This window comes from uncultured Corynebacterium sp., from assembly GCF_947253065.1.
Classification (GTDB): Bacteria; Actinomycetota; Actinomycetes; order Mycobacteriales; family Mycobacteriaceae; genus Corynebacterium.
Map to the genome: position 1 here is coordinate 1 of NZ_CAMXWS010000009.1, position 56,952 is coordinate 56,952.

Genomic DNA, 56,952 nt, shown 5'->3' on the forward strand with positions numbered 1-56,952 from the left:
GGCCACTGCCTCGAGTTCCTCGGTGTCCTCAGGCGTGAGGCCGACCTCGGTCAGGCTGTTAGGCAGACCGACCTTGGTGGTGAACTCGATGAAGTCCTCGATCTCCTTCGCGTCGGCGCCTTCCATGATGAGCTGGGCGCAGGTGCCAACGTTGACCTTCTGGCCGTGGGATAGGCCGTGGGTCTGCTCGGCGGCGGTAAGACCGTCGTGGATAGCGTGGGCTGCGGCAAGCCCGCCGGACTCGAAGCCGAGACCGGACAGGAGAGTGTTAGCCTCGACGACTGCCTCGAGCGCCGGGGTGACCACTCCGGCACGAACAGCATCAAGTGCGGCGAGACCGTGCTCCCACAAGATGTCCCAGCTCAGCTTGGCCAGGGCGGCGCCGGCACGGGTCGGGTGGCCACCATTCATCGTGGTGCCGTTGCCCTTTGCTGCGGCGCGGGCCTCGACCCAGGTGGCCAGGGCGTCACCGATGCCGGCGACGAGGAATTCGACGGGTGCACCGGCGACGAGCTGGGTGTCGATGAGGACGACGTCGGGGTTCTTCGGGAAGAAAAAACATCATGTTGTGGCATGGGCCCCACCGTACGTAAAACCCGTTACATGCGTTTTTGCCATGCGAAATACCGGCGTCTCGTAGCGGTGTCGCTAGTCGGCTACCGGCGTCTCGTGGTTGGCTGAGGTGTCTTCTTCGGCTTCTTCCTCGGTCCGGGTACCGGGGCCGGGGAGGGTGATGATGTCGTATTCGTCGCGAGCTAGGTGCTTGCGCAGGTCCACCTTGTCGAATTTGCCTACGGACGTCTTGTCAATGGAGCTGACGAAGGTCCAGTATTCCGGTGCCATCCAGGACGGCAACTCGTGGGAAAGATCGGCACGCAGCTTCTTGGCCAGGTCGATCGTGGGGGTCACGTCGGAGTGTAGGACGGTAATGGCCAGGGGGCGCTCACCCCATTTCTTATCGGGGTAGCCGATGACTGCGCATTCGACGACCTCGTCGGATTCCATGATTAGGTTCTCCAACTGGGCGGAGTAGATCCATTCGCCGCCGGAGCGGATGACGTCGCGAGAACGGTCATAAAGTGTCATGAAGCCGTCAGAGGTCACGGTTCCTACATCGCCGGTGCGGAGCCAACCACTCTTAGTGAAGGCGTCTTCGGAAGAGGGGATGGGTTGGCCACGGAATGTGGAGACGCGTTCGGCGGCTTCAGGGTTGGAAGGCCAGTAGTAGGAACCGGTGACGAGGTTGCCGCGGACGTGGATCTCACCGTCGTTGCGGTCGGTGCGAGAGGCAACGCCACCGTCGTTGACCACGCGGTATTCCAGCCACGGGGCAAATCGGCCCTGGGAGATGCGGTAGGCCCAGCGTCGTTCGCCGGAGGCGCCTGAAGGTGGGCGAGCGACGGTGCCCACGGTGGAGGTCTCCGTCATGCCCCAGCCATGAATGACATCCACACCGTAGCGCTCCTCCCACACCTTGATCAGTGCAGGCGGGGCGGGGGAGCCACCGACGTAGATCTCGGTCAGTGACATGCGCTCCGGCGGATTGTGCAGGTAATGCACCATGAGCTGGATCCACAGGGTGGGCACACCGTGGGCGACACGTGGGTGAGTGCCAGCGATCAATTTGGCCAGTGTCGGTGCCGAGACATCTGAATCAGGCAATACGAGGGGAGTACCAGCCAAAAAGGCGCCGAAGGGAACATTCCAGCTGAGCACGTGATAGATCGGGATGCAGCACAGGAATGATTCGCCGTGGGTGATCGCCAGGGAGTCAGTGGCGCGCAGACTCATCGCGGTCAGCCACAGCGAGCGGTGGGAATACGCGATGCCTTTTGGCGGACCACTCGTCGCGGTGGAATAGCACAGAGCAGCCGCGGTGTTTTCGGGGAGTTCGGGCCAGGGGTAGAGGGTGGATGAGCCGTCGAGAAGCGCTTCGTATGAGTGCACCTCGATGTGCGTAGGAATCTGCTCGCGCAGCTTGCTCATGTCTGGCAGGCCGGTAAAGCAGACGGCGCGGACGGTCGGGCACGTTTCCACGATGCGGCCGAGTTTTGGTGCGAGACGCGGATCAGCCACCACGACCTCTATCTCGGCGTGGTTGACGATGTACGCGATCTGATCCTCCAACAACTGCAAATTCAGCGGCACAAACACTGAACCCTTCGCTGAGGCCGCGAACATCACTTCTAAATGTTCCGCGCAGTTGTACATCAAGGTGCCCACACGCTGGTCATCGTCGATGCCCAAGTGGTCTTCCAGCGCATGCGCGAAAGCAGCCGCCCGCGCACCAATCGTCGCGAACGTGGTCTCTTCGGCCTCGCCGGAGCGCCACGTGGTTACCTTCGTGGAACCGTGCACTGAGGCCCCGTACTCGAGGATGCGGCCAATGGAAAACGGCACTTCCTGCATGGTGGAAAGCATGCAATTCACTCTACAGTGACCACTTTTGCGTGGGTTGGTGAACCGCCGCCTGAAACGGTCCGCTACACTGTCGGACAAGATCGTGACATGAGGCGCTTTCGCCTCCAGATTTCCGCACATGCCTGTTGGTTTTATGCATGGAGCGTGAGTCCGATCTAGCGTGCACCACCTCCGCCCTAATTATTTGCGGGCTAATCCAGTTCGATGGCCGAGAGTGGGGACAACCGCGTGAATAGAAGCGCCGCACGACCATGACGAAAGGACATCCGTGACCGATACGGGTAACGCCGCGAGCCAGGATCTCGCATCGCTGAAGCTTCCCGAGCTGCGCAAAATCGCCGCCGAAAAGGGCCTGCGCGGCACGTCCGCCCTGCGCAAGGGCGAGTTGATTCAAGCCATCACCACGGGCACCGTCCCGCAGCGCGCACGTCAGCGCGCCAGCGAGCAGGCAGCAGCTGAGAATTCCGGTGCGCAGGACGCGCAGGCCGCTGAGCAGAAGAGTGAGCCGAAGGACAAGAAGGACGACAAGAAGGACGACAAGCAGGGCGAGGAGCAGCGCTACGAATCGCGCTCGGCTGCTCGTCGTGCGCGTCGTCACCGCGCCAAGCACGGTGAGCAAAACGAGCACAAGCTTGACGACGGCAGCGGGAACTCCGACAACCGCAACGACAAGAGCGACCGCGGCAACAAGGACAACTCGGGCCGCGATAATCGTGACAACCGCGACGGCCACGATGGTCGGGATGACGACAACCGTGGAAAGTCGGACAACCGGAACGACCGCAGCGACCGAGGCGACCGTGACGGAAACGACCGCGGCAATAACAACCGTGGCGGTGGGAACAACAACCACGATGGTGGCAACGGTAACGGCGGTGGGGGCCGTCGTGGACGTCGCAACCGCCGGAACCGCCGCAACCGGGATAACCACAACGGTGGCGGTAACAACCAGAACAGCCACAACAACAATGGGCAGGACCTGGATCCGGAGGAGCTGCAGGAGGTCGCGGGCATTGTCGACATCGTCGATAACAATGCGGCGTTTGTGCGCACGACGGGATACCGGGCGAACCAGGCTGATGTGTTCATCAACAACAACCTTGTCCGCCGCTGCGGGCTGCGTTCCGGCGACGCGGTGATCGGTCAGGTCCGCGCGAATGGTCAGGGCCACACGCATGGCAATGGCCGTAATCGTCACCGCTACAACCAGCTGGTACGCGTGGACACGGTCAATGGCATGACGGTGGATGAGGCGAAGCAGCGCGCGGAGTTCCACAAACTCACCCCGCTGTACCCGAACCAGCGTCTGCGCCTGGAGACCGAGCCGAATATCCTGACCACGCGCGTGATCGACCTGGTCATGCCGATTGGTAAGGGCCAGCGCGCACTGATCGTCTCCCCGCCAAAGGCAGGTAAAACGACGATTCTGCAGAACGTGGCTAATGCGATCGCGCACAATAACCCGGAGTGCTACCTCATGGTCGTACTTGTCGACGAGCGCCCGGAGGAAGTCACCGACATGCAGCGCTCCGTGAAGGGTGAGGTCATTGCCTCTACCTTCGACCGCCCGCCGAGCGAGCACACCGCGGTGGCGGAGCTGGCGATCGAGCGCGCGAAGCGCCTCGTCGAGATGGGCCAGGACGTTGTGGTCCTGCTGGATTCGATTACCCGTCTCGGCCGCGCGTACAACAACTCCTCGCCGGCATCGGGCCGCATCCTGTCCGGTGGTGTCGACTCGAACGCGCTGTACCCGCCGAAGCGTTTCCTGGGTGCTGCCCGCAATATCGAGGAAGGCGGCTCGCTGACGATCATCGCGACCGCCATGGTGGAGACCGGCTCGGCCGGCGACACCGTCATCTTCGAGGAGTTCAAAGGCACCGGCAATGCGGAGCTCAAGCTCGACCGTAAGATCGCGGAGCGTCGCGTGTTCCCGGCTGTGGACGTCAACCCGTCCGGCACCCGCAAGGACGAGCTGCTGATGAGCCCGGAGGAGGCGCGCGTCATGCACAAGCTGCGTCGCATCCTCTCGGCGCTTGACCCGCAGCAGTCTATTGACATGCTGATCAAGCAGCTGAAGAAGACGAAGACGAACGGCGAATTCCTCGTTGGCGTGGCACAATCCGCACCGATGGCCGCAGACCAGGAGACGGAGGAATACCAGTAATGGCAGAGAAATCGCAGGTTTCGCTTGTCGACGACTACGTCTCCGAGTACCAGGGCATCCAAGCCCAGATGAGCGACCCGGAAGTAGTCGGCGACCAGGACTTGTTCCGGAAGCTGTCCAAGCGTTATGCGCAGCTGCAGCCGATCATCAAGGTCAATAACGACCTGAACCAGGCTCGCGAGGACCATGAGGCAGCAGCTGAGATGGCCAGCGAGGACAAGGAATTCGCTGAGGAGGCCACGCGCCTCGAGGGTGAGATTGTCCGCCTGGAAGAAGACCTCGCTGATTTGCTCGCCCCGCGCGATGAGCATGATCCGGATGACGTGATCATGGAGATCAAAGCTGGCGCCGGCGGCGAGGAAGCAGCGCTTTTCGCTGGTGACCTGGCCCGCATGTACCAGAAGTACGCCGAGAAGCACGGTCTTGGCTGGGATGTCCTTGATGTCTCTGAATCGGACCTCGGTGGTGTCAAGGACATGACTGTCTCGGTGACCATGAAGAATCCGTCGCGTGATGGCGCATGGTCCAAGCTCAAGTTCGAGGGCGGGGTTCACCGCGTGCAGCGTATTCCGGTGACGGAATCGCAGGGGCGCATTCAGACGTCGGCAGCTGGCGTCTATGTCTTCCCGGAGACGGAGGATGTCGGCAGCGTAGAGATCGATGAGAAGGATCTGCGCGTCGACGTGTACCGCTCCTCGGGCAAGGGCGGCCAGGGCGTCAACACGACGGACTCCGCTGTGCGTATTACGCACCTGCCCACGGGCATCATCGTGACGTGTCAGAAGGAGCGTTCGCAGATTCAGAACCGCGCGCGTGCGATGCAGGTTCTGCAGGCGCGCCTCGAACAGATCGAACGCGAGAAGGCCGAGGCAGAGGCGGCGGAGGGTCGCGCTTCCCAGGTCCGCACGATGGACCGTTCTGAGCGCATCCGCACTTACAACTGGCCGGAGAATCGCATTTCGGATCACCGCATCGGGTTCAAAGCAAACAATCTTGATTCCGTCCTCGACGGCAACATGGATGACCTGATCGGTGCTCTGCAGACGCACGAGCGCCAGGAGCGCCTTGAAGCAGAGTAGCCTCCGTGAGGCGATCGCGAACGCCACGCAATCGCTTATCGACGCCGACGTTGCCTCCCCCCACGTCGACGCCCGCCTCATTGCCGCCCACCTGTTGGGCGTGCCGTCGACTCAGCTGGTTTTGGCTGAGCCGACGCCGGGCTTTGAAGAGGAATACGCCTCCTTGATTGCCCGTCGCACACGCCGTGAGCCATTGCAGCACATCCTTGGTACTGCGCCGTTCGGTGTTCATGATCTCAAAGTCGGTCCGGGCGTGTTCATTCCGCGACCGGAAACAGAGGTGTTGGCAGAGTGGGCAGTAAGCCAGAAGCCGACTGGCACCGTCGTCGATCTCGGCACTGGCTCCGGCGCGTTGGCGATTTATATCGCCGATCGTGCGCGTCCTGAACGCGTGATCGGAGTGGAGAAGTCGTCGTTAGCACGAGCTGCTGCCCAGGAAAATGCCGCTGCGTTTCCGAATGTCGAAATCATCTCTGGCGACATGACCGATCCGGACCTTCTTGCGGAGCTTTCCGGAGCGGTTGATCTCATCGTGGCCAATCCTCCGTATGTCCCATTCGTTCCCGAAGAGACAGGTGAGTTGCAGCCCGAGATCTACCGCGATCCACTCGACGCAGTCTTTTCCGGCGACGACGGCATGGACGCGATCCGCGGACTGGTTCCCGTCGCCGCGCGACTGTTGGTGCCGGGAGGAAAACTCGGTATCGAGCATGACGATTCCACCTCCGCCCTCACCCGCGAACTCGTCGAGAAGGACGGATCATTCACCGAAATCCGCAACATGCCTGACCTGACCGGACGCAACCGGTTTGTCACGGCGAGTAAGATTTCGAGCAACTGACCTCTAATCCATAAAGGAGCACCACTTCAATGCCCAGCAGAATCTACGACTGCCTTGACCCACAGGGGCGCAAGGAAGGCATTGAAGCAGCTGCCAGCGCGGTGCGCGCGGGACAGTGCGTGGTGCTGCCGACGGATACGGTCTACGGAATCGGTGCCGATGCCTTCAATCCGGATGCGGTAGCGAAACTGCTGGCCACCAAGCGTCGCGGCCCTGACATGCCGGTGCCTGTGCTCGTTGGGTCCTGGACGACGATTCAGGGCCTCGTGCGTGAGTTCACCGATACAGCGAAAACACTCGTCGAGGCGTTCTGGCCGGGTGGCCTCTCTCTCGTCGTGCCCGAAGCGCCGTCCCTGCCGTGGAATCTCGGCGATACGCGCGGCACGGTGTTGCTGCGCATGCCGCTGCAGTCGGTAGCGATTGAGTTGCTCCGCGAGGTGGGCCCGATGGCTGTTTCGAGTGCGAATATCTCCGGACAGAAACCCCCAGTTTCTGCTGCTGGTGCTCGCGATCAATTCGGTGAGGCCGTGCAGACCTACCTCGACGGCGGAACATCGCAGGTGGGTACGCCATCGACGATCATTGATATCTCTGGGCCTGCACCTGTGATTCTGCGTGAAGGTGCAGTCTCACCGGAAGCGATCGGTGAGGTCTTGAACCTTGACCCCGAAGAACTGAGGCGGAAAGACAGGTAAGACCATGACCGGAGCAGGTGTTCCATTAAGGGAACTCGGACTGGTCATTCTTCTCGCCGCAGTGATCAGTTATCTTGCGACGGGTCCCGTCCGCTCTCTGCTTGTTCGCACTGGCCGGATCGCTGAGATCCGTGAGCGAGACGTGCACACGCAGCCCACGCCGAGTCTCGGCGGCGTCGCTATGTTCACTGGATTTCTGTCTGCCGTGTATTTGGCCATGCAGCTGCCCGCATTGACTCGTGGTTTTGCTCCCGTCACCCCCGAGATGACAGCGGTGGTGGCTGGTGCATTCCTCATCGTGGTCGTGGGAATTATCGACGACCTATATGAACTCGGTGCCTTAGCCAAGCTCTTCGGACAAGTGGTCGCAGCCGTGACAATGTCTGTTCTGGGCCTGTCGTTCAATGTGTTCTACCTGCCGTTCGGCGGTGGAACCACGGTGATCTTCGATCAGACACAAGGGATCATTGTGTCCACGCTGATCATCGTGATGCTGATCAATGCCTTCAATTTCGTCGACGGTATCGACGGCCTCGCCGCTGGGCTGGGCATGATCGCGGGGGCAGCGATCCTGGTCTTTTCTATCACTGTGCTCCACGACCAAGGCGGGGCAGTGTCGGCCTACCCGCCCGCGATCATCTGTGCAGCGTTGGTGGGAATGTGCGCAGGTTTCCTTCCACACAATTACGAGCCGGCGCGTATCTTCATGGGGGATTCCGGGGCGATGCTAATCGGCCTGCTGTTGGCGGCGGCGTCGATCTCTGCTTCCGGCAAGATCAACATGTCGCTCTATGGCACCGCTGATTTCGTGGCATTGATCAGCCCGTTCATCGTGGTCGTCGCAGCTGTCGCGCTTCCGGTTATGGACTTGGTCCTGGCTGTGATTCGGCGGTTGTCGCAGGGCAAGAGTCCATTCGCGGCTGACCGGCAGCACATTCACCACCGTCTCCTTGCACTTGGGCACACGCACCGACGAACGGTACTCGTGCTCTACATGTGGGTCTCAGCAATCGCCTTCGGGGCGGTCAGTTTCTCGGTGGTGCCATCCAGATATGCCCTGGCGCTCTTGATCGGTGCCGTCACGATCGCCGTAATCGCCACTGCCGTGCCAGCGATGAAGGGGAAGATCGGCCCTTCGCGGTAGCATGAGCACTTGTGAATGTAGAAGCTAATGCACCCACGGAACCGACCCCTGAATACGAGGATCCGCAGGCTCCGCTCAAACGCGCCCTGAAACTGGGCGGCTGGGCTTTGGTGATCATCACCATTATTTCCCTCGCTATCTGGGGAGGCTTGCGAGATCTCCCCGGTATCTGGGGAGTCCTCATCGGCGCTGCCATCGGCGGCAGCTTCGTTCTCCTGACGGTGATCTCCGTCTTGGTCACCGCGAACACCACGCCATCCATGACCATGGCAGTTGTTCTTGGTAGTTGGTTGGTCAAGCTCTTGGTCTTGATCGCCATCATGGTGTGGCTGCGTGACCTAACTTTCTACGACAATGCCGCCCTTGCCGTCACCATCATCGCTTCACTCGTTGTGGTCCTCGCTTCCGAAGTATGGGGAATCATGACGACGAAGGCGATGTACGTGGGGTAGCAGGGGAGACGTCGATAAGCGGGTGCCCCCTGTGACGGAGCTAACAACGTCCTGAAAAATGCCCGCACCTGCCCTTACGTACTCATGGGGGTGCCGGTCACCATTTTGCCGCGACAACCTCCCCCCAACATGCCCGATTCGAGGTGTCTGCTGATAGGCTGATCGCGGGTTCAAGAGGAGAGCTACGCCTTAATGGGGTCGCTGCCTCTGCAAGTCCCCTGCACCGCGGTAGCTGATGTGCGACGGAGTCCGCCGCGGAAGGCAGAAATGAAGACGTCCATCGCACCGCATACCCATCCGGGATGCGGCCCGAGAACGGGAGAGAACGCTGAGCGTTACAACTTTGGCCATGAGGGGAAGCTTCCACGCACCCGAATTGGACCCAGAATTTTTCCCGGGGCAATACTTCGGCCAAATGCTCGGGGAAGACTTCCTCGGCGGTTGGTTCGCGCTGGATCGCATCATGATCGTCCGCCTGTTCATGGCGGCCGTTCTGATCATCCTGTTCCTGCTGGCTTTCCGGAAACCGCAACTGGTTCCCAAGGGCCTGCAGAACTTTGGTGAGTTGGCAGTGGACTTCGTCCGCCTGCACATCGCCGAAGACATCTTGGGCAAGAAAGAAGGTCGTCGATTCCTTCCGGTTATCGCGACCATCTTCTTCACAGTGCTCTTCATGAACGTTGCCACGATCATCCCGGGGTTGAACATCTCCCCGAGCTCACGCATCGGCCTTCCGATCGTGCTCGCGGCGGTGGGATACTTCACCATGATCTACGCGGGCGCTGCGCGCCACGGATTCGGCAAATACGTGAAGCACTCGCTCGTGATTCCTAACTTGCCTCCGGCACTTCACCTCCTGGTGGTGCCGATCGAGTTCTTCTCGACATTCATTCTGCGTCCGGTCACCCTGGCTCTTCGTCTTATGGCGAACTTCCTGGCCGGCCACATCATTCTTGTCCTGCTGTACTCCGCCACGAACTTCTTCTTCTGGCAGCTGAACGGCTGGACGGCAATGAGTGGCCTCACACTGGTCGCAGCGGTTCTGTTCACCCTGTACGAGTTGATTGTTATCTTCCTGCAGGCGTACATCTTCGCCCTCTTGGTCGCGGTGTACATCGAACTGTCGCTGCACGCAGATTCGCACTAGTCAGGCGCGAACTGACTGAAACTGGCCAACTGAATAACCCCACATACACTTCGTCACCGCTCGGGCCTTGACCAAAGGGCCGGGCACCAAGAAAGGGAACGACTTTCCATGAACGACATCATTCTCGCGCAGGCAGCAGACGAGTCCACCATCAAGGGCCTCGGCACCATCGGCTACGGCATCGCGACCATCGGCCCGGGCCTGGGCATCGGTATCCTCGTCGGCAAGACCGTCGAGGGCATGGCACGTCAGCCGGAGATGGCTGGCCAGCTGCGTACCACCATGTTCCTGGGTATCGCCTTCGTTGAGGCACTTGCCCTGATCGGCCTCGTCGCCGGCTTCCTGTTCTAAAAGAACACGCAGAAAAACTCGTAAACCTTTTAGTACAGGAGCAACCAATGACGAACGTCATCTACCTACTTGCGGCCGGGGAGGCCGAGCAGGTGCCGTTTGAAGGCGGCAACTCCATCCTCCTGCCCAAGACTTACGACCTCGTCTGGTCCCTCGTTGTCTTCCTCATCGTCTTCCTCCTCTTCTGGAAGTTCGTGCTTCCGAAGTTCCAGGAAGTCCTCGCAGAACGCGAAGACAAGATCAAGGGTGGCATTGAACGCGCTGAGTCCGCTCAGGCGCAGGCCAAGGCCGCTCTGGAGAAGAACAACGCTCAGCTCGCTGAAGCACGTGCCGAAGCTGCAGAAATCCGCGAAGCAGCCCGCCAGAAGGGCAAGGAAATCGAGGCAGAAGCACGCGCAAACGCAGAGGCAGAGTCCCGCCGCATCGTCGAGAACGGCGAGAAGCAGCTCCAGGCCTCCCGCGAGCAGGTCATCGCAGAACTGCGCAACGACCTGGGCCAGAACTCCATCACGCTCGCTGAGGAACTCCTCGGTGCAGAGCTCTCGGACAACACCCGTCGCTCGAACACCATCGATGCTTTCCTGAGCCAGCTGGATACCGTCTCCGCCCGCTCGGCGACGCGGAAGTGAGGTAGTCCATGAGAGCAGCTAGCCGCGAAGCACAGACTCGGGTTGCCGAGAAGCTGGACGCATCACTGCGTGCAGGTGACAACACCGTCTCCACTGCAGCACAGGTGGGCACTGAACTGTTCCTCGTTGTGGATCAGCTCGAACAGCACCGCCCGTTGCGTATCGCAGTGGCGGACGCGTCGCTCGCAGCAGAACAGCGCGTCGGCATGATCAGTGACGTTTTCGGGTCCAAGGTGGCAGAGTCCACCCTGACCGTGCTGAAGGACGCAGCAGAGCAAGAATGGTCCACCCCGCGCGAATTCCGTGAAGGTCTCGTGCACTTGGGCCGTCGCGCACTTCTGCGCGGCGCTGAGAGCGAGGGCAAGCTGGAGCACGTCGAAAACGAGCTCTTCGCCCTGTCCCGTCTCCTCGAGCGCGAAGGCGAACTGACCCAGCTGCTGTCGGACCGCCGCGCAACCGCAGACCAGAAGCGCCAGCTTCTGGCAAGCGTTCTGTACGGCAAGGTGTCCATGTACACCGAGGCACTTGCGCTTCAGGTGATTGGTCGCCCCGAACAGAACCCGGTCGACGACATCGCCGCAGTTTCGCGCGAATCCGCAGAACTGACCGGCAAGACGGTTGCGGAGGTCACTTCCGCGACAGAGCTGACCGATGCGCAGCGTGACGCACTGGCAGACAAGCTAGGCAAGATTTACGGCCGCGAGATGGCCATCCACTCCGAGGTTGACCCCAGCCTCCTCGGCGGTGTGACCATCCGCGTTGGCGACGAGCTTATCGACGGCTCCACGCGCGGCAAGCTGTCGCGCCTGCGTGCCGACATGGCAGCCAACACGGCTTTTTAAGACGAACATGCTGGAACAATCTACCGAGAGCAGGAAGAACATGGCGGAGCTGACGATCTCCTCCGATGAGATCCGTAGCGCGATAGCGAACTACACCTCGAGCTACTCCGCGGAGGCCTCCCGTGAGGAGGTCGGCGTGGTGACGTCGGCTGCAGATGGTATTGCCCAGGTTTCCGGGCTGCCGGGCTGCATGACCAACGAGCTGCTTGAGTTCCCGAACGGCGTCATCGGCGTCGCACAGAACCTCGACACCGACACGATTGGTGTTGTGGTGCTGGGTAATTTCGAGACCCTCACCGAGGGTGACAAAGTTGTACGGACGGGCGAAGTCCTGTCCATCCCGGTCGGAGATAACTTCCTCGGCCGCGTGATCAACCCACTGGGCCAGCCGATTGACGGCCTCGGCCCGATCGAGTCTGAAGAAGAGCGCGTGCTCGAGCTTCAGGCCGCAGGCGTCCTCGACCGTCAGCCGGTCGAGGAGCCGATGCAGACCGGCATCAAGGCTATCGACGCAATGACGCCGATCGGCCGTGGTCAGCGTCAGCTGATCATTGGTGACCGTAAGACCGGTAAGACCGCAGTCTGCATTGACACCATCCTCAACCAGAAGGCTTTCTGGGAGACCGGCGACAAGACCAAGCAGGTTCGCTGCATCTACGTCGCTATCGGCCAGAAGGGCTCGACCATCGCAGGTGTGCGTCGCACCCTCGAGGAGAACGGGGCACTGGACTACACCACCATCGTGGCAGCTCCGGCATCCGACTCCGCTGGCTTCAAGTGGCTCGCACCGTTCGCTGGTGCAGCACTGGGTCAGCACTGGATGTACCAGGGCAATCACGTCCTGGTCATTTACGATGATCTGACCAAGCAGGCTGAGGCATACCGCGCCATCTCGCTGCTGCTTCGTCGTCCGCCGGGCCGCGAGGCTTACCCGGGTGACGTGTTCTACCTGCACTCCCGACTGCTGGAGCGCGCCGCCAAGCTTAACGACGAGCTCGGTGCAGGCTCCCTGACCGCTCTCCCGATCATCGAGACGAAGGCGAACGATGTGGGCGCCTTCATTCCGACCAACGTCATCTCGATTACGGACGGCCAGTGCTTCCTGCAGTCCGACCTGTTCAACCAGGGTGTGCGCCCGGCTATCGACGTGGGTATCTCTGTCTCCCGTGTCGGTGGTGCAGCACAGACCAAGGGCATGAAGAAGGTCGCCGGTAACCTCCGTCTGGACCTGGCCGCATACCGCGACCTGGAGTCCTTCGCAGCCTTCGCATCCGACCTGGATGACGCTTCCAAGCGTCAGCTCGAGCGTGGCCAGCGCCTCGTTGAGCTGCTGAAGCAGGCTGAGAACTCTCCGCAGCCGGTCGAGTACCAGATCATCTCGATCTTCCTCGCTAATGAGGGCGCATTCGACTCCGTTCCCGTCGAAGACGTCCGCCGTTACGAGGCAGAGCTCCACGAGACGATCCGTGCTGAGGCCCCGCAGGTCTACGAGCAGATCGATGGTGGCGCCGCTTTGTCTGACGAGTCCAAGGAATCCCTGAAGGCCGTCAACGAGCGCTTCGCTGGTACCTTCCAGCCCACCAACGAGGAGCACGTCGTCCGCGAGCCGGAAGCAAAGCCGCTCGACGAGGCGGATGTTTCCAAGCACCAGCTCAACGTTTCTCGTAAGTCGCAGAAGCGCGACTAGTTCATAATTCAACGGACTAGACGAGCGAATTCGACTCACTACGACTTAAGAGAAAGGAGGAGCACACACCATGGCTACACTTCGCGAACTGCGTGACCGCATTAGGTCCGTCAATTCCACGAAGAAGATCACCAAGGCCCAGGAGCTGATCGCGACCTCGCGCATCACCAAGGCCCAGCAGCGCGTTGAGGCGGCCCAGCCGTACGCCAACGAGATGCAGGACATGATGGAGCGTCTCGCTTCAGCCACCAACCTGGATCACCCGATGCTTCGTGAACGCGAAAACGGCAAGGTGGCGGCGATGCTCGTGGTTACTTCTGACCGCGGTATGGCCGGCGGTTACAACCACAACGTGCTCAAAAAGGCTGCGGAACTGGAGCGCATGCTTCAGGACAGTGGCTACGACGTTGTTCGCTTCATCACCGGCGGCAAGGGCGTAACCCACTACGACTTCCGCGATCAGGAGATCGCCGGAGCGTGGACTGGTTGGTCCCAGGACCCGTCGTGGGAACTCACCCACGACGTCCGCCAGCACATGATTCAAGGCTTCGAAGCTAGCTCCGAAGGCGACGTGAAATGGCGTGAAGGCCTGCGCGGCGCTGAGGGTCAGCCTGTCCGAGGCTTCGATCAGGTGCATGTGGTGTACACCAAGTTCGTGTCCATGCTGTCGCAGGAAGCCACGGTTCACCAGCTTCTTCCGATCGAGCCCGTCATCCATGACGTGGAATTCGAGCAGAAGGATCTGCTGAACACGTCCGGCAACGTGTTGCCGGATATGGATTTCGAGCCGGATGCAGAAACGCTCATGGAGCAGCTGCTTCCCGCGTACGTTTCCAGGTCGCTCTACTCGATCTTCCTGGAAGCGTCGGCTGCCGAGTCCGCGTCGCGTCGCACAGCGATGAAGAACGCAACGGACAACGCAACCGAACTGGCCGGCGAGCTGTCGCGTGAAGCGAACCAGCTCCGTCAGGCGAAGATTACCCAGGAAATCACCGAGATTATCGGCGGCGCTGGCGCGTTGTCCGGTAGCGGAGAAAGTGACTAGAACATGACTACAGCTCAATCTTTTGATGGGCGTAACGACGAGCCGACCGGGGCCGATGACAACGTCGCAGCCTCCGGTGCCGTCGAGAACGCCGCTGATAATGCCACCCAGGCTCGTAGCGCTGAGAGCACCCAGAACCCGCAGGGTTCTGAGAACGGCCGCGTCGTGCGTGTCATCGGCGCTGTCGTCGACGTGGAATTCCCACGCGGCGAACTGCCGGAGCTCTACAACGCTCTGCACACCAACATCGAACTCGAGGCAGTGGCAAAGACCATTACGCTCGAGGTTGCTCAGTTCCTGAGCGACGGCCTCGTCCGTACCATTGCGATGGCTCCGACCGATGGCCTCGTCCGCGGTGCCAAGGTCGTCGACACCGGTAACCCGATTTCGGTGCCGGTCGGCGACCAGGTCAAGGGCCACGTCTTTAACGCTCTCGGCGACTGCCTGGACGACCCGTCGGTCGGCCAGGACGGCGAGCGCTGGGGCATCCACCGCGAGCCCCCGGCGTTCAAGGACCTCGAGGGCAAGACCGAGATTCTCGAGACCGGTATTAAGGTCATCGACCTGCTTACCCCGTACGTGAAGGGCGGCAAGATTGGCCTCTTCGGTGGTGCAGGTGTGGGTAAGACCGTTCTTATCCAGGAGATGATTACCCGTATTGCACGCGAGTTCTCCGGTACGTCGGTCTTTGCCGGCGTCGGTGAGCGTACGCGTGAGGGTACGGACCTCTTCCTCGAGATGGAGGACATGGGCGTCCTTCCGGATACTGCCCTTGTCTTCGGCCAGATGGATGAGCCGCCAGGGGTTCGTATGCGCGTGGCCCTGTCCGGTCTGACCATGGCGGAGTACTTCCGCGATGTCCAGAACCAGGACGTGCTGCTGTTCATCGATAACATCTTCCGTTTCACTCAGGCAGGTTCTGAGGTGTCCACGCTGCTCGGCCGTATGCCGTCCGCTGTGGGTTACCAGCCGACCCTGGCTGATGAGATGGGTGTTCTCCAGGAGCGCATTACCTCGACCAAGGGCCGTTCGATTACGTCCCTGCAGGCCGTTTACGTGCCGGCAGATGACTACACCGACCCGGCTCCGGCGACGACCTTCGCTCACCTGGATGCGACGACCGAGCTCTCCCGTTCCATTGCATCGAAGGGTATTTACCCGGCAGTGGATCCGCTGACCTCAACTTCCCGCATCCTCGAGCCGGGCATCGTCGGCGAGCGTCACTACGAGGTTGCTCAGAAGGTGATCCACATTCTGCAGAAGAACAAGGAGCTGCAGGACATCATCGCCATCCTCGGTATGGACGAGCTGTCTGAGGAAGACAAGATCACCGTTATGCGTGCTCGTAAGATCCAGCGCTTCCTGGGCCAGAACTTCTTCGTCGCTAAGAAGTTCACCGGTGATGAGGGTTCGTACGTGCCGCTCGAGGAGACGATCGATGCCTTCGATCGCCTCGCATCTGGCGAGTTCGACCACTACCCGGAGCAGGCCTTCAACAACCTCGGCGGTCTGGACGACGTCGAAACTGCGTACGCGAAGCTGCAAGAGAAGTAGGAGTAGCTCATGGCTGAAATCACCGCGCACCTCGTTTCGGTTGAGCGCATGTTGTGGTCGGGTGCGGCAAGCATTGTCACTGCCCAGACCACCGAAGGTGAGATCGGCGTGTTGCCTGGCCACGAGCCGTTCTTGGGCCAGCTCAAGGAAAACGGTGTCGTGACCATCACCCCGGTCAGCGGCGACAAGGTCGTCGCGGCCGTTCAGGGTGGGTTCGTCTCGGTGACTGGCGACAAGGTCACCATTCTTGCGGACTACGCAAAGTTCGCTGACGAGGTCAACGCCAACGAGGCGTTCGACGAGGATGATCCCACGTCGAAGGCGCGCCACGACGCAGAGCAGGCTGCTTTGCGACGTAGCGGCAACGCCTAGCGCTTAGCTCTCCCTTCCGCCCGAACCACGCACTTAGCTGGTTCGGGCGGTTTCTTTTTGTCGTGTTTGAGCGGGGGGAGTAGAACTTTTGAGGGGTTAAGCCAAACGCGACTTTGGGATTAAACTGACACCTTATGAAGCTTCTCGGGTTCCTTGTCGGCGCAGTGGTAGTTGTGCTGCTTGCAGGCGCTGTGTGGAGGTTCCTGACGGTGCGTAATAACGGCACCCCGGCGCTCCTACGTGAACTTCCCGCGGTGGGAACTCAGGGTTGGCGTCATGGCATTGCGGCTTATTCCGGCGATATTCTGCGCTTTTTTAAGCTACGCTCGTTTTCCTTTTCCGCTGATACTGTTTTTGACCGCTGTGGTGTAGAGATCACTGGAAGGCGTAAGGCCATCGAAACAGAACGGGATTTTATGCCCGGTGTTTCGGTGGTCGTTTCTTTTGTGTCGCACGGCGAAGAGTATGAATTCGCATTGGACACTCATGCAGCGATGGCTTTCACGTCGTGGGTTGAGTCAGCGCCGGACATTCGCCAGGAGAGAACCGACGTGAACCGGCTGTATAACCGGGCATTTCGCGGCAATCAATAGCTCTGTCGAACCCGTACATCGGAAGCTCGTTTAGCGACGCTAGGGTAGGAGACTATGCGTCTTGTTATCGCCCGCTGCTCGGTGGATTATGTTGGCCGCTTGGATGCCCATCTTCCACTCGCTGACCGTTTGATCATGATTAAAGCGGACGGCTCATTATCAGTGCATGCTGATGATCGCGCCTACAAGCCTTTGAACTGGATGACCCCGCCGTGCACGATCGTCGAGGAACCCATCGTCGATGTGGACGGTGACGAGACCGGTGCCCAACTGTGGGTGGTTGAGAACCCGAAGGGCGAACAGTTGCGCGTGACTGTCGAGGAGATTCACTCGGACGTCACCTATGACTTGGGTGTGGATCCTGGTCTGATCAAGGATGGTGTGGAAGCGCACCTGCAGGAGCTCCTCGCGGAGCACATCACGGTGTTGGGCGAGGGGTACACGCTTGTGCGCCGTGAGTACCCAACTCCGCTCGGTCCCGTCGACATCATGGCGAAGGACTCGGACGGCAAGGCTGTCGCGGTCGAAGTTAAGCGTCGCGGCAATATTGACGGCGTTGAGCAGCTCACCCGTTACCTGGACATGCTCGGCCGCGATGCACTCCTCGGACCTGTCACTGGTGTCTTTGCGGCGCAGGAGATCAAGCCCCAAGCACGAACGCTCGCCGAAGATCGCGGGATTCGATGCATCACGCTCGATTATGACGAATTGCGTGGCATCGAATCCGATGAACTACGGCTGTTCTAACCAGCGCAAGACCATGCCTCGCAGAAACCGTCGCAACCACAGGATCACCCAACCGGCGCGCCAGCTTCCACGTGATGGTGGTGCCTATTACGGCACGCGCGAGGAAGTAGGCCCGCACGGGGATATTTATCTCGTCCGCCAGATGGGTGCTGCATCAGCGAAGAAGTACTACATCTGCCCGCGGTGCAATCAGAATATTCCTCCAGGTGTGGCACATATTGTGGCGTGGCCGCGCGACACCGGGGGACGCGGTGATGATAGGCGGCACTGGCATAGGTTTTGCTGGGAGCGTCGTTAAGCGAAAAGGGTTTGCATCGCTCCGTAGCTGTTCCTGCGCACGATGTGTCCGCGCGGCGAGCGCCACACTGGCGAACCCCCAAGGTTCACGATCCGCCCTCGGCGGCTGCGCGCAGGATCATCGTCGTTGACGCGATTGTGATAGCGACACAGGGGCGCAAGGTTGTCCAGATTGGTCTCCCCGCCGTGCTGCCATGCCTGGATGTGGTGGATTTCGCACCTATCCGCACTGTGCCGGCAGTCGGGGACAGGGCATTGCGGGGTCGTTGCGCGGGCGAGGTCGCGCTGCTTCTGATTCGCTAATCGTTGCCCGCGGTAGAGGTTCACGGGGCCTTCCTGTGGGTGAAACGTGGCGATCTCGAGTTCCGCACCGACGTACTGCGCCAGGAATTGCGCGCCGGTGATCGTGGTGCCGTCGGTGAGCTGAAGGATCGTCTCGTCGCCGTCTCCGCGCACGATGCGCGACCACTCAGGAAGCGGCACCAGAATCAGCGGCCGGGGAACGGCGGTAGGCACGCCACCGCCTTTGCCACGTATCAGACGTATGAAGCGGTCGTGCATCTGTGGTGCCATGGGCTTTGTTGGGTCGGTCTCGCGTGACAGCGCATGCTCAAGGTCAGCGATGTCACGCTCGTCAGCGGTGACGGTCATTGTGCGCCGCCCGCCCTTTGAGCGAGAAAACGTGACCTGCTTTCGTGACGGTTTCTCGGTGCTTGGCACCAATCGCTTAGCGACGCGCTCCAGCGCCCGATAATTCCCCTGCGCCTCCAACAACGCGAGCCTGAGTTTAGTGCGAGTGCGAGCCGAAGCGATGTCCTTGATGCGACGCTCGATCATGGCTAATTGATCCAGCGAAAACCCTTTCTGTTGAGCCTTCTCGCGTGCTAATCGTTGCTTCTGAGGTGATGTTGTTTTGCCGTAGTAGATCTTGTGGAGTTTTTCCCACGACGACACCTGTGCAGGAGCGATGCCGGCATCCGTAGCGGCCTGTTTATTGAAGTCCGCCAGCACGTCTAACGCCGATGTTGTCATTGCGTTAATAAGGTTTTCAAAACTGTTCATGCCTTGAACGCTAGCGCCACACAACACCACCGTAAAGCGCTAAATGTGCACTGTAGTGCGCATTTTGAGGGAACCTTTGACACCCGCTTTGTGACACAGGAGCAAAAATAAACGCCCCGCTGTTTAGCGGGGCGCATGGTGCACAGAAACCTAAAACCTAGCGGAGGCGGTAGAACTGCGCACTCATTGCCGGTACGTGGAACGAGGCGGATTGCTCGAAGCTGTCCCATGACTGGTCGGTGGTGGACACGACGTCGGCGAGCGGGTTGCCCGCGCCGTGGTAGCGTGCATCGTCGGTATTCAGGATGAGTTCCCACTCGCCGGCCTTCGGCAGTCCGAGGCGGTAGTCCGGCTGCGACGTTCCGGACAGGTTGATCACGGCGAGCACCGGGGTCCCATCAGCTCCCCAGCGCACGTAGGCGAGGATATTGTGCTGCGAGTCGTCGCCCTTGATCCACTGGAAGCCCATCGGGGTGTTGTCCTGGCTGTACAGCGCTGGGGTGTCGCGGTACAGGTGGTTCAGGTCGCGGACGAGGGTGCGGATGCCGTGGTGGTATTCGCTGTCCCATCCCTCGAGGTCGTCCCAGTTGATGGATCCGGCCTCGGCCCATTCGGTGGTTTGGCCGAATTCGCAGCCCATGAACATCAGCTGTTTGCCGGGGTGAGAGAACATGTATGCGTAGAGGTTGCGCACACCGGCGGCCTTGTTCCATGCATCTCCGGGCATGCGTTCCCAGAGGGATCCCTTGCCGTGGACGACTTCGTCGTGGCTGAACGGCAGGACGTAACGCTCGGAGAAGGCATACACGAGCGAGAAGGTGATCTCGTGGTGGTGGTAGGAGCGGTGGATGGGGTCGAGTGAGAAGTACTCGAGGGTGTCGTTCATCCAGCCCATGTTCCACTTCAGGGAGAAGCCAAGCCCGTCCGCAGACGTCGGTGCGGTAACTCCCGGCCATGCGGTGGATTCTTCGGCGATGGTGAGTACACCGGGGTGTTCGCGGTGCACGGTGCCATTGACCTCTTGGAGGAACTGCACGGCATCGAGGTTTTCACGTCCGCCGAACTGGTTCGGGAGCCATTCGCCGGGCTCGCGTGAGTAGTCGAGGTAGAGCATGGAGGCGACGGCGTCGACGCGGATTCCATCGAGGTGGAATTCTTCGAACCAATACAAGGCATTGGCGACGAGGAAGTTACGCACTTCGTTCCGGCCAAAGTCGAAGACGTAGGTGCCCCAGTCTTTTTGTTCGCCGCGGCGCCAGTCGGGGTGTTCGTAGAGAGGGGTGCCGTCGAAACGCGCGAGTGCCCATTCGTCCTTGGGGAAGTGTGCGGGAACCCAGTCGACGATGACGCCGATGCCTGCGTTGTGGAGCGTATCCACGAGGTACTTGAAGTCTTCCGGCGATCCCCAGCGCGCGGAGGGGGCGTAGTAGCCGGTGACCTGGTAGCCCCAGGAACCGCCGAAGGGGTGCTCGGCGACGGGGAGGAATTCGACGTGCGTGTAGCCGTTTTCGACGAGGTAGGGAACGAGCTCACGGGCGAGCTCGCGGTAGCCGTAGCCGACGCGCCAGGAGCCGACGTGGACTTCGTAGACGCTCATCGGCGAGTTTGTTGCGTCGATGCCGGGGCGCGCGGTCATCCATTCGTGGTCGGTCCATGTGTACTCATCGACGCCGGCGACCACGGAGACGGTTTCAGGCGGGGTCTTGGTCTTCTTCGCCAACGGATCCGCCTTATCGACGGCCCGTCCATCCGCCCCTTGCACCGTGAACTTGTACTCGGCACCAGGCTTGATACCTGGAATGAAGATTTCCCAGATGCCAGTCGAGCCGAGTGTGCGCATGGGGTACTGGTTGGGATTCCAGTTGCAGAATTCACCGATGACGGCGACACCCTTCGCATTGGGTGCCCAGACAGCAAAGGACGTGCCCTGCACTTCACCCATGGACGTGTTGTACGTGTGCTGGTTGGCACCGAGCACTTCCCAGAGGCGTTCGTGGCGGCCTTCACCGATCAGGTGCAGGTCGAAGGAGCTCAGGGTCGGCAGGAAGTGGTACGGGTCAGCGATGATCACCGGGGCAGCATCCGGGTAGGTGACCTGGAGGCGGTAATCCGGTGCCAGGTCGTCCTCAAGGGGGAGGACCCAGATGTCGTCGCCGATCGGGGTCATCGGCAGGCCTTGGTTGTGGATGAGAACTTCCACATGCGTCGCGCCAAGCAGACGCGTGCGGATCACAGAGCCTGTCGACGTCGCGTGCCACCCGTAAAAGTCGTGCGGGGCGTGGTGCTTGCACTCGAGAAGTCGGCGCCGGTCCTCATCGGGGATGTAGTGGGCCGGTTCCAGCTGAGCGGGGCTGTCGTCGTAGCCGGAAGTCATGGTTTTCGTGGTGTTCCTTTGCCTGGTCGGTGTGAAGCTTTTATTCGCTTGCTTGTTGGCTCATCTTACGGGCGATAGTCGTCGTCGGGGAGGTTCCGGAAGGCGAGTTTGGTGCGGGTTGGTTCGTCGATAAGCGGGAGGCGGAAGATGTGCGCGACATTTTCCACTGGGCTGAGACGGACGTAGTTGCGCATGGACCACTCGTAATCCGCGCCGGTGATCTCGTCGTGGACGGGGAAGGACGCGCCGGGAGCAAGTCCGAGGGCGCCCATGTTGAGCGTGACCGTGGTTTCCTGCGTGTAGGTCGGGTCGAGATTGACCACGACGAGGACGCTGTCGCCGGTGGCTGCGTCGAATTTGGAGAAGGCGAGGATGTTCTCGTTGTCCGTATCGTGGAAGTGCAGGTTACGTAGCTGCTGGAAGGCCGGGTGCTCGCGGCGGATCGTGTTGAGCATAGTGATGTACGGCTCGAGCGAATCGCCGTTGTGCAGAGCTGCCTCGAAATCGCGCGGACGCAGCTCGTATTTCTCGGAGTTGAGGTATTCCTCGCTGCCTGGGGCGACTGGTTCGTGTTCGTAGAGTTCGAAGCCGGAGTACATGCCCCACAGTGGGCTGAGCGTGGCGGCGAGCGTTGCGCGGATCGCAAAAGCTGCGCGATTTCCGGTTTGAATGAACGCGTGAAGGATATCCGGCGTGTTCACCCAGAACGATGGACGGGAGATATCCACGAAGCGGACGCAGTCTTGGACGAATCCGGTGAGCTCCTTCTTCGTCGTCTTCCACGGGAAGTAGGTGTAGGACTGCGAGAAGCCAGCCTTGCCCAGGCCAAGAAGACGTGGTGGGCGAGTGAATGCCTCGGCGAGGAAGATCACGTCGGGGTTCGTTTCGTGGACCTTGGAGATGATCCAATTCCAGAAATTCGCCGGCTTCGTGTGTGGGTTGTCCACGCGGAATGTGGTGATGCCCAGCTTCACCCACACCATGAGCGTGCGGTAGATCTCCTTGTACAGCACGTCCGGGGCGTTATCGAAGTTGATCGGGTAGATGTCCTGATACTTCTTCGGGGGGTTCTCGGCGTAGGCAATGGAGCCGTCGGCAAGCACGGTGAAGAATTCGGGGTGTTTCTTTGCCCACGGGTGGTCCGGTGCTGCTTGGAGTGCGAAGTCGAGCGCGACTTCCAAGCCGAGTTCTTCGGCGCGGGCCAAGAGCTTGCGTAGGTCCTTTTCAGTGCCTAGCTCCGGGTGAATGGCATCGTGTCCGCCTTCTGCAGAACCGATTGCCCACGGGGATCCGACATCGCCTTCTTCAGCGACGAGGGTGTTGTTCGGCCCCTTGCGGTTCTTCTTACCGATCGGGTGGATCGGCGGAAAGTAGACGGTGTCGAAGCCCATTGCAGCCACGCGTGGAAGAGCCTCCATGGTGGTTTTGAAGGTGCCGTGGATCGGGTGACCGTCGGCGTCCCAGCCACCAGTGGAACGAGGGAAGAGTTCGTACCAGGAGCTGAACAGGGCCTTGGTGCGCTCGACGAGGACCTCGGAGGTCGGACCTTGGGTGACCAGATCACGCACAGGACGACCGACAAGCACATCGGCGACCTCAGCGGACAGGGCGAGCTCGAGGCGCTCACGCAGCGGGGCATCAGATTCTAAGGCGTCAGCAGCCTCCTTCAAGATGTCGCTGCCAGCAGCGTGGGCGCCTGCCTCAGACGCGGCACGGCGCAACAAGTCAGCACCGTGAGACAGGTCATTTGCCATCTCAGTGACCGACTGCCCGGCAGCGGACTTCTTGGTCACGGCATTGCGCCAGGTGGACACAGGATCAGACCAGGCTTCGACGCGGAATTTCCACAGGCCCACTGCATCAGGGGTGAATACTGCGTGGCAGTAATCGGGGCGGTATTCCTCGGCCACCATCGGAATCATGTGTTCATGGCCGTCCGGGTCGGTGACAACCACGGTCGCGGCAATCGCGTCGTGGCCTTCGCGCCACACCAGTGCGGAGATGGGAACAACCTCACCAACGACTGCCTTTGTGGGCAGTGCGCCGTCGGTGGTGCGGGGGCGGACATCGTCAATTCCGAGTCGGCCGATCACTGGGCTCACGTCGATTCACCTCGTGGGGTTCAAATTCGTTTGCAGTCTAAATCCCAGAGTAGCGAAGGAACGGGGGAGTGACTTGCCGCGTCAGTGAACCGTCGGCAAGCAAAATGCGTCACAATGGGAAGCGTGACTGACCGAAGTGCTGAAATCGAACCGACTGACCCTGATCTGCTGTTGGACTTCAGGGGCGTTGAATTCCGCCGCGGTGGAAACACCCTGGTGGGCCCCGTGGACTGGAAAGTAGAACTTGATGAGCGCTGGGTAGTGATCGGCCCGAACGGCGCCGGCAAAACCTCGTTGATCAGGATCGCTGCAGCCCAGGAATTCCCTTCTGAGGGCACCGCATTCGTGCTCGGCGAACAGCTGGGCAAGACCGACATGCGCGATCTGCGCGCGGTGATCGGAATGATGTCTTCCGCTCTGGCGAACCGCGTGCCTTCCGACGAACGCATTGAGGACCTCGTCCTCTCTGGCGGCTACGGCGTCGTCGGGCGCTGGCGCGAAGAATACGACGAGCAGGATTACGAGCAAGTCCACGATTCGCTCGAGCAGGTTGGTGCGCTGCACTTGCTTGGCCGTCGCTGGGGGACGCTGTCTGACGGCGAGAAGAAGCGTGTGCTGATCGCCCGCGCGATCATGGTCAACCCGGAGCTGCTCATCATGGATGAGCCGGGCGCGGGCTTGGACTTGGGGGGCCGTGAGGATCTGGTCGGCTACTTGGGCGAATTGGCGCTGGACCCGGAGGCCCCGGCGATCGTGATGATCACGCACCACGTCGAGGAGATTCCGTTCGGGTTCACGCACGCGATGCTGCTCGATGAGGGCGATGTCGTGGCACAGGGCCTGATCGATGATGTGCTTACCAGTGAGAACCTGACCAAGGCTTACCACCAGCCGATTAAGCTGACGAAGGAAGACGGTCGTTTCTTCGCGCGGCGGGAGAGCCGGGGCGGGGCGCACCGTCGGTAAGTAAGCGGAAGGTTGCTCATGCCCACGCGCAATGAAGCAGACATGCTGGGAATCAATTACGGTCGTCTCGCCGCGACCGTGATTCTCATGCGCGATGGCAACTCTGGCCTCGAGGTTTGGATGCAGGAGCGCGTCTTAACGATGCGCAATTACCCGGGGATGACGGTGTTTCCGGGCGGTGGGGTGGATATCCGCGATTTTCCGTCGAGCTCGGAGGAAGCGAAAGAGCTGTGGTCGGGCCGTTCCGCATCGGATTTGGCGAAACAGCTCGACGTGAAGCCGCGCCAGGCGCATGCGCTGATGTTCGCTGCGGTGCGTGAGCTTTTCGAGGAAACAGGCACGCTTTTGCTTGTCGACGACACAGGCGCCCTCCTCCGCGACGCCCGCCCCTTCCACCACGTACGTAAACGCCTGGAAAGCCACGAACTGTCTTTTACTGAGCTGCTGGAAGTCACGGGCTTGGACGTCGACGCGACGCTTTTGAAGCCGTCCGGCCGCTGGGTGGGGAAGTCGGAGAAAGGCCAGTGGTTCGATACCTTCACGTTTGTGGCGGAGTTGCCAGCAGGCCAAGAGCCAGATGTGACCACGGGCGAGGCGAGCGATGCGAACTGGTTCCCGCCGAGCTTGCTTATCGACGGCTGGCGCCAAGGCCTCGTTCGCTTCGCCCCCTCCACATGGGCGCAGCTGTATGACTTGTCTGAATTCGACTCTGTTTCCGGTGTGATGGAGCACGTGAAAGGCCTGACGATCGAGCCTGTTGTCGGCGACCCTGTCCATATCGAACGTTATGCGGAGCTCTTTGACCGGCAGCCCGTGAACCGAATGGGAAAGAAATTTGAGCTTTAGCCCCGACGAGGTCCGTTTTCTCGCTGCGCACAGAGACGATATCGCCCGTGTGGCTGCCTCTGGCGAGATTGCGTTGACTAAGAAATCTGCCTTTGCTGATCGTGCGGCTCTGTCTAAACACTTCGGTGACAATGCACGCGCGGTAATGGAATTGCTCCAGGCACGGCAGACCCTTGCCCCGAAGCTGGGGGCGGATATTGATGTTGCTGACTGGTTGACGGATAGTGATTCCGCACAACAGGCCACCCCGCTGCCCGTCGCACAAGTGCGTGCAGAACGGATCGCTGCGGCGGGTGTCGCGTTGGTGCATGACGTGACGTGCTCGATCGGTACAGAAGCCCCGGCGATGCTGGCACAAGGAATGGACTGGTTCGGCACTGACGTGGACTACGCGCGATTGCTCATGGCGCGCGAGAACATCAGCACCAGTGGCCGGGGTTGCGCCTGGGTGGCACAAGCAGACGCGCTTGCACCCGTGACCACACCGGCGAGTAGCCCGGGTCCACGCATCCGCGCGTGCTCGGGAACAGGATCGCGCCCAGGACGCGTAATCGTCGCGGATCCTGCGCGCCGGGCAGATGGGCGGCGCATTACCGATCCCGCCAAACTCATCCCGCCTTTGCCGGACCTGATCGACGCCTACCCAGGCGTGGCAATGGCCATCAAGTGCGCCCCCGGCATTGACTACTCAGACTGGCACGGACTGGTCAGTGTGGTCAGCGTTAGCGGGGGAGTCAAAGAAGCCTGCCTGTACACACCTGACCTTGCCGACCCCGGTCACACACGTGAAGCAGTGGTCATCCGAGATGAGTTCACGGAGAGGGTGAGCGATGAGGGGAATGAGGTGGGCGTCGATAAGCCGAAGAGCTTCATCATCGAGCCGGATGGTGCGGTGATCCGCGCTGGGCTCGTGCAGCAATGGGCGGCACGCCACGAGCTGTCCTTGCTGGATCCGCACATCGCGTTTCTCACGGGCGAGAAGGTGCCGGCCGGGTATTCCGGGTTTCCATTCATCGAAGCCGTGCCGTTGAAGAAGCTGCGTCCCGCACTTCAGGCACACGACGCGGGCTCGGTGGAGATCCTTGTACGTGGTGTTGATGTGGATCCTGACCAGCTGCGAGGCAAGCTGAAGCTCAAAGGCAGCAGGCCGATGGCCGTCGCGATCGCGCGCATTGAAGACCATGCGACAGCGTTCATTTGCGACGCGCGTGTGCGCTAGGCTCGTGAGAGCGAATCTGACAGATGGAAGGTGAAAATTCATGCCCACCATTGCTGTGCTGGTGAAAAATGTGCCGGACACGTGGTCAACGAAATCGCTCGAGGCGGACAATACGCTCGACCGGGCGAATGCTGACAACGTGATCGACGAGATCAACGAGTACGCCGTCGAGGCGGCGCTGCGTCTGCGCGATGCGGGCGATTACCGCGTCGTCGCCGTCACGATGGGCCCCGAGGGGTGCGAGGAAGCGCTGCGTAAGGCTCTTGCGATGGGGGCGGACGACGCAATTTCGCTTATCGACGACACCCTCGCCGGCTCCGACGCCATTTCCACCGCGTGGGCGCTGCACAATGTGCTGAATACCATTGATGACCTTGCGCTGATCGTCGCGGGCAACCAGTCGTCTGACGGTGGCACCGGCACGCTGGCGGGACTGCTCGCGGAATACCGTCAGATCCCGGCCGTGACGCAGGCACACAACCTGCGTATTAAGGGCGCTGAGATTCTGGCCACCCGCGAAGACGAGCGTGGTACCTGGGAACTCGCGGCTTCTTTGCCGGCGGTCGTTGCTGTGACTGAGCAGTCCGATAAACCACGCTTTCCGAACTTCAAGGGCATGAAGGCAGCGAAGAAGCACGAGATCACACGTCTGACCATCGCGGATATCGGCGTCGATGCGGGTCAGGTCGGTCTGGGCAATTCGGCAACCTCCGTGACAAACGCGTCCGAGGTCCCGCCGCGTGCCGCTGGCGAGTTGCTTGAAGGCCCTACCGATGACATCGCAGCCCAGGTGGTCGAACAACTGGCTGTCCGTAACCTGCTTTCCAACTAAACAAGGAGCCGAATACTGATGCACGTATACGTACTGGCAGAGCACACCGGCTCTGAGTTGAGCCCGATCACTGGCGAGCTGATCACTGCGGCACGGGGACTGGGGGTGGTGTCGGCGGTGGTCGTCGGCAAGCCTGGCGATGCTGAAGCGCTCGCGCCGTCCCTGGCTTCTCTGGGGGCTGCCCAGATCATCGACGCGTCTGTTGAGGATTATGATCAGCGCCTCGTTCTTCCCGAGGTCGATGCATTGCAGGCACTCGGTGCTGCGAACCCGGCTCCGATCGTGATCGCTGCGACCGTGACCGGCAATGAGATCGCGGGCCGTCTCGCCGCGCGCCTTGGTTCCGGTGTTCTGACAAATGTTGTGGGCATTGAGGATAATCGCGTCGCTCACCACGAGTTTTTCGGTGGTAGCTACACCACCACCGCGATCGCCGGCGGCGAGTGCCCGATCTACACCCTGCGCCCGGGCTCCGTGAAGGCGGAACCGCAGGAAGCTGCAGGTGAGCTCGCGCCGATGCCGCTGCCTGCTGCGACCGAGCGTGATGTGCGTGTTGCGTCGTTCACACCGAAGGTACGCGCCGACCGTCCCGAGCTAACCCAGGCGGCCACCGTCGTTTCCGGTGGCCGTGGTGTTGGCTCGGCAGACGGCTACAAGGAATACGTCGAACAGCTTGCCGACGTCCTCGATGCCGCCACCGGCTCCACCCGCGACATCGTCGACTTGGGGTGGGCTGAGCCTGAGACCCAGGTCGGTCAGACTGGTGCGACTGTTTCGCCGGAGCTGTACATCGCGCTGGGTATTTCCGGTGCGATCCAGCACACCTCCGGCATGCAGACCTCCGGCACCATCGTCGCCGTCAACCAGGACCGCGACGAGCCGATCTTCTCCATCGCGGATATCGGTGTTGTTGCTGACCTTGAAGAGTTCGTGCCTGAACTGATCAAGGCGCTCCAGGCGCGCCAGAGCTAGCACGCGCGGTGTCGATGACTCACTATTTCGACCACGCCGCGACCACCCCGATGCGCCAAGTGGCCATCGATGCGTGGGCCGAACACGCCCACCTGCTCAACCCGGGTGGGCAGTACGCATCGGGTCGTGCCGCTAATGCAGTCTTGGCCCAGGCCCGCGAAACTATCGCAGAGATCCTCGGCGCTGATCCCGTTGAGGTTGTCTTTACCGGTTCCGGCACTGAGGCCGACAACTTGGCGCTCAGGGGTTTTGCGGGGGATCGCATCATCTCAACGCCCATCGAGCACCCAGCTGTCCGCGAGACCGTCGCGGACCTGGCAAAGCACGGCGCGGATGTAGAGATGCTCCCCGTCGATGAGCGTGGCGTCGTTGATATCACGGACGCGCTCGACGAGCCTGCCTCTGTTGCGACGTGCATGTGGGCGAATAACGAGACCGGTGCGCTCCAGCCGATCGATCAGATCATCGCGCGCGCGAGTGACGCAGGCACTCCCGTCCACATCGATGCAGTCCAGGTTGTTGGGCACATGCCGGTGAACTTCCATGAACTCGGTGCGACGACTGTGGCTGCCTCCGCTCACAAATTCGGCGGCCCACGCGGCGCGGGAATCCTCTTAGCGAAGCGTTCCCCGGCACCATCACCCGTCCTGACGGGCGGGGGACAGCAGCGTGGGATCCGGCCGGGAACTGTCGATGTTGCTACAGCAGCGGCGACAGCAGCCGCGCTCAAAGAAGCAGCCAGCGAGATGGAAGCGGAAGCAGCGCGCCTTGCCAAGCTTCGCGACGACCTGGTCACCGGCGTCCTCGCCACCGTCCCTGACGCACGCGCAACAGTGCTCGGGCGTGAAGGCGTGGAAGTTCTTCCGGGCCATGCACACCTGATCTTCCCAGGGGCGAATGGCGACGCGATGATCATGCTGCTCGACAGCCTCGGCATTGAAGCCTCGACTGGTTCTGCATGCAACAACGGCGTGAATCAACGCAGTCACGTTCTTGAGGCGATGGGCCTGCCGGACGACCACGCCGACGGCGCACTTCGCTTCACTCTTGGACGGACCACAACGAAGCAGGATGTGCAGTTTCTCCTGGAGAGGCTGCCGGAGGTGATTGGGAAGGCGCGGGACGTCGCAAAGCTGTGATGTTGCGTGCGTGTCGTGTGTGGCGAGTGTGACTCATGTGAGTTACGGTGCGTAGCATGAAACGTTCTTTGCGTCCTGCAGCCCTGCTCACATCCGCAGCCATTGCCCTCGGTGGCATCATGGCTGCTGGCAATGTCAATGCAGATAGCCGTGCCGATTGGGTCAACGGCGTCGATGTCTCCCACCACCAAGACACTGGTGGCGACTCGATCGCATGGAATTCGGTGCGCGATGATAACCACCGCTTCGCCATCATCAAGGCCACTGAAGGCACCGACTACACCGATGATGCGTACGCGAAATTCGCGCAGGGCGCCCTGGATGCTGGCATGACCGTTGGTGCGTACCACTACGCTCGCCCGGCAAATGATCCGGTCGCGCAGGCCACCAATTTCGCCAACGTAATCAACACTGGCCCGGCGACGACGCTGCCACCAGTGCTTGACCTGGAGGTCGACGAAGGTCTGAACCCGCAGCAGCTGCGTGACTGGACGCGCACCTTCCTGACCGAGCTGGAGAACCAGACTGGCCGTCGCCCGATGGTGTACACCTACCGCTACTTCTGGCTCGAGCAGATGGGCAACACCGAAGAGTTCTCTGATTACCCGCTGTGGCTCGCTGCGTACCAGAACAAGGCACCGGGTCCTGTCGGTGGCTGGAACAAGGTGGATATCTGGCAGCGTTCAGAATCCGGTCGAGTGGCAGGCATCAATACCCCGGTGGATCTGAACCTGTTCAACGGCAATCACGGCCAGTGGGCTCGTTTCGTTGCCGGCGATCACGCCGCCCCGGGCGGACTGCTGGAGCAGTTCCAGGACAACGAGATCGACTCCGGTATCTCTGATTCCCTGGCTGTGCTTGAGCAGAACAACTCGGCACTGGCAGCGGCGATCGTCGGCCTGGCTTCGGGTGTCTTCGCGCCGCAGCAGGTTGAAAGCGCGGCGCAGAACTTCGGCTTCGATGCCGGTGATGCGCAGAATATCGCCAACACTGCCCGCATCCAGGTTCAGAACGGCACTTTGCCTGTCGACGACCTGAACAACATGATCGTCGGCGGCGACTACTCCGTGGGCGACCTGCTGATCCTGCTGGACAACGCGAATAAGCAGGGCGGCGCCAACTAGCTTTAGTCCTCGCGCGGTGTGGCTGAAGCCGCCATGTCCCGCGCCCACTTGTCGCCCTTGAAGTGAGCGGGCACTCCACCCCCGAGCAACCTGCGGGTCAGCTCGGGGGTTTCGCGTATCTCAGCCCTGGAGCCGATCAAAATGATGTTGCCGTAGCGACGCCCCTTCAACATCGGAGGATCAGCGATCACGGCGAGGTGCGGGAAGACTTCCGCCATGCCGGCTAGCTCCTCGCGGGCCTCGGTCAGGTCGCCGCGGGAACCGCAGTTTGCGACGTACAGACCGTCCGACGAGAGGGAATGGAGGCAGGCTTGGTAGAAGGGGAGCGTCGTCAAGCTGCGCGGCGTTATTGCTGATTCGAAGACGTCGCGGATGATCACGTCGCGCGATGCCTCCACGAAGCCGTCGGTGACCTCGCGCGCGTCGCCGACCCGGATCTTGACCAGCGGCGAACGGGGGATGTCGAATTTCTCGCGCGCGAGCTGCGCCAAGTCCATGTCCCATTCGACGACCGTGTTGCGCGAATGCGGCCACACGTGCGCGAAATAGCGCGGAAGCGAGCAGCCCGCGCCGCCCAGGTGCGTCAGGCGTGGCTTTTCCCACGCACGCGTTTCCTCGATCGCGGCGGCGATCCAGCGCATGTACTCAAAATCGAGACGTTCCGGCTCGCCCGGCACGATGTGTGAGCTGGGTACGCCGTTGACGAGCAGGAGCATCGACCCGTCCGGTTCGTGAATGATCTCCGCGATGCCCGTGTCGATCTCGTAGATCTCATTGTCAGCCTGTTTTCGTGCCACGAGCTTGGAGGGTACACTCCGCCACGTGCGAGTACTGGCAGCAATGAGTGGCGGCGTCGATTCCTCCGTGGCGGCGGCGCGGCTTGTCGACGCCGGACATGACGTCGTCGGCGTCCACCTCGCCCTGAGCAAGGACGCGCAGCAAACCCGCGAATCTGCACGCGGTTGTTGCTCGATCGAGGATTCGGCTGACGCGCGTCGCGTGTGCGACAAGCTGGGCATTCCGTTCTACGTGTGGGATTTCTCCGACCGCTTTAAAGAAGAAGTCATCGATGATTTCGTGGACAGCTACGCCCGTGGCGAGACCCCCAATCCGTGCCTGCGCTGCAACGAGAAGATCAAGTTTGCGGCCCTGCTGGAACGCGCAGTCACGCTCGGTTTCGACGCGATCGCGACAGGGCACTATGCGCTTATCGACGACGACGGCAACCTCCGCCGCTCCACCGACGCCAACAAGGACCAGTCCTATGTGCTCGGTGTAATGACGCGCGACGAGTTGGACCGTTGCATCTTCCCGGTGGGCGACACCGAGAAACCACAGATCCGCGAGGAAGCCGCCGCGCATGGTTTTTCCACCGCGTCGAAGCCGGATTCTTATGACATCTGCTTCATCCCGGACGGCAACACTCAGGCGTTTTTGGGCAAGTCGATTGGCATGCGTCCCGGCATGATCGTTGACCAGGATGGCGCGGAACTCAAGGAGCACGACGGCGCTTTCCAGTACACGATCGGCCAGCGCAAGGGCCTGAATATTCGTGTGCCTGCCGCTGATGGCAAGCCGCGCTATGTCACCGACATCGACACGGAGACCGGCACTGTCACTGTCGGTCCGCGTGCTGCTCTCGACGTGACCACGATCCATGCGGATCGCCTCAAAGTCCTCCACTCCGCGATGATTGGTGAATTCGATGCCAACGTGCAGATCCGCGCCCATGGCGGTGTGGTGAAGTGTCGCGCTCACGTTGACCTGGACGCCGACACTATGACGCTGGATCTGGCCGAGCCACTCTCCGGCGTCGCCCGGGGTCAGGCTGCGGTGCTGTACCTGCCGGACCCGGATGGTCAGGGCGATATCGTGCTGGGGTCCGGCACCATCTGCGGGACGGAATCAGCGTGACGGCCTTCGGTCTCGGCCCGCTGCCAGGCACCGACCTCGTGCAAGCTGCCGACGTAGTGCTCTCCGAATTGCCCACACCGCATCTCCCACAACTCCCTGCCCGTGGCGTGGGCTCTGACCTGATCGGCCGTACGGCCGCGCTGTTGCCCCTCAATCTCGATATCGGGCCACGGTCGTGGCGGGTGACGCGTCGCTCTCAAATTGCCACGATGCGCGCCCGCGATCAGTTCGAACGAGACCTGGACCTGCTCGAAGAACTCTGGGCTGGCAAGCTCACTGAGCTCAAGGTCCAGCTCGTCGGACCGTGGACGCTCGCCGCGCAGATCGAGATGGCTAATGGTCACCGCCTGATCACCGACCGTGGCGCGACACGGGATATCGCGGAAGCCGTGGTGCACGCAGCGGGGGAGCATCGGGCAGACGTCGAGAAGCGATTCGGTGTGTCTACGCTGCTGCAGCTCGACGAACCTGCGCTTGGGCGTGTGCGGCGCGGCACGGTCACGGGCGCGACCGACTACGAGGAGATTCCTGCTGTGCCGGACGAGCGCGTGCTGGACGTGCTCGGGCGGTTCGGCGAGCACCTGCTGCACGCCCCGGAGCCTTTGTTCGGGGCGGACTGGTTCACCGTCGATCTCGCGGGAGATGTGGACCTCGACGGGTTGGCCGGTGCACTGGACCGCGGCGCGCGGATCGCAGTGCCCGTGATGGAACCGCGCGAGGTATTCCGCATCTTCGACCGCCTGCAGATCGATCCGGCGCTGACCGCGATCGACGTGTACGCGGAGGCTGGCTCGACGCTGGTAGCTACTGCGGTGAATTACCGTGCGGCGACAGAGATGGCTGAGGCGCTCAAGAGTACGTAGTAGGAGAGGCGAGCGCTGTCTCCGTATAGCTTTCGCTGCATCTCATCGACCACAACTAGGGGAAGATAGATCGGGTTCGGACCGGCAAACTTAATCAACAGGTCGTGTTTGTTCGCGCATACGAACGACAACAGGATCGAAGTGTCGGAGACGATGAACGCGCGTGAAGTGGCCACAGCTGATTAGTCCTCACCGAAAAAGCTGTCGAGGTGAGAGAACGGGTCCGGATCGGATTCCTCCGAATCGTCCGTGTTGAAGAGCCTGTCGAGTTCATTATGCACTTGCTGTGGTGGGATGCCGCGGGCCAAAGCAACTGCTTCAGCTGCGACCTCACCGTCGAGGTACGCCTGGGTGGCATCGGCAACAAGGCGTGGAGCGGGACGGGGAGTGGAAGCTTGGACAACTTCCAGGTCGTATTCGTTGCGCCAGGCGAAACGCGATGCGAGTGAGGGGGCTGACCACGTCCGACCGAGCTTGGACGCTCGATCAGATGTGATCAATCCCGCGCGACGTAATTGGCTCAACGCCACCCGTGGGGAAATCTTGTATCGCTGCACAATGTGGGAGAGTGCTTCCTCGGTGCTTGGATCGCGCCCCTCCAGTTGTTCTTCCAAGGAATCAAGTGGGCACAGAATATGGGCAGCGAATGAATCCGTACGGACTTCTTCGTCGTGTTGCAGACACGGATTCAAATCGGTCGCGGCGATTAGGTCGCCGGCGTAAATGTGCCCGACCTCGTGGGCAAGCGAGAAGTTCTGCCGGAATGGAATGCTCGAGGTCGCAACCCCGATCACAATATTGCGGGTTATGGGGTCTTGAACCGTCAATGCATCGACTTTGTCGGGGAGCTGGGTGATAAGTAAGTCAGCGTCGACAAGCTCAGTGAGGTGCTCGATCCGTTCGATTGGTCCGAGGGCTAGCTGGTGCTCTTCGCGGAAGCGTCGGGCAAGCTCGATGCCTTGAGCTTTGGGGGAGAGATTCTCTCCGAACCGGTGTTTGTCACGAAGCACGGGTACCGCGCACTTCCTGGAGTGTGTTGCGCAGCTGCAACTGTGCTGTCAGGCGGTCAAGGGCGTCGGTGACATCGACGCGGTGCTTGGAGCGTGCGGCCCAGATTTTGCGTTCGCTCAGCGGTTGCTCATCGGTGAGCTCGTCTAAGCTCACGCCGAGTGCCCAGCTCAGTGCGAGGAGTTCACTAGGAGACGGACGCTTGTCGCCTTTTTCGATGCGAACGATTCCTGATTGGGACAAGGCATCGTTCGTAGCCTTAGCGAGTGCGCGCTGGTTCATGTCGCGAGCCTCGCGCAGGGCCTTTACGCGGCGACCGAAATCAGCCGGAATATTCATGCTGAATCAAGTCCTTTCGAAGTTGATTCAACTGTAGCGGGACGAACATCTTTCTGTCTAGCCTGGCACTATGTCGTCTGACCTCTTGATCTGGGAAGCAAAGGACAGGAACTGGGGCTTGTCCGTCGGCGCTGCCGTGGGCATGGCATTGTGCTTCGGCCTGCTTTTCGACAACATCCTCCTCGGCCTCGCCATCTTCCTCCCGCTCGCGATCGCGTTCTCGGCCATCGGCGAGAAACGTTCCGCCCGCATCGCCGACGGAACCTTCACCTACGACATCGGGCACGGCGACGGGCCGGTCAGCGTGCGGGTCGACCAGGTGGCGTCGATCGAGCAGAAAGCCGACGGCGACCTGTACTTCACTCTCGTGGACGGCACGGATGCGGTGATCAGCAGTGGTGGGGATAAAGAAGGGGTGGCGGCGTTCGTCGATAAGGCAAAGCCCTTGATCGGCGACCACGGCCAGCGTTTCCTGGACTGAGCCGCGCAACGCGCAGCTGCCGTTTCGGTACCCTAAATGTGAACCGGTTCACTATTGAGGGAGAGCTGCCATGAGCTGGAAACACTACCACTACGAGTGGTACTACATCCTGATTTTCGGCGTGATTTTCGGCGTCGCGATGAGCTTCGCGTTCGACAACTTCATCGTCGGGTTCATTTTCGGTCTGTCGATCGCTATGGCGCTGGGAAAGAAGCACCGCGCGGAGGTCGACGGCGATAACTTGGTCTTCGGCGTGGGGGAGAAGGCGGAATCGGTGCCGCTCCGCGAGATCGAGCGTCTTGGCTTCGATGAATCGAAAGGCGAGATGACAGTACGCACCCACGATGGCACCGCGCATTCGCTCGACGCCGGTTGGGATAAGAAGGGCCTTGGGAAATTCGTCGGCGAGGTGAAGCAGAAGTATCAGCTGTAGCCAGCTAGCTGATCATCGGCCAGGCAGTCGTGATGCTGGACGTGTCGCGGCCACGGGACTCGCAGTATTTGCGGAAATCCGTCTGAATTTCGAAGTGCTTGACGGCCTGAAATTCCATGAGCTCGTCGAGCTCTTTCGCGGATAGTTCTGGCCAAACCTTTTTGACCTGCTTCCACGCGATGCGCGCGGCGGCCATCGCGTCGGAGGTCGCTTCGTGGGCGTTTTCTAGCTGGACGCCGTAGAACTCGGACAAAGCACCGAGGTTGCGTTTGCCGCCTTTGCGGTAGCGGTCCATCGCGCGATCGATGAGCAGCGGGTCGTAGACGGGCCCGGTCACGGTGAAATCGCCCGTGAGCGCGCGCAGCACAGTCAGGTCGTAGGGCGCGTTGAACACGATCAAGGTGAAGCCGTCGTCCCACGCCTGCTTGATCGTCTCGACGGTCTCGCGCAGCACGTCATCGTGGGGGCGGCCTTCGGCGCGGGCCTTTTCCGTTGAGATGCCGTGAATCGCGGCGGCTTGCTCGGGGATCTCCACGCCGGGGTCGGCGAGGTGCTCGGTGGCGGTGACATCGCGGCCGTCGATACGCACGAGTGCTGAGGTCACAATGCGTGCCTCCCGCGGGTTCGCCGAGGTGGTCTCCAGGTCGAAGGAGAGCATCCGCGAGGCGTCGAAAGTAGGCATGGGGTTCATTCTAATGAGCGCGTCGACAACTTTTTCGCAATGCGCTTGACCTTGACCCAACGGCAACGTTCACACTGTGTGTCATGGGTGAATACACGATCGGAGAAACCGCCGCGATGCTCGGCGTGACCACCAAAGCATTGCGGCATTGGGAGACGCTTGGGCTGCTCGAGCCAGAGCGGACTTCGACGGGCTACCGCATGTACAGCGATACCGATATCGAGCGCGGCGCAGCGATCGCGCTCTACCGCGGCGTCGGCATTCCGCTCGAGACCATCGCACAGCTTATCGACGCCCCATCCCACACCCTCCGCACCGCCCTGAACCGTCACCGAACGGAATTGGCTAACCAACTTGCAGCCATGACCGAGCAACTCGATGCGGTTGATGAATTGATTGACCAAACACAGAAAGGAAACATCGACATGGACGCGATGAAGAAATACCTCGGCGAGAAGATGCCGGAATACCAGGCTGAAGCAGAACAGCGCTGGGGCGATACCGCCGAGTGGGCGCAGTCCCAGGAGAAGCTGTCCCAGATGGGCGAGAACGACTTCGCCCGTCTGCAGCATGAGCAGGATGCTTTTGCCGCTGACCTGGTCGCCGCGCGCGATAGCGGCGTTGAAGCCGGATCGGAAGAAGCAGAAGCACTCGTTGCACGCCACCGCGAGATGATTGGGCAGTGGTATGAGGTGACTCCCGCACGCCAGCTGATCCTGGCGCGCATGTACGTCGGGGACGAGCGTTTCCACGAGGCGTACCAGGGTGCGCAGGACTACCTGCTGGGGCTCGTCGAAAAGCATGCTGCTGCAAACGGTGTGGATACGGCGAACCCGCAGTGGGATTAACGCGCTCCTCTAAAGTAGGGCAGCGTGACTGAAAACAACGCGCCTGCAACCGACAGTACTGTGGACAAGGATCTTCTCCGGGAGTGGACGGAACTAGCTAAGGAGGTCCGCCACCACCGGGATCTGTATTACAACGGCGACCCGGTGATCACGGACGCGGAATTCGATGAGATGTTCCGTGCGCTGCAGAAGCTCGAGGAGGAGCACCCAGAGCTGGCCGTCCCGGATTCGCCGACGAAGGAAGTGGGCGCGCCGACCACGAATACTGCGTTCGCGGATGTGGAACACCTCGAGCCGATGACAAGCCTGGACAATGTGTTCTCTCCTGAGGAGCTCGCAGACTGGTTGGCCAAGACTCCTGGTCCGTATCTGACGGAGCTGAAGATCGACGGTCTGTCGATCGACCTTGTTTATGAAAACGGCGCACTCGTCCGTGCGGCGACGCGTGGCGATGGTCGCGTGGGCGAGGACATCACTGCTAATGCGAAGGTCATTGAGGACATTCCGCACCAGCTGAAAGGCGATGTGCCGGCACTCGTGGAGGTTCGCGGCGAGGTATTCATCCGCCCGGAGGACTTCCCGGAGCTCAATGAGTTGCGCCAAAAAGAGGGCGGTAAGCCGTTTGCGAATCCACGAAACACAGCGGCGGGTGGCCTGCGGCAGAAGGACCCGGAGGCTGTGCGTAAGCGCAAACTGCGCATGATCTGCCACGGCATCGGTGCGCGTGAGGGAGTCGAGTTCACCTCGCAGCACGATGCGTACGAGAAGCTCGCCTCCTGGGGCCTTCCGGTCAGCGAATACACCAAACGCGCGGAGACCGCACAGGAAGTCCAGGATGCGGTGAGCTACTGGGCGGACCACCGCCACGACGCGATTCATGAGATGGACGGCGTGGTGATCAAGGTCGACGACTTGGCTGCTCAGCGTCAGCTCGGGTTCACGTCCCGTGCGCCACGCTGGGCGATTGCGTACAAGTACCCGCCGGAAGAGGTGACCACAAAGTTGCTGGATATCGAAGTTTCCATTGGCCGCACGGGTCGCGCGACACCGTATGCAGTCATGGAGCCGGTTTTTGTGTCCGGCTCAACTGTCGCGATGGCCACGCTGCACAACCAGACGGAGGTCAAGCGCAAGGGCGTGCTCATCGGGGACACGGTGGTCGTGCGAAAAGCCGGCGAGATTATTCCGGAAGTGCTCGGGCCCGTTGCGGATCTTCGCGACGGCACTGAGCGTGAATTCGTTTTCCCGAAAGACTGCCCGGCGTGCGGGACGGAGCTCGCACCCGCGAAGGAAGGCGACGCGGACTGGCGGTGCCCGAATACCCGCTCGTGCCCGGCACAGCTTGGCGCGCGGCTTGAATACATTGCCTCACGCGGGGCCTTCGACATTGAAGCACTCGGCGAGAAGGGGGCGCATGACCTCATCGCGTCGGGCGTGCTTATCGACGAATCCACCCTCTTCGACCTCACCACCGAAGACCTGGAAAAATCCAGTGTTTACACCACCCAGAAGGGCGCGGTGAACGCTTCGGGCAAGAAGCTTTTGAGCAACCTGCAGGAGAAGAAGACCACGGATCTGTGGCGTGTTTTGGTGGCTCTGTCTATCCGCCACGTCGGCCCGACGGCAGCGCGTGCATTGGCCGCACGCTACAAGTCCATGGACGCGCTGCGTGCGGCTTCCGTAGAGGAGCTCGCAGAGACCGATGGCGTGGGCACGATCATCGCCGAATCCTTCAAGGACTGGTTCGAGGTGGACTGGCACGTGGAGATCGTCGATAAGTGGGCCGCGGCTGGTGTGACCATGGAAGACTCCGCTGAAGATGCTGCACCCCAGACGCTTGAGGGTTTGACCATCGTGGTCACCGGAACGTTGGAGAATTTCTCCCGCGACAGCGCTAAGGAAGCGATCCTGTCCCGCGGTGGCAAGGCATCTGGCTCGGTGTCGAAGAAGACGGACTACGTCGTTGTCGGTGAGAACGCAGGCTCCAAGGAGCAGAAAGCGCGGGATCTGGGCATCACCATTCTGGACGAGTCCCAGTTCGAGCAGCTGCTGGAGACCGGCGCGGTGTAGTGGGCAACAGCGTTTAGCCGGGGCGGCGCTCACCGGTGCTCTGTGGGCGTGCCGCCACACGGGCGGCCTGGAAGCCGACGAGGGCTGCGCCCCAGAGAGCGAGCAACCACCACGCAAATATAGGCAGGTGGGTATTCCAACTCATTCCGCGTGCCAGGAGGAAGACGACGAGGACGGTGAAGCCAGCGTCGATAAGCCCGGCAACGGGGGAGCGCACTCCGCGCACCGCAATGAACGTGGCGTGCACGAGAATAGCTATCGCGAGTAACAAATTAATCATCGCTGGGTTCCTTTCAACAGTTTGATGCCGAGGTCATCGACGCTCGCTTCGCTGGAATTAGCCACGAAGGCGGCGCGCCGGGGATTCGCCGGGTCCCAGACGAGCATCGTGCTGTAGCCCCCGGTGCCGCCGTTGTGGAAGGTGTATGCCGTTCCGTCGTCCTCCAACTCAGCCCAGCCGAGATCCGGGCCACCGTGCGCGGAGATCCAGTCGACGTATTTCGCGATGTCCTTGGCAGTGGAGCGAATCGCGCCAGCGGGCGCCCAGCCATTCATTTCCCACCGTTCCGCGGGACGGCCGGCCAAAGTGAGTCCTTGCGGATGACCGTCGGCGGTTCCGGGCAGGGCGAGGAACGTCGAAGTCATGCCAGCAGGCTCGAGGATCTTCGTGCGAAGGAGCTCGTCGTAGCTCATACCTGCGTTCTTGGCGAGCAACTGACCGAGCAGCGCATGGCCGAAATTGGAGTAGTTCTCCTCGCCGCGGCCCTTTAGTTTTAACTTCGGATTTGTGGCAGCAGTGAAAATATCCTCAGGGGTATCTCCGCGGTACGGGTTCCCGCCGTCGCGCACCATCATGGAGAGGAACTGCGGGAGACCAATGCTTTCGAGCCGCGACAATCCGGATGTGTGGTTGAGAAGCTCTTCGACGGTGACATCAGCAATGGGCGTGCCGGCGGCGTCAATAATGTCTTGGACTTGAGTGTCGAGGCGCAGAGTGCCAGCCTCGATCTGCTGGCGGGCGAGTTCGCCGTTGAATGTCTTGGTGAGAGAGCCGATTTCAAACTCAGTGTTCTCGTCTGCACCCAGCCCGCCGAAGCGGACTTCCCCGTCTTCGCTGACGAAAGCGGCGAGCTCGTTGGAGCCTGGATCGGCGCCTGATTTCAGCAGCGTGAAGATCTCTTCCTCGCCGGTATGCTGCGTCGCCAACGCGATGGGGCGGGGCCCGAACACGATGAGCGATGCAAGTGTCGTGAGAGCGGCGACCCCGGCGAAGATGAGTGCGGCGGAACCGAATCGCCTTTGCTGGTTGCGGGTGTTCTGCTTCGTGGACATCAGTGATCTTCTCCTGCTGCGATGATGGTCAACAGTGGGACGACGCGGGCGGGGCGCACCTCGAAGTGGCCGTTGAGCTTGGCGACCCACCCCGCGTCCTGAAGGGCCCTCAGATGGTGGTAGCCGGTGCCGGTAGAAGAAACGATTCCTTCCTCCACGAGTTCTGCGACTGACGCAGGTTTGGTGAGGAGCCGACGGAGGATCGCTCCGCGGATAGGGTGCGCGATAGCGACGATGCGCTCGGTGTACTCGTCCCATTCGTGGCCCAGCAGATAATCAGTTTCGCGCTGCCACTGGTACGCGTATTCGCGGCCGCTGATACGGAGGGAACCACCGAAGACGAGTGCGCCATTGTCTGGCTCGTTGTCTGTTTCTGCCTGCGCGCTAGATTGTGCCCGGGACGCCTCCACTCCGTCGACGACCCAGTACTCGCCGGTGGTGCGGGTGAGCGGGGAGGTGCCGCCGGACGATGATGCTTGGGATTCCAAGGCCGCGACGCGCCCTTCGAGAGCCCCGAGTCGTTCCAATAGACTGGAATAAGTTTGAGTCAATTTAGAAGTCTGCTGGTCCACGGTGTCAAGAATATAAAATCAGTTTGCAATTGTCGAAGATTCTTGAACTGCTCGGTGTCGAGGCAATGAAAAAGCGCGCCGGAGCGCGCTTTGAAATCGCTTGTGTGGGGTGCTAACTCCCGGGGGCGCGGGCCTAGCGCACCAAGGCACCGACAATGGCGCCGAGGTCGCCGATGTGGGTCACCTCGGAGGCGAGAAAGTCCGGGCCGCCGGTGCGTCCGATGACCAGATAGAGACCGGTCGAGCCCAGGGGAGTGACGGCCAAGGTGGAATCGAGTAGCCACCAGGCTTCGGGCACCCACGTGTCGGTGTCGTCGCGGAGGATGCGGGCCTCGGAGACGTCGATAAGCACGGGCGCGGAACCGTCGTCTCCCGGTGCTGCCTGGGATGCAGCGACGCGCTCGCTGCCGTCGCCTTTGTCGCGCAGGACGACAGCCCACGAGGATGTCAAAGCGAGCGGCATGACGGAGACGAGCTCCTGCATCGCGGCGGGCAGGTCGTGGACTTGGTTCGCGACGCGGGCGAGCATCTGGACCTGCTCGCGGCGGTCGACGCGGCCGGTGAACGGGCGGATCGAATCGACCTCGACGCCGTCGACGGACGCGGCGGCGGTGATGAGCGAATCGACCATCGTGCCGGTGGGAAGCTCGACCACGATATCGTCGGTGACCACCGCTTTTTCGTCGGCGAACGTGCTCTCGACGATGTCGACGGACTTGATGTTCGCGTCGACCATGCCGAAGGCCTCGGCGAGCTCGCCGAGGCTGCCGGGGGTGTCGGGGAGGGCGACGCGGATCAAGTAAGACATGGCCTTATTTATATCAATTCGAGACGTTGCAGCGGGCGTACCATGGGGCAGCGGCCTGAACGAATCTCGATAGGAGGTAGCACATGCACACCGACGAACTGCAGGAAAGCGCGCTCGCTGGTACTGAACCGAGGGTATACGGGGACGCCCTTTTCCGCGAAGGTGCGAAGGTGACAGCAGACGGCGACGAGGTCGTTGTCGCCAGCCACGACCTCGCGCGCGAGGTGGCAGAAGACCCGCAGCGCTATTCCTCCGCGGTGTCGCGTTTCATGCAGCTGCCCAACGGCCTCGACGGTGAGGAGCACGCCAAGGTCCGCGCGATGATCGAGCAGTACCTCGACGCGCCCGCGGTCGAGCACTTGGAGCCCGTTTTCCGTGAGCTGGCTCGCGAGATCGTCCGCGACGGGGCTGCGAAAGATTCCGTCGACGCGGTCGGTGACATCGGGGCGCAGTACGCCGTCCGCGCGATGACGGCATGGCTGGGCTGGCCGGAGAGCATCAACGCCGAGCTCGTCGCGTGGGTCGCGGACAATAACGCCGCGACGCGTTCCGGACAGCTTGAGCGCACTGCCGCGGTCGCGGAGCGTTTCGACGACATTATCCGCTCTGTCGTCGTGCCTTTGCTCGAAAACCCCGATGATTCGGTCACGTCGCGCCTCGTGCGCGACGAGAGCCTCGGCCGCCCGCTGGAATTCGAAGAGATTGTCTCCGTGCTGCGCAACTGGACGGCCGGCGATCTGAGCTCCATGGCGTACTGCATCGGCGTCATTGTCGAAGCGCTGATCGAGCACTCGGAGCTGAAGGACCGTTTGTCCCAGGGTGTCTCTCGTGCCGAGTTCACGGCGATTGCTGATGAGATCCTGCGCGCAGATTCCCCGTTCGTGAGCAACCGTCGCGTGACTACGTGCCCGGTCTCACTCGGTGATGTCGAGCTGTCCGAGGGGCAGAAGGTGCGCATTCACTGGACTGCCGCCAACCGCGACCCGGACACTTTCGCCGACGTCGAGGGCTTCGAGCCGGATGCGAACGCCGCGCAGAACCTGGTGTGGGGCGCCGGCCCGCACGCCTGCCCCGGCAAAGAATTGTCGATGATTGAGCTGCAGGCATTCACGGAGGAACTGTGCGCCGCGGTCGATCTGTCCCGCGCTGGCGACGGCGAGCGCGAGCTTCACCCGGTGGGCGGCTGGGCATCGCTGCCGGTGCGTCTTACCGCTCGCGGGTAAGTCTCACGGCGTGACGTAAGATAAGGCCCGTTAACCGCAACCCAAGGATTTTAAGAAGGTGGGACAACGTGGCTGAAGCCTCAGGAATCTCCCGCGAGGAGGTCGCAGGCATCGCGCGGTTGGCGCGTATCGCCGTAAGCGACGAGGAGCTAGACCAGCTGGCTGGTCAGCTGGACACCATCGTGGAGGCTGTCTCCGCAGTGCAAGCAGTGGATACCGAAGGCGTTGAGCCGATGAGTCATCCACACAGTGTGGAAGCGGCAATGCGTGAGGATGTCCAGCGCACCACCCTCACCCAGGCGCAGGCGTTGGACCAGGCGCCCGAGGTTGAAGATGACCGATTCATGGTCCCGCAGATCCTGGGGGAGGAGGACTAATGGCTGAATACACCATTCCGACTGAAGGCTTGACCAGCCTTCCGGCACACGTTCTGGCGGAGAAGATCCAGGCTGGCGAGGTGACCTCGCGCGAGGTCACTCAGGCATTCCTTGATCGCATTGCAGAAACAGATGAGACCATCGGTGCATTCCTGCACGTTGGTGCGGAGGAAGCGCTGAAGACAGCTGATGAGGTCGACGCAGCGGTGAAAGCTGGTAAAGAACCGGCATCGCCGCTCGCCGGCGTCCCGCTGGCGCTCAAGGATTTGTTTGTCACTACCGATGCGCCGACCACGGCGGCATCGAAGATGCTTGAGGGCTACATGAGCCCGTATGACGCGACGATCGTGACCAAGATCCGCGAAGCAGGCATCCCGATTCTGGGCAAGACGAACTTGGACGAGTTCGCCATGGGTTCCTCCACGGAGAACTCTGCCTACAAGGTCACCCGCAACCCGCACGACCTGGACCGCACTCCGGGTGGCTCCGGTGGTGGTACCGCGGCAGCGCTCGCTGCTGGCCAGGCACCGCTGGGCATTGGTACCGATACCGGCGGTTCGATTCGTCAGCCGGCATCCTTGACCGGCACCGTTGGCGTGAAGCCGACGTACGGTGCGGTGTCGCGCTACGGCATGATCGCGAACGCATCCTCGCTCGACCAGTGCGGTCCGTGCGCCAATAACGTGCTGGACACCGCGCTTTTGCACGAGGTCATTGCTGGCCACGATGAGTTTGACGCAACCAGCGTTGATCGTCCGGTTAATTCCGTTGTTGAGGCGGCGAAGCAGGGTGCTTCGGGCGATCTTTCCGGCGTGAAGGTCGGCCGCGTGAAGCAGTTCGGTGGCGAAGGTACGCAGGCAGGCGTTACGGAGGCCGTCGATAAGGCGATCGCACAGCTTGAAGCTCAGGGCGCGGAGATCGTCGAGGTTGATTGCCCGACGTTTGAGCACGTCATGGGTGCGTACTACATCATTCAGACCTCGGAGGTCAGCTCGAACCTCGCGCGTTTCGACGGCATGCGTTACGGCCAGCGCGTCGGTGACGACGGCAAGAATTCCGCCGAAGAGGTCATGGCTCTGACCCGTGGTGAAGGCTTCGGTGATGAGGTCAAGCGCCGCGTCATCCTGGGCACGTACGCGCTTTCCGTCGGTTACTACGACGCGTACTACCTGCAGGCCCAGCGCATTCGTACGCTGATTGCGCAGGACTTTGCCAAGGCCTTCGAGCAGGTAGACATCATCGCTGGTCCGGCAACGCCGACCACAGCATTCAAGCTGGGCGACAAGGTCGATGACCCGTTGGCGATGTACAACTTTGACCTGTTCACCCTGCCGCTGAACCTGGCTGGTCTGCCGGGCATGTCCGTTCCGGCAGGCACCGCCTCGGATACCGGCCTGCCGGTTGGTCTGCAGTTGATCGCACCGGCGTTCGCTGACGAGCGCCTCTACCGCGTGGCAGCAGCTTTTGAAGCCCGCCGTTAATCCCTGGAATACCCTCGCAGCTTTGGCTGCGGGGTATTTTCTCGTTTTGATTGATCAGGGCTTTATGCCCGTGATCACCCCGCTATTGCCATTCGACGTTGGCAATGCAGTGTGGCTGACCAGCATCTATCTGCTGTGCACCGTTGCCCCGATGCCTGCCACTGGCCGGCTGGGCGATACCTATGGGCAACGCCGGGTCTTTTTGGTCGGACTCGCTTTCTACGTCGTCGCGCTGGTGTTGGCGGGCGCATCGTGGTCATTTGGATCGCTCGTCGTTGCACGTGGCCTCCAAGGCTTCGGCGCTGCCGTTTTCCTGCCGCAGGCATTTGGTCTGATCCCCCGCGTTTTCTCTGCAGATAAGCAGGGACGTGCTTTTGCCACTTGGGGCGTGATTGGTTCCGTGGCTTCCTTGATCGGGCCAGTCGCCGGTGGTGCAGTCGCGGAGTTCTATGGCTGGCGAGCGGCGTTTTATGCGCAGGCTGTACTCGGTCTCGCAGCGCTCATTGCCGGGCTGATCGCTCTGCCAAAACTACCGACGGGACAGCAGCGCATTTACCTTCTTCCTGTCCTGTTGTCTTTCGGCGGATTGGGCTGCCTGGTCTATGGCATCCAATTCGGGCAGTGGCTGACCATTGTGCTGGGCGTGGTACTGCTTGCCTCGCTCGTCTACGCTGCGCGCACCGGTGAGGACCATGGGTTCCTGCCCGTGGAATTGTTGCGTGACCGTGCGTTTGCTTTCGGTGCAGTTGGTGTGGCTGCGATGGGTTTTTCTGTCGCTTCGATGTTCATTCCGCTGATGTATTGGTTGCAATCGGTTGCCGGCGCAACGCCGACGGCTTCTGGTCTGATCACTGCGCCGATGTCGGTCTTTGCCCTGTTGCTCACGCCAGTAGCGGGCTATCTGACTGACCGGCGTGACCCGGGCCGGCTTTGCATGGCTGGCTTCACGGTCAGCGCTGCCGGGTTGGGTCTTGCGATCGCGTTGATCGCAGCTTCTGCCGATGTGTGGTGGTTCATGGCAGTAACGTCCTTGTTGGGCATAGGTGGTGCATTTGTATGGGCGCCGAATGCGGCGGTGACCATGCGCGGTATTGCTGATAGCCAGACGGGTGCGGCATCGGGGTTGTACAACACTGCTCGTCAGGTTGGCAGTGTGCTCGGTGTTGCGCTCGTGGGCATGGCGTTGGCCGCTGGGCCGATTGAAGCGACCGCAGGTTGGGCACTGGCTCTTCCTCTGGTGGCAATGGTCGTCGGTGCGCTCGCGTCATTCGCACTCGGAATGTTTCCGGGGCACCGCGAACCAGACAGTGTCGCGCAATCGCGCTAGGGTAGAACTCATGCGTCTTGCCACACTCACGTCCGGCGGCGACTGCCCCGGCCTCAATGCTGTCATCCGCGGAATTGTCCGCACCGCGAGCTCCGAATTCGGCTCTACCGTTGTGGGGTACCAGGACGGCTGGGTGGGGCTCATGGAAGACCTGCGTCAGGATCTTTATGACGATGCATTCATCGACTCGATCTTGCTTCGCGGCGGTACCATCCTGGGCACCGGTCGTTTGCACCCAGACAAATTCAAAGCGGGGCTTGACCAGATCAAGGCCAATCTGGATGATGCCGGGATCGATGCACTGATCCCGATCGGCGGCGAAGGCACGCTCAAGGGTGCAAAGTGGCTCTCCGATAACGGTATTCCCGTGGTGGGCGTGCCGAAGACGATTGATAATGACGTCAGTGCCACCGATTACACCTTCGGTTTCGACACTGCTGTGTCCGTGGCTACTGATGCGATCGACCGTTTGCACACCACGGCAGAGTCCCATAACCGCATCCTCATTGTTGAGGTGATGGGCCGCCACGTTGGTTGGATTGCGCTGCACGCTGGCATGGCGGGCGGTGCGCACTACACGGTCATTCCGGAAGACCCCTTCGACATCGAGGACATCTGTAAGGCGATGGAACGTCGCTTCCAGATGGGGGAGAAGTACGGCATCATCGTCGTCGCCGAGGGCGCAGTGCCGAAGGAAGGCACCATGGATGCTGGTCTGGGCGAGGAAGACGAGTTCGGCCACAAGACCTTCACCGGCATGGGCCAGATCATCGGTGATGAGATTCACCGTCGTTTGGGCTATGACGTGCGCACTACGGTGCTTGGCCACACGCAGCGTGGCGGTACACCGACGGCGTATGACCGTGTGTTGGCTACCCGCTACGGCGTGCATGCAGCACGTGCTGCTCACGAAGGTAAATTCGGCACCACGGTGGCACTGCGCGGCGAGGACATCACGCTTGTTCCGCTCGGTGATGCGGTAGAAAACCTTAAGCGTGTACCGGAGCGTCGCATTCGTACTGCACGTTCCATGTTCGGTTAAAATCTGCGCGTGCGCACTCTTGTTACTGGTGGAGCCGGATTCATTGGCTCCCATGTTGTTGACCAGCTCTTAGAACATGGCCACAGTGTCTCTGTCATAGATGATTTGAGCAGTGGACGTTCGGAGAATCTTGCTAACCACCCACATGTCGATCTGGTTGAGGCGGATATACGGGGCGAGGAGCTGGAGGGGATCGTCGATAAGCTGCGCCCTGAGGTGATTTTCCACCTGGCCGCGCAGATTGACGTGCGTAAGTCCGTTGAGGATCCGCTGCTTGATGCACGGACGAATATCCTCGCCACGATCAATCTCGCGGAGGCTGCGAGGAAGGCTGGTGTGCGCAAGATCGTGCATACCTCTTCGGGCGGGTCGATTTACGGCACGCCGAGTGAGTTTCCCGTTGACGAGTCTTTCCCGGTTGATCCGCACTCGCCGTACGCCGCATCGAAGCTGGCTGGCGAGCAGTATTTGGGTACGTACCGGCACCTTTATGGCATGCAGGCCAGCTTCATCGCGCCTGCGAATGTGTATGGTCCGCGGCAGAACCCGCACGGTGAAGCCGGCGTAGTGGCGATCTTTTCGGAAAACCTGCTGCACGGTAACCCGACGAAGATTTTTGGTGGCGGCACCAATACCCGCGACTATGTTTATGTCGGCGATGTCGCCCGTGCATTCGTCCTCGCAGCAGGCGAGCGCGGCAATGGAATGCGCTTCAATATCGGTACCGCGATCGAGACTTCTGACCGCGAGCTGCACAGCCTTGTCGCGCGGCACGCAGGTGCGCCAGATACGCCTGAAAATTTCCCGCCGCGGCTTGGCGACGTCCCCCGTTCCGCCCTGTCCTACCGCCGCGCCAAAGAAGTGCTGGGTTGGGAGCCGACCGTCGCGCTCGATGAAGGTGTTGGCCGGACAGTCGATTATTTCCGAGGAGCCTAATGAATTTTTGTGAAACACCCACGATGAGCAATGAGTGGGTCACCTTGGAGCCACTCAGCCACGCGCATGCGGAATCTCTTGCAGCGCATGTCGGTGACTTGTCGGAGCTTTGGTACCAGGACCACATTCCCGCGCCCGACGGTGTGCCGGAATACATCGAGAAGAACCTCGCTGACCAGCAGCGCAATGAGCGCGCGCCTTGGGCGATCGTGACTCCCGAAGGCCAGGCAGTCGGCGTGACCACGTTCCTGCACCCGGACCCGGCGAACCGTAGCATTGAGATCGGTTCGACCTGGATCACCAAAGATGCTCAGGGCACGCCCTTCAACAAGGCCGCGAAGCTGCTCATGCTGCAGCGTGCTTTCGAGGATCTCGGGTGCCTGCGTGTAGAGATCAGGACGCACTACATGAACCGCCAGTCGCGCGCAGCCATTGAAAGTCTTGGCGCGAAGCTCGACGGGGTGCTTCGCCGCCACAAGATCCTTAAGAGCGGCTTGGTGCGCGACACCTGTGTTTACTCCATTCTCGATACAGAGTGGCCAGAGGTGAAAACCGCGTTGCTGGCGAAACTGCGCAGCCGCTAGTCCGCATCCAAGCCGATATCGAGCACGCTTACCGAGTGGGTGAGTGCGCCGACGGCGAGGAAATCAACGCCGGTTTCGGCATACGAGCGGGCGCTTTCGAGGTTGAGCCCACCAGAGGATTCTAATTTCGTTCCTGGTGACAGTGCATTTCGCTTATCGACGGCCACCCGTGTGCGCTCCACACTGAAATTGTCCAGCATGACGAGGGCAGGGGAGTAGGCCAAGACCTCCTCGAGTTGGTCGAGGTTGTCTACCTCGATTTCGCGGGGGAGGTGGGGGAAGGCGTGGGTGGTGCGTCGATAAGCTTCTGCGACGCTTCCGACACTGGCGACGTGGTTGTCTTTGATGAGCACAGCGTCGCCCAAACCCATGCGGTGATTGACTCCGCCGCCGCAACGAACGGCGTACTTGGCTAGGTCGCGGTAGCCCGGCAGTGTCTTGCGTGAATCGCGAACGTGGGCTTTTGTGCCGCTCAATTCTTCTGTCCAACGGTGCGTTTGCGTAGCGATGCCGCTGGCGTACGTGAGCAAGTTCAACGTGGTGCGCTCCGCGGACAAGATCGCACGCGCTGGTCCTGTGACCGTGGCGAGCTTGTCTCCGGGGGCGACCGTATCGCCGTCCTGTGCATGAATGGTCACGGTGATCTCGGGGGAGAGCTCTTGCATGGTCCACTCAATGACAGCGAGACCCGCTACGACGCCTGGCTTTCGTGGAACGAAATGCGCGGTCATCTGTACGTCTGCGTCAATGGTCGCCTCCGTTGTCGCATCTGGGCCGTAGGCGAAATCTTCGTCGAGGCCGAGGCGGATGAGCCGCTGCGTGGCCTCTTTGTTGAGTACCTGTTCTTGTTGACTCACGCCTGTCTACTCCCCGCTGCCGGGATTGCCGATGGCGATCATGCGCTCCAACGACTGGCGTGCCTTGGCTGCGACGTCTTCGGGCACCGTGACCTCATCGCGCATCTCGCGCAGGCTCGCGACGAGTTTTTCCGGCGTGATCATCTTCATGTACTTGCACGACGCTTGCGGGTTCACCGGCTGGAAGTCCGCCAAGGGAGCCTTCTTTTGCAGCTGGTGGAGCATGCCTACTTCGGTGGCGACGAGTACCGTTCCTTCCGTGTCACGGTCTGCCTGATCGAGCATCCCGCCGGTGGAAAGCATATGGACGCGCTCAGGCGCAATAACGCCTTCGGTAGCCAGGTAGAGGGCAGAATTCGCGCAACCGCACTCCGGGTGGATATACAGCGGTGCATCCGGGTGGGCAGCTGCTTGGTCGGCTAATTCTTTGCCATTGATGCCGGCGTGGACATGGCATTCGCCAGCCCAAATCAGCATGTTCTCCCGGCCTGTCTGGCGCTTGACATGGGCGCCGAGGAACTGGTCGGGGCAGAACAGAATCTCCCGATCCGGGTCGATGGAATTGACCACATCGACTGCATTGGAGGACGTGCAGCAGACATCGGTGAGAGCCTTGACCTCAGCTGTGGTGTTGACGTAGCTGACCACGACGGCGCCCGGGTGCTCGTCCTTCCATGCCTGGAGCTGCTCGGCCGTTATCGAATCCGCCAGGGAGCAACCAGCTTCTGCGTCCGGGATGAGCACGGTCTTTTCGGGGCTCAAGATCTTGGCGCTTTCCGCCATGAAGTGCACCCCGCAAAACACAATCACATCTGCATCGGTCTTCGCTGCAATGCGGGACAGCGCCAGGGAATCACCAGTGAAATCGGCGATGTCCTGAATCTCTGGGATTTGGTAGTTATGCGCCAAGATGACGGCGTTGCGTTCTTCTTTGAGTTTTTGCACTTCATCGATCCACATGCACTCAATGTAGCCCTCTTGCCGGGATTTTTGGGTGACATAGATGCAGACGCATCTTCTCATGATTGGTGGGGACCCTAGTGCAGGCGTATCACTAGGTGGACGCTATAGTCCACGATATGGAATCGACGGAACTTGAACAGAAAGCACAAGCTGAGGAGCGTTCAGCGTTCATCGCGGCACTCGGCTTCCCTTTGCTCGTGATCGCCGGTGGAATCATCGGCTTTGCTGCCCCGGGAGTCATCGAACCAATTTCAGGTTGGACGACGTGGCTGCTGGGTATCGTCATGTTCGGCATGGGGCTCACCCTCACTGGCAAAGACTTCGTCTTAGTTGCTAAGCGGCCGCTTCCGGTCGTCATCGGTGTTGTCGCACAGTTCGTGATCATGCCGTTGGCTGCAGTTGCGCTCACGTGGGCGTTGCGCCTGCCGCCGGAAATCGCTGCTGGTGTGATCCTGGTTGGCTGTGCGCCTGGTGGTACATCGTCGAATGTTGTGTCGTACCTTTCGCGCGGTGATGTCGCGTTGTCCGTGACCATGACCTCCGTATCCACGTTGCTCGCGCCGATCTTGACCCCGCTGTTGACGCTGTGGCTGGCTGGCGAGCATATGGACGTCGCCGCTGGCCCGATGGCGTGGTCGATCGTGAAGATGGTCATTGTTCCGGTCGGCCTTGGTCTGCTGGTGCGTCTGGTCGTACCCCGCTTTGTTGCAGCTGTCCTGCCGGGCCTGCCGTGGGTCTCTGTAGTCGCGATTGCGATGATTGTTGCCATCGTTGTTGCTGGTTCGCGCGACAAGCTGGCTCAAGCCGGTCTCATTGTTCTGCTGGCCGTGATTTTGCACAACGGTCTCGGCTACATCCTGGGATATGTCACAGGCAAGGTCACGGGTCAGCCGGAGGCAGGTTCGCGCACCATGGCTGTGGAAGTGGGTATGCAGAATTCCGGTATGGCAGCCACACTTGCTGCTAGCTACCTGAGTCCATTGGCCGCATTGCCAGGCGCGGTGTTCTCCGTGTGGCACAACATTTCAGGGGCTGTTCTCGCCCTAATTTTCCGTGCGAAGGATCGTAAGGCTGAGCAATCTTTAGCAGAGGTGGCTAACTAACCGGAGCTATAGTGCCCACCGGCACATGTGGGCACTACACTTGGCAACCATGACTGCGTACGACCTGATGGATTACAGCGACGTCCTGGAAAAGTATGACCCGGTAATGGGTCTTGAGGTGCACGTGGAGCTGGGCACGGAGACCAAGATGTTCTCCACCTCGTCCGCCCACTTCGGTGCGGAACCGAACACTAATATTGACCCGGTCTCGCTCGGTCTCCCGGGCGCACTGCCCGTGGTCAATGCTAAAGGCGTTGAATGGGCCATCAAGATCGGCCTTGCTCTCAATTGCAAGATCGCCGAGTCTTCCCGCTTCGCACGCAAGAACTACTTCTACCCGGATCAGCCGAAGAACTACCAGATCTCTCAGTACGACGAGCCGATCGCTTATGACGGCTACCTGGATGTCGTGCTTGATGATGGCACCGAGTGGCGTGTTGAGATTGAGCGTGCCCACATGGAGGAAGACACTGGCAAGCTGACTCACCTGGGTTCTGCTTCCGGTCGTATTTCTGGCGCTACCGCTTCTCTGGTGGACTGCAACCGTGCAGGCATTCCGCTGATTGAGATCGTGACTAAGCCGATTATCGGTGCGGGGGAGCGCGCCCCGGAGGTCGCACGTGCTTATGTCGGCGCTCTGCGTGAACTGGTGAAGGCGCTCGGCGTTTCCGATGCACGCATGGACCAGGGCTCTATGCGTTGCGATGCAAATGTTTCTCTCCGCCCGAAGGGGCAGGAGAAATTCGGTACGCGTACCGAGACCAAGAACATCAACTCCCTGAAGTCCGTCGAGCAGGCTGTGCGCTACGAGATGCAACGCCAGGCAGGCGTGCTCGACGGTGGCGGCGAGATTGTGCAGGAAACCCGCCACTACCAGGAGACCGACGGTTCGACGTCCAAGGGGCGTCCGAAGGAAGAGGCGAGCGAGTACCGCTACTTCAACGATCCGGACCTGCCGCCGGTGATTGCAAAGCCGGAATGGGTCGAGGAGATTCGTGCAACTCTGCCGGAGCTGCCGTGGGTCCGTCGTGCTCGCATTCAGGAGGAGTGGCAGCTGCCGGAGAAGGAATTCCGCGACCTGGTCAATGCTGGTGCCCTCGACCTGATCGTGGACACCGTCGAGGCGGGGGCCACGCCGGACGAGGCCCGTGCATGGTGGGTCTCCTACATCGCAGGTAAGGCGAATGAGCTCGGCCGTGACCTTGATGCACTCGGTGTCACGCCGGCTGATGTCGCTCGTGTTGTGGAGCTGGTCAAGGAAGGCAAGCTGACCACCAAGCTTGGCCGTCAGGCTATCGACGGCGTCATCGAGGGTGAAGGCAACGTCGATGAGGTCGTGGCCAAGCGCGGACTCGAGGTCGTCCGTGATGATGGAGCGATTGAAGCGGCGGTTGACGAAGCACTGGCTGCCAACCCGGACATCGTGGAGAAGTACAAGGCTGGCAACACCAAGGTCACCGGAGCGATTGTTGGCGCGGTGATGAAGGCGACGCAGGGCAAGGCTGATCCTCGCTCGATCAACGAGATCATCGCTAAGAAGCTCGCTGACTAGGTGCCTGGCCACTCAATTCCGCAAAGGGTAACAATCTAACGGTAATTATCCTCTCGGTTTGACCGTTACGTCTCGCAAAAAAGACGTAACGGCCCGGGTTTCCGTTGAATTGTTACCCTTTACGTTTTGTCGCCACAGTCACCGAAGCGGACGCTTATCGACGAGCCGCTGCGGCACAGCACAAAACTGCCCCCAACCGACAATCAAAGGCGGTTGGGGGCAGTGGTGCGTTAAAGGCGAGAAGAACTATTTCTTCTCGGGCTTAACGGCCGGGAACTCACCGGTCTTGTACATCTCTTCGTAGGACTTCCAGTGGATCTCCTCGCCCGGGGTATCAGGAGCGCCCTCGTAGCCCTCGGACTCAGGATCGAGTGCCGGGACGTCTTCCAGGCTGAAGTCGGTGGAATTATCGGCATCGAGGTCCGCAGCGACTTCCTCCTGAACGGAGTGCCACAGATCCTGGTCGCCGATGTGAGAGTCGGAGGTCAGCTCGTCGACCTCATCACGCTCGGCGGAGGTCAGGTCTTCCTGATCCGGGTGGAGCTGGGTCTCAGCCAACTCAGCGAGGCGCTCACGGCGCTCGGTCTCTTCCTTGATGCTCTGGCGGTCACGGAACCATGCGATGCCCATAACGATGCCAAGGATCAGGCCGAGGTAACCAAGGACCGGGTAGACCCAACCGACCAGATCGGCGAAACCAATAAAGGAAAGGGCGAAGCCGATGGCGACGACGATGAAGTAGTAGGGGCGGAAACGGTTCGGCTTGTCGTGGCTGAGACGACGGCCGAGCGCGTAGAACAGGCCGACTGCGGTGTTGTAGATCATCAAGTAGATGACGATGGAGACGATTGTGCCCACTGCAGGGTGCATGGTGTCGAAGACCATGAGCAACGGCAGATCCGCGCCCATGATGTGTTCCATATTGAAGAACAGGATGAAGACCAGGATCAGCAAAAGCACAGCGAACATGATGCCGCCGAGCAGACCGCCCTTACCGGTCTGTGCCGGGTTCATGTGGGAGCCAGCGAAGACGAGCATCATGGAGCAGTCCATGATCATGACCAAGGTGGCGTAGTTCAGTGCGGTGATCAGCCAGTTATCAAAGGTTCCGGAGGCAGCCTGGTTCGTCTGGGCGAGCTCGTTGAGCTGGCCCACGTTATCGGGAAGGTTCACCAGGGTGATCACGAAGGCACCGATGATGCAAAGGATGAGCAGCGGCGTGATCATGGAGATGACATTGGTCAGCCTGTCGATGTCCAGGAAACCGGATGCGACGAGCAGAACCACCATGATTGCGGAACCAACCCAGGTTGGGAGGCCGAATTGCTGCTCCATGTTGGAGCCAGCACCGGCCACCATGACGAAGCCGATGCAGAACAGTGTGAACATGGTGGTGATGTCCATGTACCGCGACACGATCGGGTGAGAGACCCGATTGAATACCGCGCTGTGATCGTCAGCGAGGTAGTAGGAGCCGAGCTGGTACACCCAGCCACTGAAGATCGCGATGGTGGCGCCAGCGATAGCGGCACCGATGATGCCCTTGTAACCGAATGCAAGGAAGTACTGAATGATTTCTTGGCCGGAGGCGAAGCCTGCACCGACGGTGAGGCCGACGAGCGCCATGGCCACTTTCAGAGTTTTACTCATTAAGAAAACCTTAAAATTTCGAGAAAATGATGCGCATCGAGGTTAGCAAAGTTTCTGGCACAATCGGCGGGTATGAGTGATTACACCGCTGATCCTGACCGCTACAACCGCAACAGAGACGGCTGGTATCGCCGTGTTGGCAACTCCGGTTTGAAGCTGCCGCCGATCTCTTTGGGCTTCTGGCACAACTTCGGTGACGACAAGCCTTTGGAGAATCAACGCGTAATCATGCGCCGTGCGTTTGACCGTGGGGTCACGCACTTCGATCTGGCCAATAATTACGGTCCACCTGCAGGTTCGGCGGAGAAGAACGCCGGAAGGATTCTGGCCGAAGATTTCGCTGCCCACCGTGACGAGCTGATCATTTCGTCGAAGGCGGGGTGGCACATGCACGATGGCCCTTACGGTTTCGGTGGTTCGCGGAAGTACCTGATGTCTTCGCTTGATCGTTCACTGGAACGACTGGGTGTGGATTACGTGGATATTTTCTACCACCACCGACCGGATCCGGATACGCCGTTGGAAGAGACGATGTACGCGCTGCGGGATATCGTCGCATCCGGCAAGGCCTTGTATGTCGGTATTTCTTCGTACGGTCCGGAACTCACCGCTGAAGCTGCTGAGATCATGGCAGGAGAGGGCTGCCCGCTGCTCATTCACCAGCCGAGCTATTCCATGGTGAACCGTTGGGTCGAAGAGCCGGGGGAGGACGGAGCCTCGTTGCTTGACTCTGCCGCTGAGAGTGGTCTTGGCGTGATCGCCTTCTCACCGTTGGCGCAAGGTTTGCTCACGGATCGCTACCTTGATGGGATTCCGGCGGATTCACGCGCGGCGGCAGGCAAGTCTTTGAGCGAGGACATGCTCAGTGAAGAGAATGTCGCTATGGCGCGAAAGCTCAATGACGTTGCGAAGGCACGTGGGCAGAGCTTGGCACAGATGGCTATCGCGTGGGTGTTGCGCGACCAAGCAGAACGCACGGTGACCAGTGCGCTTATTGGTGCGTCCAGCGTGAAGCAGCTCGATGCCAATCTTGATGCCGTGAACAACCTCGAGTTCAGCGACGAAGAGCTCACGCTTATCGACGACATAGCGCACGACGCCGGCATCAATATCTGGGCCGGTGCGACTGCGTCGCGTACACGCGGCTAAGCGGTGTAACTGGCGTCATGTGCACGGGCTAGTCCTGCGTGGCAGACCGAGTGAGCAGGGCTACTGCCTTAAATTTGGTGACATGACTGATAAAGGCAGCAATAAGCCCGTGAACAATTTCGAGGACGTCACCGAGATTGATGATCTCGACGTTCCCACGACGGATGTGTACACCCGCACCGGGAAGGCCGCACCCACAGAAGTGCCTCCGGCAGCGCCAAAGCAGGAAAATATCACCGCCCCTTCAGCCACAGAGAAGCCGGTGGATATCGCTGTTGACCGGGTTGGGGAGTCGTCGACAAGCGTGAAGCCTGATGCTTCGGTGGAGGAGCCAGTCGCGGCGAGCACCGTGAGCACCGCTGGCACCCTTCACACCACGGCGGCTGCGGAAGGTATTGGTACTGATCCTGCGGTGACGGAGCCGGAGCCTGCCAACCCGCCAGTTGCACGAGGCACTATCGATTTCGGTTTGCTCATCTTGCGCGTCGTACTTGGCGCAGTGCTGATCCTGACGTCTCTGGCTGTTTTGTTCCAGCTGGGTGGAAATCCTGGTCTGGCTGGCCTTGAGGAAGATTTGGCATCTCAGACGTTCCCGCACGTGCTCGCGATCGCGTTGCCGACGATGGGGCTGGCTGCAGGAGTATTCCTCGTGTTGGGATTGC

57 protein-coding genes (1 of these 57 only partly in view) are annotated in these 56,952 nt (G+C 60.8%); 41 read left to right on the forward strand and 16 right to left on the reverse strand.

Features of this window, described 5'->3' with window-relative positions:
- Together Q0X21_RS03700 and Q0X21_RS03705 are read right to left on the reverse strand one after the other, a co-directional pair.
- Positions 1-525 (reverse strand): iron-containing alcohol dehydrogenase (locus Q0X21_RS03700; RefSeq protein ID WP_297850462.1); only part of this gene is annotated, 525 nt, incomplete at its 3' end.
- A 123-nt stretch (positions 526-648) separates the two neighbouring features.
- Positions 649-2,421, reverse strand: a complete 1,773-nt coding sequence (locus tag Q0X21_RS03705) for a long-chain fatty-acid--CoA ligase (RefSeq protein WP_297850405.1) — start codon at positions 2,419-2,421, stop codon at positions 649-651.
- Between the two features lie 268 nt (positions 2,422-2,689).
- Here Q0X21_RS03705 and rho point away from each other — a divergent pair, with 268 nt between their 5' ends.
- The 17 genes from rho to Q0X21_RS03790 all read left to right on the forward strand — a co-directional run bounded on the left by rho (position 2,690) and on the right by Q0X21_RS03790 (position 18,061).
- Positions 2,690-4,585, forward strand: coding sequence for a transcription termination factor Rho (gene rho, locus Q0X21_RS03710; protein ID WP_297850406.1), 1,896 nt, complete (start codon positions 2,690-2,692; stop codon positions 4,583-4,585).
- Entirely contained in the window at positions 4,585-5,664 is a 1,080-nt protein-coding gene (gene prfA / locus Q0X21_RS03715) for a peptide chain release factor 1 (RefSeq protein WP_297850407.1), read from the forward strand. The genes rho and prfA overlap by 1 nt, the downstream gene beginning before the upstream one ends.
- Positions 5,651-6,505 carry a peptide chain release factor N(5)-glutamine methyltransferase gene (gene prmC / locus Q0X21_RS03720; protein ID WP_297850408.1) on the forward strand — a complete coding sequence of 285 codons (855 nt, stop codon included), beginning with the start codon at positions 5,651-5,653 and terminating at the stop codon, positions 6,503-6,505. The genes prfA and prmC overlap by 14 nt, the downstream gene beginning before the upstream one ends.
- Positions 6,506-6,534: 29 nt before the next feature.
- On the forward strand, positions 6,535-7,200 hold the full coding sequence (locus Q0X21_RS03725; protein ID WP_297850409.1) for an L-threonylcarbamoyladenylate synthase: 666 nt from the start codon (positions 6,535-6,537) through the stop codon (positions 7,198-7,200).
- A 4-nt stretch (positions 7,201-7,204) separates the two neighbouring features.
- A complete protein-coding gene (locus Q0X21_RS03730) occupies positions 7,205-8,344 on the forward strand; it encodes a glycosyltransferase family 4 protein (protein WP_297850410.1) in 1,140 nt (379 codons plus the stop codon).
- An 11-nt stretch (positions 8,345-8,355) separates the two neighbouring features.
- Complete coding sequence (locus tag Q0X21_RS03735; protein WP_297850411.1) at positions 8,356-8,796, forward strand: hypothetical protein; 441 nt, start codon at positions 8,356-8,358, stop codon at positions 8,794-8,796.
- Between the two features lie 349 nt (positions 8,797-9,145).
- Positions 9,146-9,943, forward strand: coding sequence for a F0F1 ATP synthase subunit A (gene atpB / locus Q0X21_RS03740; protein WP_297850412.1), 798 nt, complete (start codon positions 9,146-9,148; stop codon positions 9,941-9,943).
- Between the two features lie 108 nt (positions 9,944-10,051).
- On the forward strand, positions 10,052-10,294 hold the full coding sequence (locus Q0X21_RS03745; RefSeq protein ID WP_297850413.1) for an ATP synthase F0 subunit C: 243 nt from the start codon (positions 10,052-10,054) through the stop codon (positions 10,292-10,294).
- A 47-nt stretch (positions 10,295-10,341) separates the two neighbouring features.
- Positions 10,342-10,923: a F0F1 ATP synthase subunit B gene (locus Q0X21_RS03750; RefSeq protein ID WP_297850414.1), complete on the forward strand. Its 582-nt coding sequence runs from the start codon at positions 10,342-10,344 to the stop codon at positions 10,921-10,923.
- A gap of 8 nt (positions 10,924-10,931) precedes the next feature.
- Positions 10,932-11,765 carry a F0F1 ATP synthase subunit delta gene (locus tag Q0X21_RS03755; protein ID WP_297850415.1) on the forward strand — a complete coding sequence of 278 codons (834 nt, stop codon included), beginning with the start codon at positions 10,932-10,934 and terminating at the stop codon, positions 11,763-11,765.
- Between the two features lie 7 nt (positions 11,766-11,772).
- A complete protein-coding gene (atpA, locus tag Q0X21_RS03760) occupies positions 11,773-13,452 on the forward strand; it encodes a F0F1 ATP synthase subunit alpha (RefSeq protein WP_297850416.1) in 1,680 nt (559 codons plus the stop codon).
- Positions 13,453-13,522: 70 nt separating this feature from the next.
- Complete coding sequence (locus tag Q0X21_RS03765; protein WP_297850417.1) at positions 13,523-14,497, forward strand: F0F1 ATP synthase subunit gamma; 975 nt, start codon at positions 13,523-13,525, stop codon at positions 14,495-14,497.
- 3 nt (positions 14,498-14,500) lie between these two features.
- A complete protein-coding gene (gene atpD, locus Q0X21_RS03770; RefSeq protein WP_297850418.1) occupies positions 14,501-16,051 on the forward strand; it encodes a F0F1 ATP synthase subunit beta in 1,551 nt (516 codons plus the stop codon).
- 9 nt (positions 16,052-16,060) lie between these two features.
- A complete protein-coding gene (locus tag Q0X21_RS03775) occupies positions 16,061-16,423 on the forward strand; it encodes a F0F1 ATP synthase subunit epsilon (RefSeq protein WP_297850419.1) in 363 nt (120 codons plus the stop codon).
- A 134-nt stretch (positions 16,424-16,557) separates the two neighbouring features.
- Entirely contained in the window at positions 16,558-17,016 is a 459-nt protein-coding gene (locus Q0X21_RS03780; RefSeq protein WP_297850420.1) for a DUF2550 domain-containing protein, read from the forward strand.
- Positions 17,017-17,070: 54 nt separating this feature from the next.
- Positions 17,071-17,763, forward strand: a complete 693-nt coding sequence (gene nucS / locus Q0X21_RS03785) for an endonuclease NucS (protein ID WP_297850421.1) — start codon at positions 17,071-17,073, stop codon at positions 17,761-17,763.
- A gap of 13 nt (positions 17,764-17,776) precedes the next feature.
- Positions 17,777-18,061: a hypothetical protein gene (locus Q0X21_RS03790; RefSeq protein ID WP_297850422.1), complete on the forward strand. Its 285-nt coding sequence runs from the start codon at positions 17,777-17,779 to the stop codon at positions 18,059-18,061.
- Here Q0X21_RS03790 and Q0X21_RS03795 read toward each other — a convergent pair.
- The 3 genes from Q0X21_RS03795 to Q0X21_RS03805 all read right to left on the reverse strand — a co-directional run bounded on the left by Q0X21_RS03795 (position 18,058) and on the right by Q0X21_RS03805 (position 23,589).
- Positions 18,058-19,122, reverse strand: coding sequence for an HNH endonuclease signature motif containing protein (locus Q0X21_RS03795; protein ID WP_297850423.1), 1,065 nt, complete (start codon positions 19,120-19,122; stop codon positions 18,058-18,060). The two genes, Q0X21_RS03790 and Q0X21_RS03795, sit on opposite strands and share 4 nt — an antisense overlap.
- 157 nt (positions 19,123-19,279) lie before the next feature.
- Positions 19,280-21,496: a 1,4-alpha-glucan branching protein GlgB gene (gene glgB, locus Q0X21_RS03800; RefSeq protein ID WP_297850424.1), complete on the reverse strand. Its 2,217-nt coding sequence runs from the start codon at positions 21,494-21,496 to the stop codon at positions 19,280-19,282.
- Positions 21,497-21,561: 65 nt separating this feature from the next.
- The gene (locus tag Q0X21_RS03805) at positions 21,562-23,589 is read right to left on the reverse strand and encodes a maltotransferase domain-containing protein (RefSeq protein ID WP_297850463.1); all 2,028 of its coding nucleotides are present in this window, start codon (positions 23,587-23,589) and stop codon (positions 21,562-21,564) included.
- A 123-nt stretch (positions 23,590-23,712) separates the two neighbouring features.
- Here Q0X21_RS03805 and Q0X21_RS03810 point away from each other — a divergent pair, with 123 nt between their 5' ends.
- The 7 genes from Q0X21_RS03810 to Q0X21_RS03840 are packed head-to-tail and all read left to right on the forward strand — an operon-like array spanning position 23,713 to position 30,696.
- The gene (locus Q0X21_RS03810) at positions 23,713-24,564 is read left to right on the forward strand and encodes an ABC transporter ATP-binding protein (RefSeq protein WP_297850425.1); all 852 of its coding nucleotides are present in this window, start codon (positions 23,713-23,715) and stop codon (positions 24,562-24,564) included.
- An 18-nt stretch (positions 24,565-24,582) separates the two neighbouring features.
- A complete protein-coding gene (locus tag Q0X21_RS03815; protein ID WP_297850426.1) occupies positions 24,583-25,410 on the forward strand; it encodes an NUDIX hydrolase in 828 nt (275 codons plus the stop codon).
- The gene (locus Q0X21_RS03820; protein WP_297850427.1) at positions 25,400-26,629 is read left to right on the forward strand and encodes a THUMP-like domain-containing protein; all 1,230 of its coding nucleotides are present in this window, start codon (positions 25,400-25,402) and stop codon (positions 26,627-26,629) included. The genes Q0X21_RS03815 and Q0X21_RS03820 overlap by 11 nt, the downstream gene beginning before the upstream one ends.
- Positions 26,630-26,669: 40 nt before the next feature.
- The gene (locus Q0X21_RS03825) at positions 26,670-27,461 is read left to right on the forward strand and encodes an electron transfer flavoprotein subunit beta/FixA family protein (RefSeq protein WP_297850429.1); all 792 of its coding nucleotides are present in this window, start codon (positions 26,670-26,672) and stop codon (positions 27,459-27,461) included.
- A 15-nt stretch (positions 27,462-27,476) separates the two neighbouring features.
- The gene (locus Q0X21_RS03830; RefSeq protein WP_297850465.1) at positions 27,477-28,433 is read left to right on the forward strand and encodes an electron transfer flavoprotein subunit alpha/FixB family protein; all 957 of its coding nucleotides are present in this window, start codon (positions 27,477-27,479) and stop codon (positions 28,431-28,433) included.
- A gap of 14 nt (positions 28,434-28,447) precedes the next feature.
- Positions 28,448-29,572 (forward strand): cysteine desulfurase family protein, encoded by a 1,125-nt coding sequence (locus tag Q0X21_RS03835; protein ID WP_297850430.1) that lies wholly within the window; start codon positions 28,448-28,450, stop codon positions 29,570-29,572.
- Between the two features lie 56 nt (positions 29,573-29,628).
- Complete coding sequence (locus Q0X21_RS03840) at positions 29,629-30,696, forward strand: glycoside hydrolase family 25 protein (RefSeq protein WP_297850431.1); 1,068 nt, start codon at positions 29,629-29,631, stop codon at positions 30,694-30,696.
- Positions 30,697-30,698: 2 nt separating this feature from the next.
- Here Q0X21_RS03840 and Q0X21_RS03845 read toward each other — a convergent pair whose 3' ends face one another.
- The gene (locus tag Q0X21_RS03845) at positions 30,699-31,493 is read right to left on the reverse strand and encodes a spermidine synthase (RefSeq protein ID WP_297850432.1); all 795 of its coding nucleotides are present in this window, start codon (positions 31,491-31,493) and stop codon (positions 30,699-30,701) included.
- Between the two features lie 25 nt (positions 31,494-31,518).
- Between Q0X21_RS03845 and mnmA the strand changes: the two genes are divergently transcribed.
- The gene (mnmA, locus tag Q0X21_RS03850) at positions 31,519-32,610 is read left to right on the forward strand and encodes a tRNA 2-thiouridine(34) synthase MnmA (protein ID WP_297850433.1); all 1,092 of its coding nucleotides are present in this window, start codon (positions 31,519-31,521) and stop codon (positions 32,608-32,610) included.
- Positions 32,607-33,473 (forward strand): methionine synthase, encoded by an 867-nt coding sequence (locus Q0X21_RS03855; RefSeq protein ID WP_297850434.1) that lies wholly within the window; start codon positions 32,607-32,609, stop codon positions 33,471-33,473. Before mnmA ends, Q0X21_RS03855 begins: the two co-directional genes overlap by 4 nt.
- Positions 33,474-33,655: 182 nt before the next feature.
- On the opposite strand, the gene Q0X21_RS03860 is transcribed toward Q0X21_RS03855, so the two are convergent.
- Positions 33,656-34,483, reverse strand: a complete 828-nt coding sequence (locus tag Q0X21_RS03860) for an ImmA/IrrE family metallo-endopeptidase (RefSeq protein ID WP_297850435.1) — start codon at positions 34,481-34,483, stop codon at positions 33,656-33,658.
- Entirely contained in the window at positions 34,473-34,820 is a 348-nt protein-coding gene (locus Q0X21_RS03865; RefSeq protein WP_297850436.1) for a helix-turn-helix domain-containing protein, read from the reverse strand. The genes Q0X21_RS03860 and Q0X21_RS03865 overlap by 11 nt, the downstream gene beginning before the upstream one ends.
- 70 nt (positions 34,821-34,890) lie before the next feature.
- Between Q0X21_RS03865 and Q0X21_RS03870 the strand changes: the two genes are divergently transcribed.
- Together Q0X21_RS03870 and Q0X21_RS03875 are read left to right on the forward strand one after the other, a co-directional pair.
- Positions 34,891-35,301: a hypothetical protein gene (locus Q0X21_RS03870; protein WP_297850437.1), complete on the forward strand. Its 411-nt coding sequence runs from the start codon at positions 34,891-34,893 to the stop codon at positions 35,299-35,301.
- A 70-nt stretch (positions 35,302-35,371) separates the two neighbouring features.
- On the forward strand, positions 35,372-35,734 hold the full coding sequence (locus Q0X21_RS03875; RefSeq protein WP_297850438.1) for a hypothetical protein: 363 nt from the start codon (positions 35,372-35,374) through the stop codon (positions 35,732-35,734).
- Positions 35,735-35,738: 4 nt separating this feature from the next.
- Here Q0X21_RS03875 and Q0X21_RS03880 read toward each other — a convergent pair whose 3' ends face one another.
- Positions 35,739-36,416 (reverse strand): 3'-5' exonuclease, encoded by a 678-nt coding sequence (locus tag Q0X21_RS03880; RefSeq protein WP_210572233.1) that lies wholly within the window; start codon positions 36,414-36,416, stop codon positions 35,739-35,741.
- An 83-nt stretch (positions 36,417-36,499) separates the two neighbouring features.
- On the opposite strand from Q0X21_RS03880, the gene Q0X21_RS03885 reads away from it, so the two are divergent.
- Together Q0X21_RS03885 and ligA are read left to right on the forward strand one after the other, a co-directional pair.
- Entirely contained in the window at positions 36,500-37,264 is a 765-nt protein-coding gene (locus tag Q0X21_RS03885) for a TipAS antibiotic-recognition domain-containing protein (protein WP_297850439.1), read from the forward strand.
- A gap of 24 nt (positions 37,265-37,288) precedes the next feature.
- Complete coding sequence (gene ligA / locus Q0X21_RS03890; RefSeq protein ID WP_297850440.1) at positions 37,289-39,334, forward strand: NAD-dependent DNA ligase LigA; 2,046 nt, start codon at positions 37,289-37,291, stop codon at positions 39,332-39,334.
- 13 nt (positions 39,335-39,347) lie between these two features.
- On the opposite strand, the gene Q0X21_RS03895 is transcribed toward ligA, so the two are convergent.
- The 4 genes from Q0X21_RS03895 to Q0X21_RS03910 form a co-directional block, all read right to left on the reverse strand.
- Positions 39,348-39,614 carry a hypothetical protein gene (locus Q0X21_RS03895; RefSeq protein ID WP_297850441.1) on the reverse strand — a complete coding sequence of 89 codons (267 nt, stop codon included), beginning with the start codon at positions 39,612-39,614 and terminating at the stop codon, positions 39,348-39,350.
- Positions 39,611-40,666 (reverse strand): serine hydrolase, encoded by a 1,056-nt coding sequence (locus tag Q0X21_RS03900; RefSeq protein WP_297850442.1) that lies wholly within the window; start codon positions 40,664-40,666, stop codon positions 39,611-39,613. Before Q0X21_RS03900 ends, Q0X21_RS03895 begins: the two co-directional genes overlap by 4 nt.
- Positions 40,666-41,154 (reverse strand): helix-turn-helix transcriptional regulator, encoded by a 489-nt coding sequence (locus tag Q0X21_RS03905; RefSeq protein ID WP_297850443.1) that lies wholly within the window; start codon positions 41,152-41,154, stop codon positions 40,666-40,668. The genes Q0X21_RS03900 and Q0X21_RS03905 overlap by 1 nt, the downstream gene beginning before the upstream one ends.
- A 217-nt stretch (positions 41,155-41,371) precedes the next feature.
- Entirely contained in the window at positions 41,372-42,046 is a 675-nt protein-coding gene (locus Q0X21_RS03910) for an amino acid-binding ACT domain protein (RefSeq protein WP_297850444.1), read from the reverse strand.
- 83 nt (positions 42,047-42,129) lie between these two features.
- On the opposite strand from Q0X21_RS03910, the gene Q0X21_RS03915 reads away from it, so the two are divergent.
- The 7 genes from Q0X21_RS03915 (at position 42,130) to Q0X21_RS03945 (ending at position 49,016) form a co-directional block, all read left to right on the forward strand.
- Entirely contained in the window at positions 42,130-43,269 is a 1,140-nt protein-coding gene (locus tag Q0X21_RS03915) for a cytochrome P450 (protein WP_297850445.1), read from the forward strand.
- Between the two features lie 68 nt (positions 43,270-43,337).
- The gene (gene gatC, locus Q0X21_RS03920) at positions 43,338-43,646 is read left to right on the forward strand and encodes an Asp-tRNA(Asn)/Glu-tRNA(Gln) amidotransferase subunit GatC (protein WP_297850446.1); all 309 of its coding nucleotides are present in this window, start codon (positions 43,338-43,340) and stop codon (positions 43,644-43,646) included.
- Complete coding sequence (gene gatA, locus Q0X21_RS03925) at positions 43,646-45,127, forward strand: Asp-tRNA(Asn)/Glu-tRNA(Gln) amidotransferase subunit GatA (protein WP_297850447.1); 1,482 nt, start codon at positions 43,646-43,648, stop codon at positions 45,125-45,127. Before gatC ends, gatA begins: the two co-directional genes overlap by 1 nt.
- A gap of 22 nt (positions 45,128-45,149) precedes the next feature.
- Positions 45,150-46,454, forward strand: coding sequence for an MFS transporter (locus Q0X21_RS03930; protein ID WP_297850448.1), 1,305 nt, complete (start codon positions 45,150-45,152; stop codon positions 46,452-46,454).
- A 10-nt stretch (positions 46,455-46,464) separates the two neighbouring features.
- A complete protein-coding gene (locus Q0X21_RS03935; protein ID WP_297850449.1) occupies positions 46,465-47,496 on the forward strand; it encodes a 6-phosphofructokinase in 1,032 nt (343 codons plus the stop codon).
- A 9-nt stretch (positions 47,497-47,505) separates the two neighbouring features.
- Positions 47,506-48,432: an NAD-dependent epimerase/dehydratase family protein gene (locus Q0X21_RS03940; protein ID WP_297850450.1), complete on the forward strand. Its 927-nt coding sequence runs from the start codon at positions 47,506-47,508 to the stop codon at positions 48,430-48,432.
- Entirely contained in the window at positions 48,432-49,016 is a 585-nt protein-coding gene (locus Q0X21_RS03945; protein WP_297850451.1) for a GNAT family N-acetyltransferase, read from the forward strand. The genes Q0X21_RS03940 and Q0X21_RS03945 overlap by 1 nt, the downstream gene beginning before the upstream one ends.
- Here Q0X21_RS03945 and nadC read toward each other — a convergent pair.
- Positions 49,013-49,873, reverse strand: coding sequence for a carboxylating nicotinate-nucleotide diphosphorylase (gene nadC, locus Q0X21_RS03950; protein ID WP_297850452.1), 861 nt, complete (start codon positions 49,871-49,873; stop codon positions 49,013-49,015). The two genes, Q0X21_RS03945 and nadC, sit on opposite strands and share 4 nt — an antisense overlap.
- A 6-nt stretch (positions 49,874-49,879) precedes the next feature.
- Entirely contained in the window at positions 49,880-50,896 is a 1,017-nt protein-coding gene (nadA, locus tag Q0X21_RS03955; protein WP_297850453.1) for a quinolinate synthase NadA, read from the reverse strand.
- 56 nt (positions 50,897-50,952) lie between these two features.
- Between nadA and Q0X21_RS03960 the strand changes: the two genes are divergently transcribed.
- Together Q0X21_RS03960 and gatB are read left to right on the forward strand one after the other, a co-directional pair.
- Positions 50,953-51,939 carry a bile acid:sodium symporter family protein gene (locus Q0X21_RS03960; protein ID WP_297850454.1) on the forward strand — a complete coding sequence of 329 codons (987 nt, stop codon included), beginning with the start codon at positions 50,953-50,955 and terminating at the stop codon, positions 51,937-51,939.
- 49 nt (positions 51,940-51,988) lie between these two features.
- Positions 51,989-53,491, forward strand: coding sequence for an Asp-tRNA(Asn)/Glu-tRNA(Gln) amidotransferase subunit GatB (gatB, locus tag Q0X21_RS03965; RefSeq protein ID WP_297850455.1), 1,503 nt, complete (start codon positions 51,989-51,991; stop codon positions 53,489-53,491).
- Between the two features lie 246 nt (positions 53,492-53,737).
- On the opposite strand, the gene Q0X21_RS03970 is transcribed toward gatB, so the two are convergent.
- Positions 53,738-55,141: a hypothetical protein gene (locus Q0X21_RS03970; protein ID WP_297850456.1), complete on the reverse strand. Its 1,404-nt coding sequence runs from the start codon at positions 55,139-55,141 to the stop codon at positions 53,738-53,740.
- Between the two features lie 72 nt (positions 55,142-55,213).
- Between Q0X21_RS03970 and mgrA the strand changes: the two genes are divergently transcribed.
- Together mgrA and Q0X21_RS03980 are read left to right on the forward strand one after the other, a co-directional pair.
- Positions 55,214-56,290 carry an L-glyceraldehyde 3-phosphate reductase gene (gene mgrA / locus Q0X21_RS03975; RefSeq protein WP_297850457.1) on the forward strand — a complete coding sequence of 359 codons (1,077 nt, stop codon included), beginning with the start codon at positions 55,214-55,216 and terminating at the stop codon, positions 56,288-56,290.
- Positions 56,291-56,372: 82 nt separating this feature from the next.
- Positions 56,373-56,952 carry the 5' portion of a DoxX family protein gene (locus Q0X21_RS03980; RefSeq protein WP_297850458.1) on the forward strand. It continues 278 nt past the right edge of the window, so 580 of the gene's 858 nt are visible here — the first part of the coding sequence; its start codon is at positions 56,373-56,375; the stop codon falls past the right edge of the window.

Excerpts from the sequence above, each read along its gene's own strand:
- Q0X21_RS03825 (WP_297850429.1), top strand. The coding sequence starts at position 26,670 with ATGCCCACCATTGCTGTGCTGGTGAAAAATGTGCCGGACACGTGGTCA.
- glgB (WP_297850424.1), bottom strand. The coding sequence starts at position 21,496 with ATGACTTCCGGCTACGACGACAGCCCCGCTCAGCTGGAACCGGCCCAC.
- Q0X21_RS03960 (WP_297850454.1), top strand. The coding sequence starts at position 50,953 with ATGGAATCGACGGAACTTGAACAGAAAGCACAAGCTGAGGAGCGTTCA.
- Q0X21_RS03705 (WP_297850405.1), bottom strand. The coding sequence starts at position 2,421 with ATGCTTTCCACCATGCAGGAAGTGCCGTTTTCCATTGGCCGCATCCTC.
- Q0X21_RS03840 (WP_297850431.1), top strand. The coding sequence starts at position 29,629 with ATGAAACGTTCTTTGCGTCCTGCAGCCCTGCTCACATCCGCAGCCATT.
- Q0X21_RS03945 (WP_297850451.1), top strand. The coding sequence starts at position 48,432 with ATGAATTTTTGTGAAACACCCACGATGAGCAATGAGTGGGTCACCTTG.
- Q0X21_RS03780 (WP_297850420.1), top strand. The coding sequence starts at position 16,558 with ATGAAGCTTCTCGGGTTCCTTGTCGGCGCAGTGGTAGTTGTGCTGCTT.
- Q0X21_RS03885 (WP_297850439.1), top strand. The coding sequence starts at position 36,500 with ATGGGTGAATACACGATCGGAGAAACCGCCGCGATGCTCGGCGTGACC.
- atpD (WP_297850418.1), top strand. The coding sequence starts at position 14,501 with ATGACTACAGCTCAATCTTTTGATGGGCGTAACGACGAGCCGACCGGG.
- nucS (WP_297850421.1), top strand. The coding sequence starts at position 17,071 with ATGCGTCTTGTTATCGCCCGCTGCTCGGTGGATTATGTTGGCCGCTTG.
- prfA (WP_297850407.1), top strand. The coding sequence starts at position 4,585 with ATGGCAGAGAAATCGCAGGTTTCGCTTGTCGACGACTACGTCTCCGAG.
- mgrA (WP_297850457.1), top strand. The coding sequence starts at position 55,214 with ATGAGTGATTACACCGCTGATCCTGACCGCTACAACCGCAACAGAGAC.
- Q0X21_RS03745 (WP_297850413.1), top strand. The coding sequence starts at position 10,052 with ATGAACGACATCATTCTCGCGCAGGCAGCAGACGAGTCCACCATCAAG.
- Q0X21_RS03835 (WP_297850430.1), top strand. The coding sequence starts at position 28,448 with ATGACTCACTATTTCGACCACGCCGCGACCACCCCGATGCGCCAAGTG.
- Q0X21_RS03910 (WP_297850444.1), bottom strand. The coding sequence starts at position 42,046 with ATGTCTTACTTGATCCGCGTCGCCCTCCCCGACACCCCCGGCAGCCTC.
- Q0X21_RS03915 (WP_297850445.1), top strand. The coding sequence starts at position 42,130 with ATGCACACCGACGAACTGCAGGAAAGCGCGCTCGCTGGTACTGAACCG.
- Q0X21_RS03765 (WP_297850417.1), top strand. The coding sequence starts at position 13,523 with ATGGCTACACTTCGCGAACTGCGTGACCGCATTAGGTCCGTCAATTCC.
- atpA (WP_297850416.1), top strand. The coding sequence starts at position 11,773 with ATGCTGGAACAATCTACCGAGAGCAGGAAGAACATGGCGGAGCTGACG.
- Q0X21_RS03755 (WP_297850415.1), top strand. The coding sequence starts at position 10,932 with ATGAGAGCAGCTAGCCGCGAAGCACAGACTCGGGTTGCCGAGAAGCTG.
- Q0X21_RS03750 (WP_297850414.1), top strand. The coding sequence starts at position 10,342 with ATGACGAACGTCATCTACCTACTTGCGGCCGGGGAGGCCGAGCAGGTG.
- Q0X21_RS03935 (WP_297850449.1), top strand. The coding sequence starts at position 46,465 with ATGCGTCTTGCCACACTCACGTCCGGCGGCGACTGCCCCGGCCTCAAT.
- gatA (WP_297850447.1), top strand. The coding sequence starts at position 43,646 with ATGGCTGAATACACCATTCCGACTGAAGGCTTGACCAGCCTTCCGGCA.
- atpB (WP_297850412.1), top strand. The coding sequence starts at position 9,146 with ATGAGGGGAAGCTTCCACGCACCCGAATTGGACCCAGAATTTTTCCCG.
- Q0X21_RS03865 (WP_297850436.1), bottom strand. The coding sequence starts at position 34,820 with ATGAATATTCCGGCTGATTTCGGTCGCCGCGTAAAGGCCCTGCGCGAG.
- Q0X21_RS03815 (WP_297850426.1), top strand. The coding sequence starts at position 24,583 with ATGCCCACGCGCAATGAAGCAGACATGCTGGGAATCAATTACGGTCGT.
- Q0X21_RS03810 (WP_297850425.1), top strand. The coding sequence starts at position 23,713 with ATGGGAAGCGTGACTGACCGAAGTGCTGAAATCGAACCGACTGACCCT.
- Q0X21_RS03900 (WP_297850442.1), bottom strand. The coding sequence starts at position 40,666 with ATGTCCACGAAGCAGAACACCCGCAACCAGCAAAGGCGATTCGGTTCC.
- Q0X21_RS03795 (WP_297850423.1), bottom strand. The coding sequence starts at position 19,122 with ATGAACAGTTTTGAAAACCTTATTAACGCAATGACAACATCGGCGTTA.
- Q0X21_RS03880 (WP_210572233.1), bottom strand. The coding sequence starts at position 36,416 with ATGCCTACTTTCGACGCCTCGCGGATGCTCTCCTTCGACCTGGAGACC.
- nadA (WP_297850453.1), bottom strand. The coding sequence starts at position 50,896 with ATGAGAAGATGCGTCTGCATCTATGTCACCCAAAAATCCCGGCAAGAG.
- Q0X21_RS03725 (WP_297850409.1), top strand. The coding sequence starts at position 6,535 with ATGCCCAGCAGAATCTACGACTGCCTTGACCCACAGGGGCGCAAGGAA.
- Q0X21_RS03870 (WP_297850437.1), top strand. The coding sequence starts at position 34,891 with ATGTCGTCTGACCTCTTGATCTGGGAAGCAAAGGACAGGAACTGGGGC.
- gatB (WP_297850455.1), top strand. The coding sequence starts at position 51,989 with ATGACTGCGTACGACCTGATGGATTACAGCGACGTCCTGGAAAAGTAT.
- Q0X21_RS03730 (WP_297850410.1), top strand. The coding sequence starts at position 7,205 with ATGACCGGAGCAGGTGTTCCATTAAGGGAACTCGGACTGGTCATTCTT.
- Q0X21_RS03790 (WP_297850422.1), top strand. The coding sequence starts at position 17,777 with ATGCCTCGCAGAAACCGTCGCAACCACAGGATCACCCAACCGGCGCGC.
- Q0X21_RS03875 (WP_297850438.1), top strand. The coding sequence starts at position 35,372 with ATGAGCTGGAAACACTACCACTACGAGTGGTACTACATCCTGATTTTC.
- Q0X21_RS03775 (WP_297850419.1), top strand. The coding sequence starts at position 16,061 with ATGGCTGAAATCACCGCGCACCTCGTTTCGGTTGAGCGCATGTTGTGG.
- Q0X21_RS03895 (WP_297850441.1), bottom strand. The coding sequence starts at position 39,614 with ATGATTAATTTGTTACTCGCGATAGCTATTCTCGTGCACGCCACGTTC.
- Q0X21_RS03970 (WP_297850456.1), bottom strand. The coding sequence starts at position 55,141 with ATGAGTAAAACTCTGAAAGTGGCCATGGCGCTCGTCGGCCTCACCGTC.